The following is a 55,506-nucleotide window of genomic DNA, read 5'->3' on the forward strand; positions in this document are numbered from 1 at the left end:
CATTGCCCGCACGCTTCGGCGTTTTCGCTTATGCGACGGGGCGTAGGTTTGCCTGTCTCCTTGTGCCCCGCCACCCGGTGAACGGTGAGACGCTCCACTACGCAAGGCACACACCTTCCCCGCGAGCGAACTTCTCACGCTCCTCATCCTCGCTCGACTCGCGTCGCCGCGTCAGTCGCAATCGCCAGACAAATACTGCCGGCCGTTGCAGGTGATCTCGACATCGCCTCCCGCTGCCTCCGCGGCGAGCCCCTGTTCGAGCAGCTCCGCAGTGATGGTGGCAGAAAGCGGCGGCGCAAGCTGGCCGACGCCGACGTCGTTCAGACGTCGCAACGCCTCGATGGCTTCCGGACTCAATGACTTCGACATGGCCGTCTCCGTCGGGTTACTCAATTCATGCTAGCACTTTCGCTTGCCGTCGCACGGCTCGCGAAACCGCGAGTCTGCGATTCCTTACGTAGCCTTCTCAAATGTAACGGTTCGTGAAATTTTGAAATCAAGTTGCGGCGCGTTCCTGTTAAGTTCGGCATGAACGATTACCGCGTCCGGCTCATACGTGCCGTACGCAGCCTCTTTCAGCTTTTTTAGTCACGATTTCTGGCCGTCCATGACGCACGATACACAGCCGGCAACAGCGGACGACTGGTTCGCCCGCGGCAACGCCTGCGCCGAACGCGGCGAGTTCGAGACCGCGCTCGCCTGTTTTGAAAAGGTTCGCCTCGCGCGTCCCGCCGACCCCGGCGTCTACAACAACCTCGGCTCGACGCTCGTCAGAATGGAGCGTTTTCCGGAGGCACTGGAGCGCTACCGGCAAGCGGAGGCGCTCGATCCCAACAACGCGGATATCCATCACAACCTCGGCTGGATCCTCGAGCAGATGCACCGGCTGGACGAGGCGGTGGCGAGCTACCGGCGAGCGGTGCAACTGGGCAAGCTCGTCGACGGCTCGTACAACAACATGGCGAACTGCCTGCAATCGCTTGGACGTTTCGACGAGGCGCACGAGGCCTACCGTCGCGCCATCGAGATTGCGCCGCAGAGCATGGTGTACTACCGCAATTTCGTTCAGTCGAAGCGCATGACGCTCGACGATCCCTGCTTCGTCTCGCTGCAAAAACTGGCGCAGCATGCCGATGCGATGACGCCGGACAATCAGGCCCAGTTGCATTTCGCCATGGGGCACGCGCTGGCCGATCTCGGCCAGAACGATCGCTCGTTCGAGCATCTGCTCAAGGGCAATGCGCTGCATCGGCGCAGCGTCGGCTACAACGAAGCGATGACGCTGGACCTGTTCGGCCATATGCCCGGGTTACTGAACGCGGACGTGTTGAAGGACAAGCGCGGGCTGGGCGATCCTTCCGCGTCGCCGGTGTTCATTGTCGGGATGCCGCGTTCCGGGTCGACGCTGATCGAGCAGATTCTGGCGAGCCATCCGCAGGTTTTCGGCGCGGGCGAGCGGCCGGATTTCGGCAAGGCGTTGGTGGCGGCCCTCGCGCGCAGCGAGGCCGACCAGAGCAAGCTCAACTTCGATGCGATGCGTCACGCCACCGCGGCGCAACTGGCCCCGCTCGGCGCCGACTACGTGCGCCGGATCGGCATCGAGGTGCCGGATGCGGCGCGCTACCTGCGCATTACCGACAAGTATCCGTTCAACTTCATCAACGTCGGCCTGATCCATCTTGCGTTGCCGAATGCACGCTTTATTCATAGCCGACGCTCGCCGGTGGAAATCTGCCTGTCGATTTTTTCGCGGATTTTCCAGGACGTCCCGTTCGGCTACGACCTCGGCGAACTGGGCCGCTATTACCGTGCGTACGATGCGTTGATGACGCACTGGCGCGAGGCGCTGCCCGAAGGCGTGATGATCGAGGTGCAGTACGAAGACCTCGTCGACGATCTCGAGGGCAACGTTCGCCGCATGCTGGCGCACTGCGGGCTCGACTGGGACGAGCGCTGTCTCGCCTTCCATCAGACCGAACGCCAGGTCAATACCGCCAGCGCATCGCAGGTGCGCAAGCCGCTGTTTCGCACGTCGCTGGAACGCTGGCGCCCGGCTGCGGAGCTGATTCAGCCGCTGTACGACGGGCTGGGTCCGGCGTTGCTGGAGGCTGAACGCAAGCGGGCTGCTGGATAAGCCCATGCAACGGGCGTTGCGCGCGCGTCCTCGCCACTAGGTTGCGCGAGGACGTCAGGCGCTGCTGCCGGCCTTCTACGCCCGCACAAAAAGTTTCCCCCTTCGTCCCGTTTCCGCTATACCTTTCGACAACTCAAACGAGGGGAGAGGTAACGGGCCGATGCCAACACTGTCCATCAGCAAAACCAGGCCAAACGTCGAGGCCGTCATCTGGGCGGCCGATATGGCCGGCACGTTCGTCTTCGCGGTCGAAGGGGCGGTCAGCGCGATGCGCGGCGGGCTCGATCTGCTAGGGGTGATGGTCGTATCGTTCGTCGCCGCGCTCGGCGGCGGCGTGATTCGCGACCTGCTGCTGGGCGCCACGCCGCCGAGCGCGATTCGCGACTGGCGTTATCCGGCCCTGACGTTCGCAGCGGGCCTGCTGACCTTCCTGTTTCACTCGCTGGCCCAGCCGGTACCGGACCTGCTGGTCACGGTGGTCGATGCCGCGGGGCTTGCGCTCTTCGCCGTGGCCGGCGTGGAGAAAGCGCTTCTCTTCGAGATCCGTCCGTTTGTCGCGATGCTGATGGGGACGGTGACCGGGGTCGGCGGCGGGGTGATCCGCGACATTCTGCTGGCGCGCGTGCCGCTGGTGCTACGCGCCGATATCTACGCGACGGCGGCCTTTTTTGGCGCGTTGGTGGTGATAGTCGCGCGCCGCGCCGGCGTGCCGCCCGGCTGGGCCGCGGTGGTGGGCGGGGTGGCGTGCTTCGCGTTGCGGATGATGGCCGTCGTGTTCGGCTGGCATTTGCCGAAGGCGGCGGGCTGGTAGGAGGACTGGGTCGCGGTGAGGGCGCACGGGCGCACATGCGCGCGTTGCTCGCCGCGCGGGTCCTGCCGTGCGACCGTCCGCGTCGTGGAGTGTGCTGGCGCGCCCATGGGTGGCAGCGCTCGCTTCAATGCACGCCCGCGCGCCGCTCCACGAAACGCCGCACATAATCGTCGGCGGGACGCGTGAGAATCTCGTCCGGCGTGCCTTCCTGCACCAGCGTCCCGTCTCTCAGGATCGCGATGCGGTTGCCGATGCGCAGCGCCTCATCCAGATCGTGCGTGATGAACACGATGGTCTTGTTCAGCGTCGCCTGCAACTGCAGCAACTGGTCCTGCATTTCCGTGCGGATCAGCGGATCGAGCGCGGAAAACGCTTCGTCCATCAGCAGTACGTCGGTATCGGCGGCGAGCGCGCGGGCAAGGCCCACGCGCTGGCGCATGCCGCCGGACAGCTCGTCCGGATAGTGCTCGCCGTAGCCGTTCAGGCCCACCTTGCCGAGCCACGTGCGCGCCTTCTCGTTCGCTTCGGCCTTGCCTTCGCCGCGCGTGCGCAGCGCATACGCGGTGTTGTCGAGCACGGTCTGGTGCGGCAGCAGTCCGAAGTTCTGGAACACCATGCTGACCTTGTAGCGGCGCAGTTCGCGCAGGCCCTGCGGGTTCAGCTTGATGACGTCCGAACCGTCGATCACGATCTCGCCCGCGGTCGGCTCGATCAGCCGGTTGAAGTGGCGCACGAGCGTGGACTTGCCGGAGCCTGAGAGGCCCATGATCACGTAAATCTCGCCTGAGCCGATGTTCAGGCTCACGTCGTTCAGTCCGACGTTGCAGCCGGTTTGCGCGAGCACGTCGGCCTTGCCCTTGCCGCTTTTGAGCAGGTCGAGCACGCGTGCATGCCCGGTCTCGGGGCCGAACAGCTTGTAGACGTGTCTGACTTCTATCGCTGCCATGTCATTCTCCTGAGCGCTTCTCTGCTTTCCTGACGATTACTTCGCCGCGCGGGTTTCAAGCCCGCCCTGAGCGGCATGAGCCTCGCTGTTGGCCTCATCCGCCCCGGCTTCGGTAGCCGCGACCTTGTACGGCACGCGCGACACCGCCTTCGCCTTCCTGCGCAACGCCAGCAGACGCCGCGTACGACGATCCTGTCCATACCCCTGGCTGATCCGGTCGATCACAATCGCCAGGATCACGATCGCAATGCCCGCCTGCGTGCCCTTGCCGACGTCGAGCGTCTGAATCCCCGCCAGCACATCCTCACCGAGCCCACGTGCGCCGATCATCGAGGCGATCACCACCATCGACAGCGCCATCATCGTGGTCTGGTTGATGCCGGCCATGATGCTGGGGCGTGCGAGCGGCAACTGCACGTTGACCAGCAATTGCCAGCGCGTCGTGCCGAATGCGCGCGCGGCTTCGACCACGTCTGCATCCACATGACGGATGCCGAGATCGGTCAGACGGATCAGCGGCGGCAGCGCATAGATGATGGTGGCGAGAATCGCGGGCACCTTGCCGAGGCCGAACAGCATCAGCACGGGGATCAGGTACACGAAGCTCGGCAGCGTCTGCATGATGTCGAGCACCGGCAGCAGGATGCGCCGCAGCCATGCGCTGCGCGAGGTGAAGATACCCAACGGCACGCCGAGCGCGACGGAGAGCACGGTGGCCACCAGCATCAGCGCGAGCGTCTCCATCAGCTTGTCCCACAGGCCGAAGCAGCCGATCGCGTAAAGCAGCAGGACGAAGAAGCCGGCGATACCGAGCCGCCGCGTCGCATTCCACGTAATCGCGCCTACCACAAGCAGGATCAGCCACGGGGGCGTCGCGCGCAACGCGCCTTCGAGCGGCACCAGCAGATAGCGCAGCAGCGCGATGCTGAAGTTATGAAAGCTGTCGCCGTACTGGGTGACGAACGACTGAACCGCGTCGTTGACCCAGTCGGCAATCGACAGGTGCAGGAAAAACGAATGCATGATCAAACCTCCGATGCGCCTGAACGGACGGCGTCAAACGCCATCCGTTCAGCCCAAGCCCAAAGCGTCGCGACGTCGTCGCAGATCAGGCGCCTGCGAGCGAGGCCTGGATCTTCGACGCGACGTCGGCGGGCACCCACTGCTTCCACATCTCCGGATGCGTGCGCAGGAATTGCGTAGCCATGGTGCTGCCGTCGACCTTCTTCACGCTCATGTCGAGGATGGTTTCGTTCAGGAAGTCCATCGGGAACTTGACCTTGGTGAACAGTTCCATCAACTGCGGATCGTCGTTGTAGAAGGGCGTCGAGACGCCCACCGTCACGTGCGAGACCATGTATGACGACGCGCACTGCGACGTGCTGCTCTCGTCACGCAGCGTCTTCCAGCAATCGGCGTTGTACGGCGGCATCTTCAGTTCGGTGAGCTTGTACTTGGCCATCAGCGCAGCCGGTCCCCAGTAGTAGAACAGGATCGGTTTGCCGCGCGTATAAGCCGACGCAATCGCCGCATCGAGCGCGGCGCCCGTGCCGGGGCGGAAGTTCGTGTACGAATCGTCGAGCTTGAGCACCTTCAGGAGACGCGTGTTGACGCGTTCGCAATCCCAGCCGCTCGGGCAGTTGAGAAAGCGGCCCTTGCCGGGTTCCTCGTCGTCCGTGAAGACATCCTTGTACTTCGGCAGATCGCTCACGGCCACAAGGCCCGGCGCCGACGGCTTGATACCGCGCGAGGGGTCGCCCTTGACGACGTAGTCCGGCACGAACCAGCCTTCCTTGGTGCCGCCCGGCAGCGTATCGCCGACCAGCTTGACGTTACCCGCAGCCACGGCCTTAGCGGTGATCTCGCTGCGGCCGGTCCATTGTTCGGCCCAGACCTGCACGTCGTTGTGCGCGAGCGCGGTTTCGGTGGCGGCGGTGCTGCCCGGCACCTCGTCGGTCTTGCAACCGTAGCCTTTCTCCAGAATCTGCCGCAGCACTTCGGTGGCGAACGCACCGCTCTCCCACGTGATGCCGGCGAAGTGCACGGTCTTGCCCGCGCCGCACCAGGTGTCGGCCGCGTGAGCCGTGCCGGTTACGAGTAAGGCGACGCTCAGGCATGCCGCGCGAAGGTGTCTGAATTGCATGGCTGTCTCCAAATATTGTCTGAATGTTTTTCTAGTTGATCGTGGCCGCGCGATCGAAATACGCTGCGCAATCGACGGTGTAGCGTGATTGTGCTGTTCGTTGCCGTTGCCGAAGAATTGATGTTTTTTGATCTCAGGTATGAGCCTGACTCAACATCGGGTTTGTACGGAGCGGCGCGCCAGGCGGGGACGGCGAGGGGAGGTGACCAGAGAGGTCGGAGGCAATGCCATGGCCGCGTCGGCGGCCATGTACAGACAAAGATAGAGACGCAGGCCGTCGCGGGTTAGAACGGCTTGTAAGGCAGGAACTTGCCGTCGAGCGTGATAACCGCCCGCGAGCCGCCCTCGGGATCGTCCACCTTCTTGATGTCCAGCTTGAAGTTGACCGCGCTGATGATGCCGTCGCCGAACTGCTCGTGCACGAGCGCTTTCAGCGTCGTGCCGTAGACCTGCACGATCTCGTAGAAACGGTAGACGGTCGGATCGGTCGGCACCGGCTCGGCGAGGCTGCCGCGCATCGGCACGGCCTGCAACAGACGGATCGCGTCGGCGTCGAGCTCGAGCCGCTTGCCGACCCGTTCGGCTGCCTCGGCAGGCAGCGCATGTTGCCCGAGCAGGGCCGCGGTCACGTAGGCGAGGCTCAGGCCGGTGCCCTCGGCGAGCGCCTCCCAGGACAGGTTGTTGCGCAGCTTCGCGTCGATGATGGCGTCGGTCAGTTGCAGGCGGGCAGCCTGGCTTACTTGGCTTTGCATGGTGAGTCCTTTCGTGGGTTGCGTGGAAGGGTGTCCAAACGGGTGTCCAACGTTGCGGTCGTGCTAGCCGGTTTGCGTGCTCTACGTGTCCTGAGTCACCTGAGCGTCGCCGGCCGGCTTGTCGACATGGGTCCGCAGCGCGCACGCATCCGGATGTGCCGCCAGCGAAACGAAACGCGGCGGGGTCGCGCTGCCGTCGATGGCGTCGACGGCGCCGTTTTCGATGTCGTAGATCCAGCCGTGCAGGTTCAGCTTGCCCTGCGAGAGGGCCACCGCCACCGACGGATGCGTCTTGATGTTGGCGAGCTGCGCTTCGACGTTGTCGCGCACCAGCGCATTGAGCCGTGCCTGCGGCGAGGCATGCTGGCGGGCGGCGTTCACGGCCTTGGCCGAATCGGCGTGCCGCAGCCACGCCGCCACCGCGGGCAGATGATCGAGGCACATGCAGGTCGAGATGGCCGTCATCGCGCCGCAGTCCGAATGCCCGCAGATGACGATATCCGTGACGCCCAGCACCGCGACCGCATATTCGACGGTCGCCGAGACGCCGCCCGGTTCCGGTCCATAGGACGGCACGATATTGCCGGCGTTGCGGATCACGAACATGTCGCCGGGTTCGTGTTGCGTCAGCAGTTCCGGCACCACGCGGCTGTCCGAGCAGGTGACGAACAGCACGCCGGGGTTCTGGCTGTTGGCGAGGCGCTTGAACAGCGCAGAGTGGGCGGGGAAGACTTCCCGCTGAAACTTCAGAAAGCCATTGATGATGTTCTGCATGAGCGTCTCTCCGGGCACACAGCGATAACAAAAGGATGAACCTGTTTAGCTATAGGGTCCAAGACCGGATTATGATGGATCCAATAAGCCATACCTATAGTTGGGTCTTTATGCTGCTACGCCATATCCGCTATCTGCAGGCGGTCGCGGAACACCAGAACTTCACGCGCGCGGCCGAGGCGCTGCACGTTTCGCAGCCCACGCTGTCGCAGCAGATCCGGCAGCTCGAGGACCTGCTGCACGTGCAACTGCTCGACCGTTCGGGCCGCACGGTGCGCGTCACCGATGCGGGCGAGGCGTATCTGCGCCACGCCCGGCGCGCGTTGCAGGATCTCGATGCCGGCCGGCGCGCGATCGACGACGTGCAGGACCTGAGCCGCGGCACGCTGCGGCTGGCCGTCACGCCCACGTTTACGGCATATCTGATTGGCCCGTTGCTGGCGCGTTTCAACGAACGCTATCCGGGCATCACGGTGAATCTCGAGGAGACCACCCAGGACCGCATCGAAGCGGCGCTGGCCGCCGACCTGCTCGACATCGGCATTGCGTTCGACGAGATCCGTTCGCCGGATATCGAAAGCGAGGTGCTGTTCGTCGAGACGCTCAGCCTCGTAGTCGGCGCGGCCCATCGCTGCGCGGCGCAGACGGCGCCATTGGCGGTGCGGGACATGGAGCGGGAGTCATTGGTGCTGTTGAGCGGAGAGTTTGCGACGCGTCGCTACATCGATCTGTACTGCCGGCAACAGCGCATCGCGCCGCGCGTGGCGATCGAGGTGAATTCGCTCAGTGCGGTGGTGGAGATCGTGCGGCGCGGACAACTCGCCACCGTGTTGCCCGATGCGATCGCGCGCGAGCACGAGGGCTTGCATCCGGTCGCGTTGAAACCCGCGTTGCCGCGCCGCACGGCGGTACTTCTGCGGCGCAGCGGGGCTTACCGGAGTGCGGCGAGCGAGGCGTTTGCCGCGCTCGCGGCGGCGTTCAGTGAGTCATGCTGATGGGCGGCAGCAGATGCAGCGAGTGTTGCAACAGCGGATACACGCACACGAGGAACGCGGCATACACGGCGGCCATCGTCACGCCGGCGGCCGTGCCCCAGACGTCGCGCGAGGCGGGGCCCTGGCGGAAGTGCAGCGGCAGGCCCACGATGACATAGCCGAACACGAAGAACGCGATGACAGCCCAGACGGGCGACATGTCGTGACCGATGTATTCGAGCAGATGAATGAGACTGGGATTGTTCATAGAGGCATACGAGATCAGCGGAGCGAAACAGAGAGAAGCAGATCAAGTGCTGCCGATTACAACCGATGGACTCACACCGGTCAAGCGACAAAAAGTTAGATTTTTTTACACGAGAAATAACCCGTTCGACAGCTTTCACTTTGTATTGATTTAGTGATGCGATTGTCGACCGATTTTGGAAAACTGAAAGCCTGAACCCGCCTGCCACGGGCTTATCTGTTCTTCACCCTCCTGTTTAACGTTTTCGTAGCGGTTCGATTAACGATTTCAGTCCGTTGTGATCGATCTCGTGCATGAGCGCCAGCAATTGGCCGATTTCGCCGGGTGGAAAACCTTGGCTCGCAAACCAGTTGAGGTAGTGTCCCGGTAAATCCGCGATCAGGCGGCCTTTATATTTTCCATAGGGCATCACGCGGGTGACCAGCAATTCAAGTTTTTCCGGATTCATCGCTTGAGGGTTGAATGGAGCGGTGCCGAACTCGGCGGGGTAGCCGCATTTTAGCTGCGCTGCAGGCATTGCGCCGCCGTGGTAACTTCGACGTCTTTCGTTCACACAAACAACAGGGAACAGTGCGATGGAATACCGCAGACTAGGCAACAGCGACATCGAGGTCAGCCTGATCGGTCTCGGGACGATGACCTGGGGCGAGCAGAACACCGAACGCGAAGCGCATGAGCAGATCGACTATGCGCTCGATCATGGCGTCACGCTGATCGACGCCGCCGAGATGTATCCGGTGCCGCCGCGTCCCGAGACGCAGGGCGCCACCGAACGCTGCATCGGCACGTGGCTCGCACAGCATCGCAGCGCGCGCGAGAAGATCGTGCTCGCCACCAAGATTGCGGGGCCGGCGCGCCAACCGCATAACCCGCGCCATATTCGCGGCGAGGGCAATCAGTTCGACCGCAAGAACCTCACCGAGGCGCTCAACGACAGTCTCAAGCGCCTGCAGACCGAGTACGTCGATCTGTACCAGTTGCACTGGCCCGATCGCAGCACCATGACGTTCGGCCGCAGCAACTATCCGTGGGTCGAGGATACATATACGGTGCCGATCGAAGAAACGCTGTCGGTGCTTGCCGGGTTCGTGAAGGAAGGCAAGATTCGCCATATCGGCGTGTCGAACGAAACGCCCTGGGGTGTCGCGCAGTTCCTGCGCGCGGCGGAGAAGCTTGGCTTGCCGCGCATCGTCAGCATCCAGAATCCGTACAGCTTGCTGAACCGGACCTTCGAAGTGGGACTGTCGGAATACAGCCATCGCGACGGCATCGGTCTGCTCGCGTACTCGCCGCTCGCTTTCGGCTGGCTCTCGGGCAAGTACGAGGGCGGCGCGCGTCCCGAGGGCGCCCGCATCACGCTGTTCGAACGCTTCCAGCGCTACAGCAAGCCGCATGCGGTGCAGGCGACCAGCCGCTATGTTCAACTCGCGAAGCGGCATGGGTTGTCGCCCGCGCAATTCGCGCTGGCGTTCGTCAATAGCCGGCCGTTCGTGACGAGCAACCTGATCGGCGCAACCTCGCTGGCGCAGTTGAAGGAGAACATCGCCAGCGTGGACGTGAAGTTGTCGCCCGAAGTGCTGGCGGAAATCGACGCCTTGCACGAACAGCAGCCGAATCCCGCGCCGTAAGTCTCGGCGGAGACAGACGAGCCCGGTTGCGTATGCACCGGGCTCGCGCTCAGCGAATCGCGAGTTTCACTCGCACCGCGTACAGTGCGATAAGACTCAGCACCGCGCAAAACATCAGATAGAAACCCGGCGCGAGCTTATTGCCGCTCGCGGCGATCAACCACGTGATGATGAGCGGCGCGAAGCCGCCGAACACCGTGACGCCGATGTTGTAGCTGACGGCGAGTCCCGTCGCACGGGTGCGGGTCGGAAAGATCTCCGACATCAACGCCGGCAGGGCACCGAAATACGCGGCCTTTAACGCGCCGATCCAGATCATCGCCACCAGCATCGTCGCAAACGACGGGTGCACGTTCATGTACACGAAAGTCGGATATACCGTCGCCAGCATCAGCAGCGCCGCAACCGCCATGATCCGCACGCGCCCCGCGGTATCGGACCAGTGTCCGACGAAGGGCGTGAGCACGGTCAGCACGAGACCGGTCGCGAGCGTCGCGGCAAAGCCCGTCGCGGCGGGCAGATGCAGCTGCTTGATCGCATAGGTCGGCATGTACAGGATCATGTAGTTGGCCGCCGTCGAAATGACGAGCGCGCCCACCGCCAGCAGCATGCGCATCTTTTGCGTCACGAACAGATCGCGCACTGGCGTGTGGGTCTTTTCTTCCTTGTCGAACTCCGCGCCTTCGTCGACGTATTTGCGGATATAGAAACCGACCGGCCCGATCGCGAGGCCGAACAGGAACGGGATGCGCCAGCCCCATGCTTCGAGCTGCGCCATCGAAAGCTGGCTCGTCAGCAAGGCGCCGAAGGCGGAGGCGAGCAGCGTCGCGAGTCCCTGGCTCGCGAATTGCCAACTGCCCATGAAGCCGCGCCGCTCGGGCGCGTGTTCGACCAGAAAGGCGGTCGAGCAGCCGAACTCGCCGCCGGCGGAAAAGCCCTGCAGCAGACGCGACAGCAAAATGCCGATCGGCGCCCACACGCCGATCGAGGCATAGGCCGGCATGATCGCGATCGTCAGGGTGCCGATCATCATCAGACCGATGGACAGCAGCAGCGACGCCTTGCGTCCGGCGCGATCGGCCAGCGAGCCGAGTACGAAGCCGCCCAGCGGCCGCACGAGGTACGAGATGCCGAAGGTGCCGAGCGTGAGCATCAGCGAGATCGATTCGGTGCGCGCCGGAAAGAACAGCTTGGCGATCGTCACCGCAAAGAAACCGTAGACCACCAGATCGAACCATTCGAGCGCGTTGCCGATCGACGCCGCGAGGATGATGCGGTGGACCTTGGCGGCAGAGGGGCGCAGGGCGTTAGCTTGCAGGGCGGGCGTGCTCATCGTGATCGGCTCTCGTGACGGCATGGGGTGGACCGCCGGCGACGCGGCGGTTTTCAGGCGACCAGCAACCGCGCGTCAGGCGCCGGCGGCAAGCGCTTTGGGTGCGTTCTCGCCGAGGTCCCAGAAGAGCCCCGCCATGATCTGCAATCCTTCACGAACGACGGGTCCGAGCAGATGTTCGTTCGGCGCATGCTGCGAGCAGGCCGGATACGAATGCGGCACCCAGATGGTCGGCAGGCCGAGCGTGTCGGCGAACACTTCGTTCGGCAGCGTGCCGCCGAGGTTCGGCAGGACTGCTGTCTTTCTACCGGTGGTCTGCTCGAGCGACGCGATCGCCCACGTGACCCACGGGTCCTCGGGATCGAGACGCGTCGCCGGCGCGCCGCGCTCGACCGTCAACTCGACCATCGTGAAGCCGTGCGCGTCCAGATGGGTGCGCAGGTGCTGGGCGAGATGCTGCCAGTCGGTGCCCACCACGAAGCGCAACTGGCAGTGTGCGAAGGCGGACGCAGGAATCGCATTGACCGGGTTCTCGGGGTTGCCCGCCTTGAAGGCCAGCACTTCGAAGCTGTTCCAGCCGAACACGCGCTCTGCCGGCGTGAGCCCGGGCTCGCCCCAGTTGTCGTCGACGGCGGGGTCGCCCGGACCGCCGCCGACTGTGATATCGGCGAGCGCCCGGCGCACCGCCTCGGGAATCGGCGGCGGGCGCAGACCGGCGACGGCGATCACGCCGCGCGCGTCGACGAGGCTCGCCAGCGCATTGGCGAGCACGGTGGCCGGATTGCGCAGCAGGCCGCCCCAGTTGCCCGAGTGATGCGCGCCGTCGCGCAGGTTCAGGGCGAGCTGGAAATTCACCGAGCCGCGCGAGCCGAGAAACACGGTGGGACGCCGTGCGGCGAGACGCGGTCCGTCGGAGGCGATCAATACGTCGGCGGCGAGCGCGTCCCGATACGTATGACAGATTGCGTCGAGTCCCGGCGAGCCGGTCTCCTCGCCCATTTCGATCAGTAGCTTGGCATTGAAACCGAGTGTGCCGCCGCGTGTGGCGAGCACGCTGGCGAGCGCCGCGAGATTGATGCTGTGCTGCCCCTTGTTGTCGGCGGTGCCGCGGCCGTACCAGCGCTCGCCTTCTATTTTCACTTCCCACGGCGACAGTGCTTCGCGCCACTGGTTGTCGTAGCCGCGCACCACGTCGCCGTGGCCGTAGATCAGCACGGTCGGCAGGTCGTCGCTTTCATGCCGCGTGGCGATCAGGAGAGGACCGGCGCCCGCTACCGGGTTGTCGACGATGCGCGTCTCGAAGCCGAGCCGCCCGGCCTCGGGGACGATCTCATCGGTCAGGTAGGCGAGCAGGGTGGCGGCGCGGCCCGCGTCCTGGCTCTCGGTGCGAAAGCCGACGCGGCGGTTGAGGTCGGTGAGAAAGGCACCCGACTCGAAGTGATGTGTCGCGTGCTCGATGGCCTGATTGCGGGTCAAGGTGGTCTCCGGGATGGGGCGGTAGAGGAAGGGTGACTTGCGATCGATTCTAGGAGGCCGTTTTTTTTGTCACAATGATCGTATTTCGAAGCTTGCGTTGCCGAAAAGGCAAAGCTCGAACGACCTCTGCGAGACTCCGTTCCATGGCCCTTTCCCTGCATGGCATTGCCTTGCGCTATTTCGTCGAGGTGGCGCGCACCGGTTCGATCAGCGAGGCGTCGGTGCGCCTGCACGTGGCGGTCTCGGCGATCAGCCGGCAGGTCGCGCGGCTCGAGTCGGAGATCGGCGCACCGCTGTTCGAACGGCGGCCGCGCGGCATGGCGCTGTCCGAAGCGGGCGAGCGCCTGCTCGCCTACGCGCAGCGCAGCCTGCTGGAAGCCGAACATGTGATGAAGGAGATCGGTGGGCTCGATGCCTTGCACGGCAGCATGCTCAAGATCGTCAGCTCCGAAGGGTTCGCCTCGGACTTCCTGCCGACCGCGATGGCCGGCTTCCGCCTCAAACACCCAGGGATCGACTTCAACCTCGCGGTCCTGACGCCCGGCGAAGCGACGCGGCGGGTGCGCGACGGCGACGCCGACCTTGCCCTGACCTTCAGCCTCGCACCTGAAAAGGGCGTCAAGGTCGAGCACACGGAGCGGGCCCCGGTGTTCGCGCTGATGCGGGCCGATCATCCGCTCGCGGCGCGCGCCAAGGTTTCGCTGGCCGATCTGCAGCGCTATCCGCTGGTGCTGCCGGAAGCAGGCACGACCATCCGGCAATTGATCGACATCACCTGCGCGCTCGAAGGGCTGCTGCTCGAACCGGACCTGACCAGCAACAACAGTGGCGCGATGTACCGCTACGCACAGCAATCCGGCGCGATCATGTTCACGGGGTTGCTGTCGGTGCGCGATCGTTACGCCGCCGACGGCTTCGTGGTGATCGCGCTCAGTCATCCGCAGATGCGCCAGCGCAGCATTCAGGTGCAGACCATGGCCGGGCGCGAACTGCCGGCTTCGGTGCGGGCGTTCCGCGATTTCCTGATTGCTGCGATCCGGGCGCCGCAGCCGAAGTGACGCTACCCCATGCCATAATTCGGCTTAACCGCTGTCACCGTTCCGTTCATTCCGGCTATTTCATTCGAAAGCAGCCTTTCTTCGTGCGTCGTCCCCTTGAAAAACCTGCTGGTGTCCCTCGATCAACTGACGCGCTTCGACGAGATCGTCGACGTGCGCACGCCGCTCGAGTTTGCCGAAGATCACATTCCCGGTGCGATCAACGCGCCGGTGCTGAGCAACGAGGAGCGCGTGATCGTCGGCACCATGTACAAACAGGTGTCGCCCTTCGAGGCGACGCGGGTCGGCGCGGCGATGGTGGCGCGCAATATCGCGCAGCACCTCGAGACCACCTTCGCCGGGCGTCCGCGCAACTGGCGTCCGCTGATCTATTGCTGGCGCGGCGGCAAGCGCTCCGGTTCGATGACGACGTGGCTCAACCTGATCGGCTGGCAGGCGCGTCAGCTCGACGGCGGCTACAAGGCTTACCGCGGCTCCGTGGTCACCGCGCTCGCGAGTTTGCCGGGCCAGTTCGACTATGTCGCGCTGATCGGCCATACCGGGAGCGGCAAGACCCGGCTCTTGCAGGCGTTGCGCGAGGCGGGCGCCCAGGTGCTCGATCTGGAGGCGCTGGCCTGCCATCGCGGCTCGCTGCTCGGCGCGTTGCCGGATCAGCCGCAACCGGCGCAAAAGGCCTTCGATACGGCGCTGATCGGCGCGTTGTCGCACTTCGACGTGCGGCGTCCGGTGTTCGTCGAAGCGGAGAGCCGGCGCATCGGCGCGATCACGTTGCCGCAGACGCTGCTCGAGCGTTTTCACGGCGGCGCCTGTGTGGAAGTCGAAGCCACGCACGCCGAGCGCATCACGTTTTTGCTGCAGGACTATGCGCATCTGTTCGACCAGCCGGATTCGTTCAAGCATCAGCTCGAGCGTTTGATCGGACTGCATAGCCGCGAACAGGTAAAGCATTGGCAGCAGTTGATCGACGCAGGCAGCAGTGGGCCTGGCCCAGACGGCGCGCGTGACGCAGACGCCGCGGCGGCGCGTGCCGAACTGTTCGGCGAACTGATCGAGCGGCACTACGATCCCGCGTATCAGCGCAGCAGCCGGCAGCATTTCAGCCGCCTGGGCGAGGCGCTGCATTTCAGTTTCAGGCCGAACGCGGCCGACAGCGTCGAGCAGGCCGCGGCGCTGCTGGCGAGTCTTGCGCAGGCAGAGGGGCCGGTAGACGCCTCCTGCTCCGACGTCCGAGTTTCAAACTCCAAAAGATCATAACGATGAACACCACACGCCAGACTCAACCCGCAGCCGGATGGCTGATCTTTCTGCTGGTCGCCGTCGCCGGCCTTTTTTATGTGAAGTGGTTTCCGTACTACCACCGCGCCTTCACGGCCGCTGAGACGCATTCGATCGGCAAGTCGATTCTGATGGGGACCGACGCGAGCCCGCCCGCCCCGTCGCTGGCGGCCGCGCTCGGTTATGCGCTGGCCTACGGCAAGGCGATCTGGCAGGCAATGGTGCTGGGTCTCGTGCTCGGTTCGGCCGTACAGGTCCTGTTGCCCGTGCAATGGATCGCCCGGGTGCTCGGCAAGACCAGCTTCGGCAGCGTCGCGGCCGGCGGCCTGCTGGCGATTCCCGGCATGATGTGCACCTGCTGCGCGGCGCCGGTGGTGGTCGGCTTGCGGCAGCGGCAGGCCTCGCCGGGCGGGGCGATTGCCTTCTGGCTCGGCAACTCGGTGCTCAATCCGGCCACGCTCGTATTTATGGGTTTCGTACTCGGCTGGAACTGGGCAGCACTGCGCCTCGTGCTGGGCGTGCTGATGGTGTTCGGTCTGGGCTACCTGGTGAACCGGCTCGTCACCCCTAAGGAGGCCGAGGCCGCCGACGCGCAACTGGCGCAGCTTGCTGCACTGCAGGAGCAGGCGCGCGGCAACGCGTTCGTCCGCTGGCTCAGCCTGTTTGCCCGCATGGCGGCGCGCCTGATTCCCGAATACATCGTGCTGATCCTGCTGCTCGGCGCGGCGCGCGCGTGGCTGTTTCCGCACGTCGGCCCGGAGATCGGCAACCAGTTTGGCTGGATCGTGGCGCTGGCGGTCGCCGGCATGCTGTTTGTGATCCCCACCGCGGGCGAGGTGCCGATCATTCAGGCCATGCTCTCGCTCGGCATGGGCGTCGGTCCCGCCGGCGCGCTGCTGATGACCCTGCCGCCGATCAGCGTGCCATCGCTGGCAATGCTGGCCCGCTCGTTCCGGCCGCGTCTCCTGACGCTGGTGGCGGTGTCGGTGGTGCTGTTCGGGGTGGTGAGCGGCGGACTGGCCGTCGCGCTCGGCTTCTGAAGCGGTGCACGGCATCTGTGAGCTGGACCGCCTCGCCTGAGAAATCTCGCTGCCAGTTGTCGAATCACGACCTAAACTGGGGAACTGGGGGCGTCGGGATCGAACGGCTGTCACGTTCGATGCGGCTGGGATGCCCACCAGTGGTACGATTCAGCCCGAAAAAAATCACAGGCGGCGTGCCCCTTTGCAGGTTGGGTACAGGCGACACCGGCTTAGGCGAGCCGCCGCATACACTCGAGCGATTGCAATCAGGAAATCGAATGGCGCAACAAAAGACAAATCCGAAACTTGAACAGGCGCTGACGCGCGGGGACCTCGCGATCCGCCAGGCGAACTCGGCGCGGGCCACTGCGCTGCTGCGCGCCCTGGGCAAAATGATCATTGAAGCCTCGGCGACGATCGGCGTGGAAGCCTTCACGCTGATCCCCGACGGCGATCGCATCTACGATCCCGCCGACGGTCTGTGGCCACAGGAACTGCTGGTGTCGCTCGATGGCCCAGTGGAAGAGTCCGATCCCGACGAGGTGCGTACGGTACGCCTGATTGCCGACGATCCGGGCACGCTGTTTCGCGTCGAGTGGCAGCGCGCGGACGGCAAGGTCGGGCGTCAGGAAGGCGGCCCGTTCGCGACGGTCGCGTTCATCTCCGACGTCGATATTCCCTGGACGGATGACGAGGACTGAGCACGCTCCCGGTGCGCCTTACCGCATCATCCGGCGGCGGAACAGCACGGCCGCGATGCAGAACGGCACGACCACATAGGCGACCAGCACGGCGACGTGCAGCGCTACGTGGTCGAGCGGCCGGCCGAGCATCGCCGGCCGGATCAGATCGACCGCATTCGCGAGCGGCAGCACCTGCGTCACGTGCCGGGCGATGGGCGGCAACTGCGCGATCGGAAAGAACACGCCGGAGAGCAGCAGCATCGGCGTGAGTACAAGCGTCTGATAGAACATGAAGAAATCGTACGACGGCGCGAGTGCCGTCACGATCATCGCCACACTGGCAAACGCGAGTCCGGTCAGCGCGATGACGGGCAGCGCCAGCAGCATCGACGGGAAGTTCGCATAGCCGAGCGCACCGGCCACCAGCATGATGGCCACGCCGGACAGCATCGACTTGCTGCCTGCCCACATCACTTCGCCGAGCACGATATCGCCCAACGTCAGCGGCGTGTGCATGATGCCTTCCCACGTGCGCTGCACGTGCATGCGCGAAAACCCCGAGTACATCGCTTCGAAACTGGCCGACATCATCACGCTCGAGGCCACCGTGCCGGTGGCGAGAAAGGCGATATACGACACGCCGTCGACATGCCCGACCATCAAGCCCATGCCGAAGCCCAGCCCGAACAGATAAATCATCGGATCGGCGAGGTTGCCGAACATCGACGCCAGCGCCAGCTTGCGCCACACCAGATAATTGCGGCGCCACACGGCGATCCAGTTGACGGCATTGGCCGGCAGGGCGGCGAACGGCTCGCTGGCCGGGGCGGCCTGGCTGGGGGTGTCGTAGGTGCGTGCGTCCATGGCGGGTGGGTGTCGAGGCAGGCTGGGTTTGGGGTGCGGTTTCAGGCGTGGATGCGCGTGGTTGTGCTTGCGGTTGTGTGTGCCGTGGCGCCGCTAGTCCTGCATTTCGCGGCCCGTGAGTCGCAGGAACACGTCTTCAAGATTGGCTGGCCGGTGCAGATAGCGCAGATCCGAGCGTTCCTTGAGGCGCGCATGCACCGGTTCCGCCTCGGTGACGTAGCAGAACAGCGTCTCGCCGCTGATCTCGGTGCGTTCCGCGAGCGGCGCCAGTTCGTCGCGCAAGGCGAGCGGATCCGGTCCGTAGATTTCGATCACGTCGCAGCCGATCTCCGAGGCGATCAGTTCATTCGGCGCGCCCTCCGCGATCTTTCGTCCTTCCTCGATCACGCATAGGCGGTGACAGAGCCGCTCCGCTTCTTCCATGAAGTGCGTGGTCAAAAGAATGGTTTTGCCGCGCACGAGCAGCGAGCGCAGCCGCTCCCAGATCAGATGGCGCGCTTGCGGGTCGAGCCCGGTGGTGGGCTCGTCGAGGATCAGCACGTCCGGGTCGTTGACGAGCGCGCGGGCCAGCGTCAAACGCCGCTTCATGCCGCCGGACAGTTCGCCGACCCGCGCATCCGCCTTGCTTTCGAGGCGGGCGAATTCGAGCAGCGACGGCACCATGGCGCGGGCCTGCGCCGCGCTCAGGCCGAAGTAGCGGCCGAACACCAGCAGGTTCTCGCGCACCGTGAAGTCCGGATCGAGATTGTCGAACTGCGGCACCACGCCGACACGCGCCCGCGCGAAGCGGGCGCGCGCCGGAATCGGCTCGCCGCACAGGCGGATCGTGCCGGCGTCCGGCGCCGCAATGCCGAGCAGCATACGCAGCGTAGTGGTCTTGCCGGCGCCGTTCGGGCCGAGCAGGCCAAAACACTCGCCTCGCCGGACGTGGAACGACAGACCGTCGACGACGGTTTTACCGGCATAGCGCTTGTGGACTTGCAGGAATTCGATGGCGGCTTCAGACATGGGTCGATAGGGATTCCGAAAGACGTGAACGGCCGGTAAGGCTGCCCATTCTAGGGCATTGGCGCCTTGCTGTTGGCATCCGTGCACTGCCGGGGTGCGGTTCTTGCGCTGCGGCATGACGTGCGAAGCGGCTGTCATGCAACGGGTGTCGCGTTGATGCTTAGTTAGCGTTTTCCATCCCTTGCAAGCTGAATTGCGGCGCACCATGATTCAGGACAGAACCGCGATCAACGCGGTAGGGAGAACCACATGGCGAGCTACCAGAAAATCCTGCTGTGCTACGACGGCTCGCGCGAAGGCCGCAAGGCACTACGTTGCGGCGCCGATCTGGCGCTGGACCTCAAGGCGGAAACGCATCTGTTGTCGGTCGTGGACATGCGCTCGAGCATCGCGCAGAGCGCAGGACTATTGACCGATGTGGCCTGCGGCAGCTTCGAGAAGACCGCCCGCGATATCCTCCAGGAAGGCGTGGACTGGCTTACCGAGCGCGGTGTGACGGCGCAAGGTCACTTTGCGTTCGGCCATCCGATCGACGAAATCGCCAACCTCGCCAACGATCTGCAAGTGGATCTCGTGGTGGTCGGCCATCGCTGCCGCACTGGCCTGTCGCGCTGGTGGATGGGGGCGGGCAATACGCCTTTACTCGACCGGATCTCGTGCAGCATCCTGGTGGCGTGCTCGTCGGTGCAGGAGCAGCAGCAAGCGGCCGCTGCGGCCTGATTCGTTCAGTTGGCGTTCAGATCGACCGCCGCGAGCTTCCACGAAAATAGCCCTTCGCGTCGCAGAATCGCGGCATAGCGCGCGTCGCCGACGCCATGCTGATACGTCACGGCGAATTCGTTGATGCCGCGATAGCCGGCCGTGGTTTGCGGCGGCTGCGGCGGCGCGGCGGTGGTTGCTGTGGCCGGCGCTGTGGCGGCCGGCGCAGGCACCGCAGGCGCCGGCGTTGAATCCGCCGCGCCGGTGCCGGGCGCATTGCTCGCCAGATCCGGTGGCGCAGGCGGACGCTGGGTGAGATCGCCGCGTGGCGGCATGCCGTTCAGCAGCGCAGCCACGCCATCCGGCGTGGCATAGGCATCCACTAACGGACCAATCAACGCCACGCCGATCATTGCCCCAATGGCCGCAAGCGGATTGCCGTTCGCCCGCGCTTCGAGCCGACGCGTCAGCAAGCCCGAAACCTGTTCCTTCAGGCTTTCGCGTAACGCCGGATAGTCCACGTACTCGCTGACGGTCTGCGCATCACGCGCGTCGGCCGCGCGCTTCAGACGATCGAGCGCGAGGTAGGGCGACGCATAGCCATACCCCAGCACGGCGACGATCACGATCACAACCAGAACAACGATCAGCGGCCGGACAAAGCCGCGTTTTGCAGGTGTTGGAACAGCCATCGGACGAGATTCTCCGTTAGAGGGGATCTAACGTGGACCGCAACCGCGGCAAAACGATCCCGCAAGTTCCACCTGATCCCCCACACGCACGCCCTTACTCGAACAGCGCGTTCTGCAAGCCGGCGCGTTCTTCGGCGATGCAACGGTCGATCATCCGGCACACCGCGTCGACGGTGCCGACCATAATGAGCCGCGACGGCCCGTGGTAGACCCGCACCGGCGCGCGCCGGGCCGGTTCCGCCGTATTCAGCCCCGAATTCAGCGACACCCGTGCGAAGGCCGGCAGCGCCGACGGCAAGGTTGAGGTGCGCGGCTCCTCGACGTCGAATAACGAAGCCGTGGCACTGGATGCCTCGATCGGTGCGCAGGGCACCAGGCTGCGCAAGTGGCGCAGGCGACCGAACTGGCGGAAGGGCAGCAGGCGGGCAAGGCGTTCCATGAGTCTCTCCAGGCTTGATTCAGGGCAGCAGGGTTCAGAATTCGGTGGGGCGGATCAGCCCCACCGCAATGCCTTCCAATGCGAATTCCGCACTGCCGGCCTGAACGAAGATGTTGTCGTAATCGGGGTTCTCGGCGATCAGCTCGATACCGTTCGGCCGCCGCTTGAGACGCTTGACCGTCACGTCGTCGCCGAGTCGCGCAACGATGATCTGGCCGTCTTTTGCTTCGCTTTTCTTCTGCACGGCGAGCAGGTCGCCGTCGAAGATGCCGGCGTCCCGCATGGACAGCCCGCGTACCTTCAGCAGATAGTCCGGCTTGCTCGAAAACAGCGCCGGGTCGCAGGCGTAATGCTGCGAGATGTGTTCCTGCGCGAGGATCGGGCTACCTGCTGCCACCCGGCCGATCAGGGGCAGCGACAACTGCATGATGCTGGCGTGCGGCAGCGTGAACTGATGCGGCGCGTCGTCATTACCGGCCAGCAGCAGCCGGATGCCGCGCGAAGCGCCCGCCGCGAGTTCGATCACGCCCTTGCGGGCCAGCGCCCGCAGGTGCTCCTCCGCCGAGTTGGCCGAGCTGAAACCCAGTTCGGCGGCGATCTCCGCGCGGGTGGGCGGAAAGCCGGTGCGTTCGATAGCCCGGCGGATCAGATCGAAAACTTCTTGCTGTCGTGCGGTGAGTTTGGTCATGGCGCCACTGTATGGATAGACAGGTGACTGTATTTTTATACAGTATTCGGCGCAATTCAAGCTTTACTTTAAGTTCGTGTCCCTGGGTGTCGTTGTGGCGTCGCTTTGGGGCGTCTTAACGGCCGTTTTCGTGCCACAACGCCGCGTCTGGCTGTCATTACCACTTTTGAGTATTAAAAAATGAAGAAACATTATTTTTAATGATGAAAGCCCTTCGATAGACTGGCCTCCACTCGCTGCATAGAACACGGGACGCGCAGTCCCAACCAACCACGACGCGGAGAAGCTGGATGATCGATCAGGGCACGGGGCTCGCAGGCAAGACCAGGAAACTCATCACGGTGCTGGCGCTGGGCGCCGCAGCGGCACTCGGCCTGGTGGCCCAGACGGCTGCAGCGGACACGACGCTGCTCAACGTGTCCTATGACCCGACACGCGAGCTGTACCAGCAGGTCAACCAGGCATTCGGCAAGGAATGGAAGGCGCAGACCGGCGAGACCGTCACCTTCAAGCAGTCGCACGGCGGCTCGGGCGCGCAGGCGCGCTCGGTGCTCGACGGCCTGCAGGCGGACGTCGTCACGCTCGCACTCGCTTACGACATCGACGCGCTCGCCAGCAAGGGCATCGTCGACAAGAACTGGCAAAAGCGCCTGCCGGACAACGCGGCGCCGTACACCTCGACCATCGTGTTTCTGGTGCGCAAGGGCAACCCGAAGCACATCAAGGACTGGGACGACCTGGTGAAGCCGGGCGTGTCGATCGTCACGCCGAACCCGAAGACCTCGGGCGGCGCGCGCTGGAACTATCTGGCGGCCTGGGCCTACGCCGAGCATCAGCCGGGCGGCAACGACCAGAAAGCCAAGGACTTCGTCTCGAAGCTCTATAAGAACGCCGGCGTGCTCGACTCGGGCGCGCGGGGGGCGACCACGAGCTTCGTGCAGCGCGGTATCGGCGATGTGCTGATTGCGTGGGAGAACGAAGCATTCCTGTCGTTGAAGGAATTCGGTCCGGACAAGTTCGAGATCGTGGTGCCGTCGGTGAGCATTCTGGCCGAGCCGCCGGTGGCGGTGGTCGACAAGGTGGTGGACAGGCACGGCACCCGCAAGCTGGCCGAGGCGTATCTGAACTTCCTGTATAGCGAGCAGGGCCAGGAGATCGCCGCGGAGAACTTCTACCGTCCGCGTTCGGACAAGGTGCCGGCGGCTTTGACCGCGAAGTTTCCGAAGCTGAAGCTGTACACGGTGGACGACTCGTTCGGCGGCTGGGCGAATGCGCAGAAGACGCACTTTGCGGATGGCGGCGTGTTCGATTCGATCTACTCGCCGCAGTAAAGCGCAATCCGCAGGACGCAATCCGGCACGCCACATGTGGCGTGCCTTTTGTTCACGTGTTTAGGCCACGTATCGGCGACGTGTTGGGCCGACAGTGGCCGCCGTGGTTTTCACCCTGAAAGAGCATTCCGCATGACGACGTTGACCTTCCGCAAGCCCAGCGCGTTACCCGGCTTCGGCCTGACGCTCGGCATCACGGTGGCGTATCTGAGCCTCGTGGTGCTGATTCCGCTCGCGGCGACCTTTCTCAAGACGGCTTCGCTCGACTGGGCCCAGTTCGTGCGCGCGGTCGCCTCGCCGCGCGTGCTGGCCTCGTACCGGCTGACGTTTTTCTCGGCGCTCGGCGGCGCGCTGATCAACGCGGTGTTCGGCTTTCTGGTCGCCTGGGTGCTGGTGCGCTATAAGTTTCCGTTCAAGCGTCTGGTGGACGCCGTCGTCGATCTGCCGTTTGCGTTGCCCACCTCGGTGGCGGGCATTTCGCTCGCGGCGGTGTATGCGGGCAACGGCTGGATCGGCCAGTTTCTCGAGCCGCTCGGCATCAAGATCGCGTTTACGCCGGCCGGCGTGCTGGTGGCGTTGACCTTTATCGGCTTGCCGTTCGTGGTGCGCACTGTGCAGCCGGTGCTGGAAGAATTCGAACGCGAGCAGGAAGAGGCTGCGGCGTGCCTCGGCGCATCGCGCTGGCTGACGTTTCGCCGCGTCGTGTTGCCCGCGGTATTGCCGGCGCTGCTGACCGGTTTCGCGTTGGCCTTCGCGCGGGCGCTGGGCGAATACGGCTCGGTGATTTTCATTGCCGGCAACGTGCCGATGAAATCGGAGATCACTTCGCTGCTCATCATCACCAAGCTCGAACAGTACGACTATGCCGGGGCCACCGCGCTCGCCGTCGTGATGCTGGTGGTGTCGTTCCTGATGCTGCTTTTGATCAACACGCTGCAGTGGTATCTGCAGCGTCGCACGCGCCGCGGCGCGGCCGCGCCGGCGCTGCCCATTGCGACCGCCGCAACGGTTACGACAGGCACCGCAGGAGGTCTGCAATGAGCCACGATTCCGCTGCGCTGCCGCCGCCGCTGCCGCCTGTACAGCGCGCCGCTTCGAACGCGGCCCGCCGCGCCGATCCCGTCACCGAACCACGCCTCGTGCGCTGGGTGTTGACGGGGATCGCGCTATTGTTTCTCGCGCTGTTTCTGGTGGTGCCGCTCATCGCGGTGTTCTATCAGGCGTTGAGCAAAGGCGTGGGCTTCTATTTCGAAGCGCTCGCCGATCCCGACGCCGTTTCCGCCATCAAGCTGACGCTGCTGACCGCCGCGATCGCCGTGCCCTTGAACCTGGTGTTCGGGCTCGCCGCGTCCTGGTGCATCGCGAAGTTCGAATTCAAGGGCAAGGCGCTGCTGACCACGCTGATCGACCTGCCGTTCTCCGTCTCGCCGGTGGTCTCCGGTCTCGTCTATGTGCTGCTGTTCGGCGCGCAAGGCTGGTTCGGCCCGTGGCTGCAGGATCACAACGTGCAGATCATCTTCGCGGTGCCGGGCATCGTGCTCGCGACGATCTTCGTGACGTTCCCGTTTGTCGCGCGTGAGCTGATTCCGCTGATGCAGGCCCAGGGCAACGATGAAGAGGAAGCCGCTCACGTGCTCGGCGCATCCGGCTGGCAGACGTTCCGCCGCGTCACCTTGCCGAACGTCAAGTGGGGCTTGCTGTACGGCGTGATCCTGTGCAACGCGCGGGCAATGGGCGAGTTCGGCGCGGTCTCGGTGGTCTCGGGCCATATTCGCGGCCAGACGGACACGATCCCGCTGCATGTCGAAATCCTCTACAACGAATACAACTTCTCGGCGGCGTTTGCCGTGGCCTCGTTGCTTGCGCTGCTCGCGCTCGTGACGCTCGGCCTCAAGCTGCTTGCCGAGCGTCATCTGTCCGCGGAACTGGCGGCTGCGCGCGACGTGCCCGCGCATGCCGGTCCCGCCACCTCGCAGCCGACTGGAGCGTAATCAATGGGCATCACCGTTCGTAACCTGCAGAAGCGCTTCGGCGATTTCACCGCGCTCGATAACGTCTCGCTCGACTTTCCGCCGGGCGAACTGGTGGCGCTGCTCGGACCGTCGGGTTGTGGCAAGACCACGCTGTTGCGCGTGATTGCCGGCCTCGAATATGCGGACTCGGGTCAGGTCGTGTTACAAGGACAGGATGTCGCGACGGTGGGCGCACGCGAACGCCAGGTCGGTTTCGTGTTCCAGCATTACGCGCTGTTCCGTCATATGACCGTGTTCGAGAACGTCGCCTTCGGCCTGCGTGTGAAACCGCGCAAGGAGCGGCCGTCGGAGGCGGTGATCCGCGAGAAGGTGCATGAGTTGCTGAAGCTCGTGCAACTGGACTGGCTGGCGCAACGCTATCCGTCGGAACTGTCGGGCGGGCAGCGGCAGCGGATTGCATTGGCGCGTGCGCTCGCCGTCGAGCCCAAGGTGTTGCTGCTGGACGAACCGTTCGGCGCGCTGGACGCGAAGGTCCGCAAGGAACTGCGCAGCTGGTTGCGCCGCCTGCACGACGATCTGCATATTTCGACGATCTTCGTGACGCACGACCAGGAAGAAGCGCTCGAGGTGGCCGACCGCATCGTCGTATTGAATCGCGGCCATGTGGAGCAGGTGGGCAGTCCGCAGGACGTGTACGATCATCCGCAGACCTCGTTTGTCTACGAGTTTCTCGGCGCGGCCAACCGGCTGCACGGCAAGGTGGATCAACACGGTTTCGTGGTGGACGGCGCCGCGTTGCCGGTGGTGGCGACGGCCGGTTTCGAAGGCCCGGCGTTCGCGTATGTGCGTCCGCATGACCTGCAACTGTATCCGCAGGCCTCGGGGCATCGCGACGGCATCGTGGTCGATGTGCGGCGTGTCGTGACGCTGGGCGGTTCGGTGCGCGTCGAACTCGCCGGGCGCGAGGGCAACGTACTCGAAGCGGAACTGGATCGCGAAGCGTGGCGGGCGCTGCAACTGGCGGTCGGCGACGGCGTGACGGCGGTGCCGCGCGCGTTGCGCGTCTTTCCGGCGCATTGAAACAGCCCGGTTAACCTATATTGCATAACTTGAGTCTGGCTGAACCGGAGACATACAGATGAACTTTCAGCAACTACGCTTTGTGCGCGAGGCCGTGCGCCAGAACATGAACCTGACCGAAGTCGCGAACGTGCTGTACACATCGCAGTCGGGCGTGTCCAAACAGATCAAGGACCTCGAGGACGAACTCGGCGTCGATATCTTCATCCGTCGCGGCAAGCGTCTCACCGGCTTGACCGAGCCGGGCAAGGCGGTGCATCAGTTGATCGAACGGATGCTGCTCGACGCGGAAAACCTGCGCCGCGTCGCACGCCAGTATGCGGACCAGGACAGTGGTCACCTGGTGGTGGCCACCACCCACACGCAGGCGCGCTACGCCTTGCCCAAGGTGATCCGCCAGTTCACTGAGGTATTTCCGAAGGTCCATCTGGCGCTGCGCCAGGGCAGTCCGCAGCAGATCGCGCAGATGATCATCAACGGCGAAGCGGATATCGGCATCTCGACCGAAGCGCTCGACCGCTTCCCGGACATCGTCACGTTCCCGTGCTATTCGTGGCACCACGTGGTGGTGGTGCCGAAGGGCCATCCGCTGGTGGGCCGCGAGAACCTGACGCTCGATGAGATCGCCGAGTTTCCGATCGTGACCTACGATCAGGATTTCACCGGCCGCTCGCATATCGACCAGGCGTTCGCCAAGGCGGGGGCGCTGCCCGACGTCGTGCTGACCGCCATCGACGCGGACGTGATCAAGACCTACGTCGAACTCGGCATGGGCATTGGCGTGGTGGCGGCGATGGCCTACGATCCGAAGCGCGATACGGAACTGGTCGCGCTCGATACGCAGCATCTGTTCGAGGCGAGTACGACTCGCGTCGGCTTGCGCAAGGGCGCGTTCCTGCGGGCCTATGCGTATCGTCTGCTGGAAATGTTCGCACCGCAGCTGAAGGAAGCGGATATCGCCGCCCAGTTGCGCGCAGTGGATTGATGGCGGCGGGCGGCGCATCGCTTACAATCGCCGCCATGAATACTTTGACTTCCTCCTCTTCGGGAACGCCGGCGGCGCATGCGCTGCCGCGTATCGCCGTGCTGGCGACGGGCGGCACGATTGCCGGCTCCGCCGCCGACGTCACCAATACTTCCGGTTATCAGGCCGGCGTGGTCGGCGTCGACCGTCTGCTCGAGGCGGTGCCGGCGCTGTCGGGCGTTGCGCAGATCCAGCCTGAGCAGATTGCCAGCATCGATAGCAAGGACATGGCGCTCGCGCTCTGGACCACGCTCGCGCAACGCGTCAACGCGCTGCTGGCAAGCGACGAGATCGACGGCGTGGTAATTACCCACGGCACCGATACGCTCGAAGAAACCGCCTACCTGCTGCATCTGACCGTCAAAGGGACCAAGCCGGTCGTGCTGACCGCGTCGATGCGGCCCTCGTCGGCGCTTTCCGCGGATGGCCCGCTGAATCTGCTCAACGCCGTGACGGTCGCCGCCAGCGCGGCGGCGCACGGGCAGGGCGTGCTGGTCGCGTTCAACAACCGCATTCATAGCGCGCGCGACGTCGTCAAGACCAGCACCTACGCGGTCGATGCGTTCCAGTCTCTGGAAATCGGCGCGCTGGGCTGGGTGCAGGACGGTCGCGTCGAATTCCAGCGTAAGGTCGTGCGTCCGCATACCGTCGATACGGAATTTGTGATCGGCGCCAAGTGGCCCAATGTCGAGATCGTCACGAGTTATGCGGGGGCTTCGCGGATCGCCGTCGATGCGCTGGTGGCGGCGGGCGTGCGCGGCATCGTCGTGGCCGGCACGGGCAACGGCTCGATCCATGCGTCGGTGCAACAGGCGCTTGCCGATGCTGTGACGCAGGGCGTGGTGGTGGTGCGTTCGTCGCGGGTCGGCTCGGGCCATGTGATGCGCAACGGCGCGGCGCCGGACGATGCGCTCGGCTTTGTCACGGCCGGTTCGCTCAATCCGTACAAGGCGCGCGTGCTGCTGATGCTGGCCCTCGCGGCCGGCGGCACGGGAGCGGTGGCGCTGCAGGCGATCTTCGATAAATACTGAGCGGGCAAGGCGCGTGCGCCGTCTGGCGCGCGCCGGCGGGGCTGCTTGATGTAATTGTGATAAAAAAACGCGGCGATAGGGGCACACTGCCCTTATCGCCGCGTTGTGATTTGATGCCGTGCAATCCGACAGCCGGACACCCGACGACGACGTCTGACCGACCAAGGCTTCCCCGGCGTCGCCGGGTGCCGCTGCGGACCCCACTTGCCGCTCTCAGCCCAGAGCGGCACGATTTGTCCGATACGTTGCGCGTGCCGCGCACCGCATCGGACGCCCCACCTGCCGGTTGCCATGAAGCTCACGGCAACCGATGTTGTTGCTACTGGGCACGCCCCCAACCGGTCGCGACGTTTACGCCGTATGGCTACGGCTCCAGGGGCGGCCCAGTGATCTCACGCGATCGCCTTAAGCGGCCTTCGCTTCCTTACCCGGCGCCTGAGCCACTTCGAAGTTCGCCATGATTTCCAGCGCACGCACCATCGCGGAGTGGTCCCATGCCTTGCCGCCGTTCGCCGCACACACGCTGAACAGTTGCTGCGCGCTCGCCGTATGCGGCAGGGCGATGCCGAGCTTGCGCGCGCCGTCGAGCGCGAGGTTCAGGTCCTTCTGGTGCAGTTCGATGCGGAAGCCCGGATCGAAGGTGCGCTTGGTCATGCGCTCGCCGTGCACTTCGAGAATCCGCGACGAAGCGAAACCACCCATCAGCGCCTTGCGGACGCGCTCCGGATCGGCGCCCGAACGCGCGGCGAACAGCAGCGCTTCGGCCACCGCCTCGATGTTCAGCGCGACGATGATCTGGTTCGCCACCTTGCAGGTCTGGCCCGCGCCGTTCTCGCCGATCAGCGAGATGTTCTTGCCCATCAGTTCGAACAGCGGTTTGGCGAGTGCGAAGGCTTTTTCAGGACCGCCGACCATGATAGTCAGCGACGCTTCGCGCGCGCCGACTTCGCCGCCCGAGACCGGCGCGTCGAGGTAGTCGGCGCCGAGCGCGTTGATCTTCTTCGCGAAGGCTTGCGTGTCGAGCGGGGAGATCGAGCTCATGTCGATCACCAGCTTGCCTTGCGTCAGACCCTTGGCGACGCCGTCGTCGGCGAACAGCACGTTGGCGACGTCAGGGGTGTCCGGCACCATGATGATGACGATGTCGGTGGCTTGCGCAACAGCCGTCGAGTTCGCCACCACCGTGGTGGTCTTGCTGAGATCTTCCGGCACCGGATACGCGCCGTTCACGATCAGCGAGTGACCGCCCTTGATGAGGTTGCGCGCCATGTGCGCGCCCATGATGCCGAGGCCGATAAAACCGATCTTTGCCATGTGTCTATGTCTCCAGTGGGTTGGGGTAGAGAGTCGTTAGGAGAGCGAGTCGATCGCTCAGGCGGCCACGTGCGCCGCGCCGCGTGCCTGGCCGGCCACGCGCTGCACCCAGTCGAGACCTTCGGTAGTCGTCGTGCGCGGCTTGTATTCGCAGCCGATGTAGCCGTCGTAGCCGAGCGAGTCGAGCAGGTTGAACAGGAACGGGTAGTTGATTTCGCCCGTGCCCGGTTCGTTGCGGCCCGGGTTGTCGGCCAGCTGGATGTGCGCGATCGACGCCAGGTTCTTCCTGATGGTGGCGGCAAGCTCGCCTTCCATCCGTTGCATGTGATAGATGTCGTACTGCAGGAACAGATTGTCCGAGCCGACGGCGCGGATCACATCGAGCCCTTCGGACGAACGGTTCAGCGCAAAGCCGGGGATGTCGTACGAATTGCACGGCTCGACCAGCAGCTTGATGCCTTCTTTCTTCAGCGCGGCGCAAGCGAAGCGCAGGTTGTCGACGATCGTCGCGTGAGCGCGGCCGGCATCGACGCCCGGGCCGGGAATGCCGACGAGGCAGTTCAGTTGCGGCACTTTGAGCGCCTTGGCGTATTCGATCGCGCGGCCGACGCCTTCCTGGAACTCGCCGACGCGATCCGGCAGGCAGGCGATGCCGCGCTCGCCGGCTTCCCAGTTGCCCGCGGGCAGGTTGTGCAGCACGAGCTTCAGGCGATTCTGCTGCAGACGCTCGGCCAGCTCGGCGATCTGATACGGATAGGGGAAGAGGAATTCGACGGCGTTAAAGCCCGCGTCCGCTGCGGCCACGAAGCGGTCGAGGAACGGGACTTCGTTGAACAGCATGGTGAGATTGGCTGCAAATTTCGGCATGGTGCTGGGGTCTCGCTGGTCGGTCAATGAAACAACTTCGCTCGGGCGGTGCGGTGCGAACTACGCACTGAACCGCCCGGTCGATCGGGTCAAACTAGGCAGGTCAACTAAACAGGCCGACTGGGTGGACTCAGTCGAGCATGCTGATGGCGCTCGGCGCATCTTCGCGCTTCGCCGCCAGTTCTTCGAACTCGTTGATGGCGTCGATTTCCGTGCCCATCGAAATGTTGGTCACGCGTTCGAGAATCACTTCGACGATCACCGGCACGTTGAACTCGGAGAGCATCGACTGCGCTTTTTGCAGCGCCGGCTTCAGCTCTTCCGGCTTGAACACGCGGATCGCCTTGCAGCCGAGGCCTTCGGCCACGGCCACGTGATCGACGCCATACCCGTTCACTTCCGGCGCGTTGATGTTGTCGAACGCGAGCTGCACGCAGAAGTCCATGTCGAACGCGCGCTGCGCCTGGCGGATCAGCCCGAGGTACGAGTTGTTCACCACCACATGCACGTACGGCAGCTTGAATTGCGCCCCGACCGCGAGTTCTTCGATCATGAACTGGAAGTCGTAGTCGCCGGACAACGCCACGATAGGACGTTGCGGGTCCGCGGCACGCACACCGAGCGCAGCCGGAATCGTCCAGCCGAGCGGGCCGGCCTGGCCGCAGTTGATCCAGTTGCGGGCCTTGTAGACGTGCAGGAACTGTGCACCGGCGATCTGCGACAAACCGATCGTGCTCACGTAGCACGTATCGCGGCCGAACACCTGGTTCATCTCTTCGTAGACGCGTTGCGGCTTGATCGGCACGTTGTCGAAGTGCGTCTTGCGTTGCAGCGTGCGCTTGCGTTGCTGGCAGTCCGCAACCCACGCGCTGCGGTCCTTCAGCTTGCCGGCGGCCTTCCATTCCTTGGCCACTTCGACGAACAGTTCGAGCGCGGCCTTCGCGTCCGAGACGATGCCGAGGTCCGGTCCGAACACACGGCCGATCTGCGTCGGCTCGATGTCCACATGCACGAACTTACGGCCCTTGGTATAAACCTCGACGCTGCCCGTATGACGGTTGGCCCAGCGGTTGCCGATGCCGAGCACGAAGTCGGAGGCGAGCATCGTCGCGTTGCCGTAGCGGTGCGACGTCTGCAGGCCGACCATGCCGGCCATCAGCGGGTGATCGTCGGGAATCGCGCCCCACGACATCAGCGTCGGAATCACCGGCACGCCGATCGTTTCCGCGAATTCCACCAGCAGGTCTTCCGCGGCGGCGTTCAGCACGCCGCCACCGGAGACGATCAGCGGCTTGTCCGAATCGTTGAGCAGCGTGAGCGCGGCTTCGATCTGCTTGCGGCTTGCCTTCGGCTTGTAGACCGGCAGCGGTTCATAGGTGTCGATATCGAATTCGATTTCGGCGAGCTGCACGTCGATCGGCAGGTCGATCAGCACCGGACCCGGGCGGCCCGAACGCATCAGATGAAAGGCCTGCTGGAAGACGCGCGGCACCAGCGCCGGTTCGCGCACGGTGACGGCCCACTTGGTGACGGGCTTGGCGATCGATTCGATATCGACGGCCTGGAAGTCTTCCTTGTACAGACGCGCGCGCGGCGCCTGGCCCGTGATAGCCAGAATAGGAATCGAGTCGGCCTGAGCGGAGTACAAACCGGTGATCATGTCGGTACCGGCGGGGCCGGACGTGCCGATACACACGCCGATGTTGCCCGGCTGAGCCCGCGTATAGCCTTCGGCCATATGCGAAGCGCCTTCGACGTGGCGCGCCAGCACGTGGCTGATGTTGCCTGCCTTGCGCATGGCCGAGTAGAACGGGTTGATGGCGGCGCCCGGCACACCGAAGGCGGTATCGATGCCTTCTTTTTCGAGCACCAGCACCGCTGCGTCGACGGCTCTCATCTTGGCCATGAATGTCTCCTGAATGTCTGTGAATGCGGATCGAGGGGGTTGAGATGGACTTTAGGCCTCACCGAAAGGTTTGATAAGATCAGTGCGGGTCGCTTATTTCGAAACAAAAAGTATGGAATGACGACGAACGCAAGACGGTTGCAACCCGCTTGCGTGGGGCCGGAGTAAGCGCTGAAGCGCTAACTGCGCTCGACAATGGAGACAAGACGTGGACCGCTTCAAGCAGATCGAAACCTTCGTGCGCGTCGCCGACGCCGGCAGTCTGGCCGCCGCGGCGCTGGAGGAGGGCGTGTCGCCGGTGATCCTCGGACGGCGTATCGACGCGCTGGAAAAGCGCCTCGGCGTCAAGCTGATGTACCGCTCGACGCGCCGTCTGGTGGTGAGCGAAGAGGGCGCCGCGTTTCTGGAGCGTTGCCGCGGCCTGCTCTCGGAGTGGGATCAGGCGGAAAACGAACTGGCGGCGGGCCGCCGGGCGGTGAGCGGGCATCTGATCGTGTCGGCGCCGGCCGCCTTCGGCCGCAAGCACGTCGCGCCCCTCGCGCCGTCATTTCTTGCCGACAAGCCTGAATTGCAACTGTCGTTCAATCTGACCGACCGGGTCGTGGACCTGGTGCGCGAAGGCTACGACCTGTCGATTCGCATCGGCGGCGCGGTCGATCCGAATTTTGTGGCCGTGAAGCTGGCCTCGAACCGGCGCGTGGTGTGCGGCACACCGGCGTATTTCCGCCAATACGGCAAGCCGAAGACGCTCGAAGACCTGCCGCAGCACAACTGCCTCGCCTTCAACCTGCAAGGGGGCCAGAACCGCGGCTGGTACTTCCGGCGCAACGGCAAGCTGGCGACGGTGCGGGTCGGCGGCACGCTTGACTGCAACGACGGCGAATTGCTGCACCGCTGGGTGTCGGAGGGGCTGGGGCTCGGCTGGCGTTCGACCTGGGAAATCCAGCAGCAGCTCGCGCGCGGCGAGCTGGAAACGGTGCTCGACGAATTCGCGCTGCCGGACTACGACATCCTCGCGGTCTACCCGCAGCAGCGTTACGTGCCGGCCAAGGTGCGCTACTTCATCGACTATCTGAAAGAGGTCTACGCCAGCAAGGATTACTGGAACCGCAGCACGTATTAGGGGCGCCCGCCGCCGCCAAGGGGCTAAACCCTTGAAAACACACCCGAATCAGGCGCCCGATTAACGGGATGGCTTGCAACCCGTCCCCATTCGGGCTACAATCTTCGGCTTCTCACTTGCCACACCGGTCCAGACGCCCGGGTGGCTTTAATCCACAAGGAGTGTGTATGCGTCATTATGAAATCGTCTTTATTGTGCATCCCGATCAGAGCGAGCAAGTGCCCGCCATGATCGAGCGCTACAAGACCACGATCACGTCGCACGGTGGTCAGATCCACCGTATCGAAGACTGGGGCCGTCGCCAACTGGCCTATCCGATCGAGAAACTCGCGAAGGCTCACTACGTCTGCCTGAACATCGAATGCGACCAAACCACGCTCGACGAGCTGGAACACGCATTCAAGTTCAATGACGCGGTTCTGCGTCACCTGATCGTCAAGATGAAGAAGGCCGAAACCGGCCCGTCGCCGATGATGAAGGAAGTGCAGCGCGAAGAAGCCAAGAAGGCAGCTGCTACGCAGCCGTCCGAAGCGCAGGCTTAAGACACAGTATTTAAGCTACCAGGTAAAGCGTCGCTCTCGTGAATCGGCTGCAACTCACAGCCAGCGTCGTCGAACGCGAACCGGTGCGGTACACCCCCGCCGGCGTTCCGATCGCAAGCTGTACGTTGCAACACCGCACCGAAGTCGTCGAAGCCGGCATTGCCCGGCAAGTTGAACTGACGATGCCGGCGGTGGCGGCCGGCGAGGCGAGCGGCAAGCTGGAAAACTGTGCGATGGGCGTCGAAACGCTCTTCACCGGTTTCCTGGCAAAGAAAAGCCGCAACGCAAGAACCCTGGTATTTCACATCACAGCATTGCAGGACATTGGAAAGGACTGAACATGCCCCGCCCGACTGGTAAGAAATTCGACAAGCGTCGTCAGCAACAAAATCCGCTCTTCAAGCGCAAGAAGTTCTGCCGTTTCACGGCAGCCGGTGTCGACCAGATCGACTACAAAGACATCGAAACGCTGAAGGACTTCATCGGCGAGAACGGCAAGATCACGCCGGCGCGTCTCACGGGTACGAAGTCGCACTATCAACGCCAGCTGGATACGGCAATCAAGCGCGCTCGTTTCCTCGCGCTGGTGCCGTACACCGACCAGCACAAGGCCTAACCCGACGACGCGACAAGGAGCAATCAGAATGCAAGTTATTCTTCTGGAAAAAGTCGTCAACCTGGGCAACCTGGGCGACATCGTCAAGGTGAAGGACGGTTACGCACGTAACTTCCTGATCCCGAACAAGCACGCACGCCGCGCAACGAAAGACGCTATCGCTGAATTCGAAGTCCGCCGCGCAGAACTGGAAAAGGTTGCCGCTGAAAAGCTGGCAGCAGCTCAGGCTCAAGGCGAAAAGCTGGCAGGCTCGACGGTTCAGATCAGCCAGAAGGCTGGCGTCGACGGCCGTCTGTTCGGCTCGGTGACGAACGCCGACATCGCTGACGCACTGGTCAAGCAAGGCTTCGCAGTGGAAAAGGCGCAAGTGCGTCTGCCGGAAGGCCCGCTGAAGCTGGTCGGCGACCACGCTGTGCAAATCTCGCTGCACACCGACGTCCTCGTCGACGTGACGGTGTCGGTGCTGGGCGAACACGTCTAAGCATCATCGCAGTAGCATTTGCCAGGTAGTCTGACTGGCGAAGGGCAGGGGCCGGGTGACCGGCCCCTGCCTTTTTTGTTGGCCGGTTTGTACCCGATGGGTACCATTTGCCCGATAATTCCATCCCATGAACGCACCGTCCAAAGACCCCCAAATCGAGTCGCTGAAAGTCCCGCCGCATTCAATTGAGGCCGAGCAATCGGTGCTGGGCGGGCTGCTGCTCGACAACGCCGCGTGGGACCGCATTGCCGACTTCCTGTCGCAAAGCGACTTTTATCGCTATGACCACCGCATCATCTTCGAACACATCGGCAAGCTGATCGCGGCAACACGTCCTGCCGACGTGATCACGGTCTACGAGGCGCTCGGCACCTCGGGCAAGGCGGAAGAGGTCGGCGGGCTGGCGTACCTGAACGCGCTGGCGCAAAACACGCCGAGCGCGGCGAATATCCGCCGTTACGCGGAAATCGTGCGCGATCGCGCCGTGTTGCGGCGTCTGGTGTCCGTGGCCGACGAAATTTCGGCCGACGCCTTCAATCCGCAGGGCAAGGAAGTCCGCCAGTTGCTGGACGAGGCCGAATCGAAAGTGTTTTCGATCGCCGAAGACGGCGCTCGCGGCACACAAGGCTTTCTGGAAATCGGGCCTTTGCTGACCCAGGTGGTCGAGCGGATCGACACGCTGTACCACACCGCCAATCCGAGCGACGTGACCGGCACGCCGACGGGCTTCGTCGACCTGGACCGGATGACCTCCGGCATGCACGGCGGCGAACTGATCATCGTGGCGGGCCGTCCGTCGATGGGTAAAACGGCGTTCTCGATGAATATCGGCGAGTACGTTGCCGTCGAATACGGTTTGCCGGTCGCGGTGTTCTCCATGGAAATGCCGGGCACCCAGCTCACCATGCGTATGCTCGGCTCCGTGGGCCGGCTCGACCAGCACCGCATGCGCACGGGCCGCCTGACCGACGAGGATTGGCCGAAGCTGACGCACGCCGTGCAGAAGATGAGCGAAGCGCAAATCTTCATCGACGAAACCGGCGGTCTGAATCCAATGGAACTGCGCTCGCGGGCGCGCCGGCTGTCGCGCCAGTGCGGCAAGCTGGGCCTGATCATCATCGACTATTTGCAGCTGATGAGCGGGTCGTCATCCGGCGAAAACCGCGCCACCGAAATCTCGGAAATCTCGCGTTCGCTCAAGAGTCTCGCCAAGGAACTCGACGTGCCGGTGATCGCGTTGTCGCAGTTGAACCGGGGCCTGGAACAGCGTCCGAACAAGCGTCCGATCATGTCGGACCTGCGCGAATCCGGCGCTATCGAGCAGGATGCCGACGTGATCCTGTTCATCTACCGCGACGAGGTCTACAACCCGGACAGTCCTGATAAGGGCACCGCGGAAATCATCATCGGTAAGCAGCGTAACGGTCCGATCGGTCCCGTTCGACTCACGTTCCACGGTCAATTCACGAAGTTCGATAATTTTGCCGGCGCGCAGAATTTCTACGCCGAGTAAAGCCCTATGTGAAAGCGCTGTTGTAACGGTGCTTTCAAAAGTGCGACGGTATCCCGGTAACGGTACAATATTGCGGTTTTATGTCAGTCATGACGTGACCAAAATTCCGGGATCCCAATGTTCGGTCGATTCATGCCCACCGAGGGCAAGTTCTTTGAAATTTTTAATGAGCACGCAAAGTGCATCGTCTCGGCGAGCCACGAACTCGAGCTGCTGATCGACAATCTGCAGGACGCCGAGACCCATAAGCAGAACGTGCAGAAAGCCGAAAAGGCCGCTGACAAGCTCACGCACGAAACCATCGACCTGCTGCACAAGACGTTCATCACGCCGCTCGACCGCGACGAAATCCACAAGCTGATCACCACCATGGACGACATCCTCGACCTGATGGAGGACGTCGCCACCGCCATTTCGCTGTACGACGTGCAGACGGTGACCTCCGAGGCGAGTCAACTGGCGCATATCTGCACAGCCACGTCCGAGCGCGTGCAGTTCGCCGTCGGCCTGCTGTCGGACATGAAGCAGGCGAGCCAGATCCTGAAGGCGTGCGAGGACATCGACCGGCTCGAGTCCGAAGCCGACCGCGTGCTGCGCTCGGCCATGTCGAAGCTCTTCCGCGAGGAAGACAACGTCAAGACGCTGATCAAGCTGAAGGCGATCTACGAACTGCTCGAGACCATCACCGACAAATGTGAGGACGTCGCGAACATCATCGAAGGCATCGTGCTGGAAAACGCCTAATGCAATCGATTCAACTTGCCATCTGGGCCGTTGCCCTCCTGGTCGCCGTGTCGCTGGTGTTCGACTTCATGAACGGTTTTCACGACGCGGCGAATTCGATCGCCACGGTTGTGTCGACCGGCGTCCTCAAGCCGCAGCAAGCGGTCGCCTTCGCGGCGGCGTTCAACGTCGTGGCCTATTTCGTGTTCCACCTGAAAGTCGCGCAGACGGTCGGCAAAGGCACGATCGACCCGGCCATCGTCGATCACTACGTGATCTTCGGCGCGCTGGTGGGCGCGATCGGCTGGAATATCGTGACGTGGCACTACGGCATTCCGTCCAGCTCGTCGCATGCGCTGATTGGCGGCCTGGTGGGCGCGGCGCTCGCCAAGTCGGGCTGGCACTCGCTGAACTTCGACGGCCTGATGAAGACGGTTGCGTTCATCTTCATCTCGCCGCTGCTCGGCTTCGTGCTCGGCTCGTTCTTCATGCTGGCGGTCTCGTGGATCTACTTCCGCACGCCACCCAGCAAGGTAGACCGGCGTTTCAGGCGTCTGCAGTTGATCTCCGCCGGCCTGTACAGCCTTGGGCACGGCGGCAACGACGCGCAGAAGACCATCGGCATTATCTGGATGCTGCTGATTGCGACGGGCTATGCATCGTCGATCGCGGATGCGCCGCCGCTGTGGGTGATCGGCGGCTGCTATCTGTCCATGGGCCTGGGCACGCTGTTCGGCGGCTGGCGCATCGTGCGTACGATGGGCCAGAAGATCACCAAGCTCAAGCCGGTCGGCGGCTTTTGTGCGGAATCGGGCGGGGCGATCACGCTGTTTATCGCCTCCTTCCTCGGCATTCCGGTCTCCACCACCCACACGATTACCGGCGCCATCGTCGGCGTGGGCGCGACGCAGAAGCTGAGCGCCGTGCGCTGGGGCGTGGCCGGCAATATCGTCTGGGCGTGGATTCTGACGATTCCGGCTTCGGCCGTGCTGGCCGCGGCGGGCTGGTGGCTCGGCCACCATTTCCTGTAACTTCCGCGGCCTTTTAACGTGCCGGCGCGCTGCCTTTAAATGAGCGGCGCGCTGCCACCGTCCATCGGGACGATCGCGCCCGTCACATAGCTCGCGCGCCGGCTCGCCAGAAACAGGGCGACGTCGGCAATTTCCTCAGGCTTGGCGTAGCGCCCGAGCGGCACCTTGGCCTGACCGCGCGCCAGCGCTTCCTTGGTGTCGATGCCTTGCTGGCCGGCTTCCAGCTTCAACGCTTCCTCGACGCGCTCCGTCAAGGTCGCGCCCGGATTGATCGCGTTGATGCGGATGCCATAGCGCGCGTAGTAATGCGCGAGCCCGACGGTCGCCAGCATCAGCGCGGCATTGGCGGCGCCGCCGGCAATGTGGATGTCGCTCGCCACCTTGCCGCCCATGCCGATGATGTTGACGATCGTGCCCGGTTCGGCGGCTTCGCCGGACTTCACCCGCTCCGCCATGCGGCGCAGCACTTCCTGCTGCGGGTAAATGTACGGGAAGTATTTGGCCTCCATGGTGGCCCTGAAGGCGGCGGCGTCGAGCGTTTCCGGGTCGTAGCGGCGGGCGGCGCCCGCGCTGTTGATCAGCACGTCGATCGGGCCGACGGCGGTGCTCACTTCCTCGACGATATCGGCGGCGCCATGCGGCTCGTGCAGGTCGGCGCGCGTCAGGTGGACGTGCAGGCCTTCGCTTGCCAGTTGCTCGCGGGCGCGGGCAAGATTCGCCGGATCGCGCGAGACGATCGCCACCTTCGCGCCTTCGGCCGCGAATGCGCGGGCGCAGGCCAGGCCGATTCCTTTGCTGCCGCCCGTGACGAGCACGACTTTGTCTTTCAGTCCAAGATCCATGTTGAGCACCTGCCGTCGAAGGAATATCGGGGACGATAGCAGATAGCATAGTCGCGCGTATTCGCCGGTGCATTCGAACACGGCCGGGACCTGGGTAAGGGCGGAGCAACTGCGGGGTGACGGTGGGGCGAGGGCCGACCGCAACCTTCGCTCAGAAGTTGCCGTTCGCGAAGTGTGCGATCGGGTCGTCGCTGGACTGCGTGGGGGCGGGCGTGGCACGCGAGTTGGTCGACGCGCGCATGATCTGCACGCCGCCGCTCGATGAGACGGCCTGCTGTTCCTGCCGAACCGCGACGGAGGCGGGCGGAGGTGGTTCGAAAGCGTCGGCGGCGGCATCGATCGGGTCCGGCGCGCGGGCGACGCTCGCCGGCGCCACGGCGCCCGCTTCACGCGCCTGCATCTGCGCGGCGCTCATCGCGGGAGGCGGCGGCTCGAAGGCATCTGCGGACGCACCCACCGGCTGAGGCGCGGGCTGTACGGCAGTCGTCGTCAGCGGCGCACGCATCGTGGCAGCAACACGCTGCGGCTGGGATTGCTGCTGCGAAGAAGGCGCAATCACAGGCTCAGCCGCTGCATACGCCGGCTGTGACTCGGCTACCGGTTGCTGCGCCGGAATCACAACAGCGGTACCCGCATAGGACGCTTGCGGCTCCGCCGGCACCACCTTCTCAGGCGGGTTCGATGCCTGATAGGTCGGCGTCTCGAACGGCGTCGTCGGCGCATGAGTCGGCGCAGCCACGCGCCGGATACCATCGAAATGCTTGGCCCAATACGGATTGGTCAGATAGTCGATGCGAACCGTGCCGCCCGTCGACGGGGCATTGACGAAACGCAGCTTGCCCACATAAATGCCGACGTGCGAGTGAGGGCGTCCCGTCGTGTTGAAGAAGATCAGATCGCCGGGCGCCACTTCGTCCGGTTCGACCGACTCGCCGCTGCCGCTCATATCGGCGGTTGTGCGCGGCAGATTCACCGAGGCCGCGCGCGCCACGACATAGCGAACCAGGCCGCTGCAATCGAAGCCGCTATCGGGCGTATTCCCCCCCCAACGGTATGGGATGCCCACGAGGCTCATCGCCTGAATGGAGATTTCCTCGCGTCCGATGCTGTGATCGACGAAGTTCGGGAAGCCGGGCGGGGTGGTGCGATACGCGCCGTTGGACGCCGACGAATAGCCGCTCGAGCTGCGCGAAACCCGCTGCGGCTCGCTGGAGCAGGCGGCGAGCAGCAGAAGGATCAGCAGCGAAAAGCCAAGTCGGCGCATGAAGACAAGGCGAGCGTAAACACTCGCTTAAGGCGGGCGATGTCGCGATGGTAGCCCGTCCACCGTGGCGTGGGCAAGAAAAGTTGATAAATTACTTGAAGTTTACGCGCTAAGTGTTGCACGACCGGAACGCGCAAGCGGACCTTTCTCCCCTCCCCGAAGCGTACGCGCAGACGAAAAAAAGCCGCGTCCGGTGTGACCCGGGCGCGGCTTTTGTATCGCTCAGCCGGAAATGCGACGCTGCTAACGCGGCCTACAGAATATCCGACGCGTAATCCGCCAGACGCGAGCGCTCGCCGCGCGCCAGCGTCACATGCCCGCTGTGCGCCCAGCCCTTGAAGCGGTCCACCACGTAGGTCAGACCCGAACTGCCTTCCGTCAGATACGGCGTATCGATCTGTGCGATGTTGCCGAGACAAATGATCTTCGTGCCCGGACCGGCGCGCGTGACCAGCGTCTTCATCTGCTTCGGCGTCAGGTTTTGCGCCTCGTCGATGATCAGATACTTGTCGACGAAGGTCCGGCCGCGCATGAAGTTCATGCTCTTGATCTTCAGGCGCGAGCGGATCAGTTCCTGGGTCGCAGCACGGCCCCATTCGCCGGCGGCGTCGTCGGTCTTCTGCAGCACTTCGAGGTTGTCGTCGAATGCACCCATCCACGGCTGCATCTTTTCCTCTTCCGTACCCGGCAGAAAGCCGATGTCTTCGCCGACCGGCACGGTGGCCCGCGTCACGATGATCTCGTTGTAACGCTTGTCGTCGAGCACCTGCGCGAGACCCGCCGCCAGCGCGACGAGGGTCTTGCCGGTGCCGGCCTGACCGAGCAGCGTGACGAAGTCGATCTCCGGATTCATCAGCAGGTTGAGCGCAAAGTTCTGCTCGCGATTGCGCGCCGTGATGCCCCACACGTTGTTCTTGTGGTGGCCGTAGTCGCGCAAGGTCTGCAGGAGCGCGGTCTTGCCGTTCAGCTCACGCACCAGCGCGTGGAATGCCGGCTCGCCGTTCTGCGGTTCCAGATAGACGAACTCGTTGACCAGCATCGAGGCGCACAGCGGACCGGTCACGCGGTAATACGTGGTGCCCGTCTTGGTGTCCTGCCAGCTCTCCATGCCCTTGGCGTGCTTGGTCCAGAAATCCTGCGGCAGCGCGCGGATACCGGAATAGAGCAGATCCTTGTCTTCGAGAACCTGGTCGTTGAAGTAGTCTTCAGCGGGCAGACCCAGCGCGTGCGCCTTGATCCGCATGTTGATGTCTTTCGACACCAGCACGACCTGGCGATCGTTGCGGTCGCGTTGCAGCGCGCGCACCACACCGAGGATCTGGTTGTCCGCCTTGCCTTGCGGCAGGCCTTCGACCGGTTCGATGGAGGTCAGCTCGGTCTGGAAGTACAGGCGTCCGGCGGCCTCGCGGCTACCGAGGCGCGACAGCGAAATGCCTTCCGACATATCGCCGCCGTTGGCGACCAGCGCGTCCAGCGTGCGGCTGACCTGACGCGCGTTGCGCGCGACTTCCGACATGCCTTTCTTGTGGTTGTCGAGTTCTTCCAACGTCATCATCGGCAGATAGACGTCGTGTTCCTCGAAACGGAACAGGCAGGTCGGATCGTGCATCAGCACGTTCGTGTCGAGCACGAACAGCTTGCGGGTTTCGACCTGTTCGGCCGTATTGCCGCGCTTTCTCGTGGTGCCGCGCGTGGTGGCGACCGGAGCAGCGGTCGCGCTGGGTGCCGGCTGCTTGCCGGCCCGCGCGACGACGGGTTCCGCCGTGGCGGGCTGTGCAGGCTCGACGCGTGCGCTTTCCTGGCGCGCCGCAGGAGCCGGCACCGGTTGCAGCAATGCAGCGGTCTGTTTGGACTTGCGGCTGCGAGCCGGAGCGGCCGGCTCGGTGCTGGCGGAAGGAGCGGACGAAGCAGACGAAGAAGCAGGAACCGGCCGCAACGTGGAGGCTGCATTGGCAGCGCGCGCCATGGGCGTGGCGACGCTGACGGGGCCGAAATCGGCCGACTCTGCTTGCTCCCCTTCGGTCGCCTGTTTTTTGGCGGACCGGGCCGGCGTGGCTTTAGCCTTGTATTCGTCAGCCGGTAAGAGATTGCCGAGCTTGCTGGGTGCGGTAGGCAAAGGCATGGTTTCCCTCGAAAAAATCGGGTCACATATCGTGCGCCGCCTGTCGCATTCTGCCGGTGTGCCGGATGGCCCACGCAGTTTGCGCCCGGAGGCGCGCTTTCGGTCTAGAGATGCCGGTTCGCCTGGTTTTCGATCGGCTCCTTGACGAGAGCGCGTGGCCGAAGAAATGAACGGCTTCGCGCAATTAAAAAAGCCGCCGCCCCGGCAAACGGGGCAAGCGGCTCGACTTCGGTCATCGCGTTGCGCCTCTCTGCCTCAACCACAGAGGCATGATGTACGGCGCAGCCGCGGAAAGAATGGGGTGGACAGGCACTCATTGCAGCCCAATATAACGCGCCTCACAGCGCTTGTACAGCCTCCAGAATTTCATCGACATGACCTGGTACTTTCACGCCACGCCACTCCTGGCGCAGGACGCCCTCGCTGTCGATGACAAACGTGGAGCGTTCGATTCCCCGTACTTCTTTGCCATACATTTTCTTCATTTTGATGACGCTGAAGAGCGCGCAAAGCGTTTCTTCCGGATCCGAGATCAAGGGGAAGGGCAGTTCGAGCTTGGCCTTGAAGTTCTCATGCGAGCGCAGGCTATCGCGCGACACGCCGAGAATTTCGGCGCCGGCCTTTTTGAACTTCGGATACAGGTCGCGGAACTGCAGACCTTCGGTCGTGCAGCCCGGCGTGTTGTCCTTCGGATAGAAATACAGCACCACCTTCTTGCCCCGAAGACTGGACAGCGTGATCTCGCCACCGGTTGCGGGGGCGGTAAAGTCGGGGACGGGTTGGTCGACTGCGATGGGCACGAGGTTCTCCGGTTGTTATGGTCAGGCTGATTTACCGCGACCGGCTCACGAGGGCTGGACGATCAGCTCGCCGGAGCGGCCTGTAATCTCACCCCAGGTGACAGGGTACGATGGCAGCGTGCTGCGGTCCAGCGCGGCGTGATAGTCGCCCATGGTCGCAAACGTGTGGCCTTGAGCCCGCCAGCCTTCCAGCAGTTGTTCGAAGATGGGCGCGAGCTTTTGCCCTTCGAGTTCGGCGTGCAGCGTGTACACCTGGTCGTGCGGATTGTTCTCGGTGCGCTTCAACATCCACGCCGCGACGTTGTCCAGTTCGACGCCGTCGACACCCAGCACTTCGTCGAGCGTGGGCAGCGTGGTGGGCATCTGCACATGCGCGAGCGTCTTGCCGTCCACCACCGGGAAATACGGCGAATGGCCGCGCCCATCGGACGCATACTGCATGCCCCAGGCGTCGATCTGCTCGAACGCATGACCGTTCATCTGCCAGCCGGCTGCGCCGTGCGTGGCGGGCGGCGTGCCGAAGATCTCGACGAAACGCTCATGGCTCTTCTGCATCTGCGCGACGGTCCAGTCGCGCTCCCGCGTGCGCACGTTGTCCTGCCAGTAGACGTGGTCCCACGTGTGGATGCCGCATTCGAAGCCGGCTTCGTGGATCGCGCGCATCTCCGACGAGGCCCGCGCGCCGATATCCGGCCCCGGCAGCAGTACGCCGTACATCAGTTGCTTGATGCCGTAATGCTCGACCACCGAGGTACGCGACACCTTCTGCAGAAAGCCCGGCCGCAACACGCGGCGCATCGCCCAACCGGTGTGATCGGGCCCGAGGCTGAACAGGAAGGTGGCGCGCGCCTTGAAACGGTCGAAGATGCGGGCGAGATTCGGCACGCCTTCGCGGGTGCCGCGCAGCGTGTCGACGTCGATCTTCAGGACGATACGAGGCAAGGATCAGTCCTTGATTATTGCTGTTCGACAAGCGCGCGCGCTTCGCCGACATGGCCGCGATACGCTTCGAAAATCTTGCGCAGCGCTTCGTCGAAGGTCGACTTCGGCGCCCAGCCGAGTTCCTGCATCGTGTTGTCGATCTTCGGCACGCGGTTCTGCACGTCCTGATAGCCCGCGCCGTAGTACGCGCCCGACGAGGTTTCAACCAGTTGCACCTGCTTGGCGGTTTCCGCGTATTCCGGGAATTCCGCGGCGAGCGCCAGCATCTTGTGCGCGAGTTCGCGCACCGAGAAGTTGTTGGTCGGGTTGCCGATGTTATAGATCTTGCCGGTGGCGACACCGTCCTTGTTCTCGATGATCTTCATGAGGGCGCCGATGCCGTCGTCGATATCCGTGAAGGCGCGCTTCTGCGCGCCGCCGTCGACGAGGCTGATGTTCTCGCCGCGCACGATATGGCCGAGGAACTGCGTGACCACGCGCGAGCTGCCTTCCTTCGGCGTGTAGATCGAGTCGAGGCCCGGGCCGATCCAGTTGAACGGTCGGAACAGCGTGAAGTTGAGGCCTTCCATGCCGTAACCCCAGATCACGCGGTCCATCAACTGCTTCGAGCATGCGTAGATCCAGCGCGGCTTGTTGATCGGGCCGTACGACAGTTGCGACTCTTCCGGGTCGAACTGCTCGTCCGTGCACATGCCGTAGACCTCGGAGGTGGACGGAAACACGAGGTGCTTGCCGTACTTCACCGCCGAACGCACGATGGGCAGGTTCGCCTCGAAGTCCAGTTCGAACACGCGCAGCGGCTGCTTGACGTAGGTGGCCGGCGTGGCGATCGCGACGAGCGGCAGGATCACGTCGCACTTCTTGACGTGATACTCGACCCACTCCTTGTTGATCGTGATGTCGCCTTCGAAGAAATGCATCCGTTCGTGATTGATGAGGTCGCCAAGGCGCTCGGTCTGCATGTCCATGCCGAACACTTCCCAATCGGTCGTTTCGAGAATGCGTTTGGACAGGTGATGGCCGATGAAGCCGTTGACACCCAGAATCAGGACTTTTTTCATGAATGACGGGAAGATTGAATGAGCTGGGTGAATTCGGCTGGGGAGACGACGGACTCGCTGCCCTCGTGCTGGCGCCGCAATTCGTGGATGGCGATGGCGCGGCCATCGCCGCACACCGCAAAAACGGCATTATCGCTTACGTGGAGGCCCAGGGGCAAATCCGAGCGGAGCGCGCCGGGACGCGCGAGGCGCGCCCGCGCGACGATAAGGCGCTGGCCGTCGAGCTCCGTGAAGGCACCCGGATAGGGCGGCGCCACCGCGCGAATCAGGTTGTACACGTCCTGGGCCGGCTGGCTCCAGTCGATCCGGCCGTCTTCGGGCTTGCGCCCGCCGAAGTAGCTGCCGTGCGCCAGATCGTTCGGCAGATGCGGCGCTTCGCCGGCCAGCAGCGCCGGCAGTACGCGCCACAGGGTTTGCTCGGCGGCCACGGTGACCTTGTCGAACACCTGCGCGGCGGTGTCGTCCGGGAGGATTGGCACGGGCGTCTGGGCGATGATCGCGCCCGCGTCGGGCTTGGCGGCCATTTCGTGCAGGGTCGCGCCGGTTTCGGTTTCGCCCTTCAACACCGCCCAGTTGGTCGGCACCCGGCCGCGATACTTCGGCAGGAGCGAGCCGTGCATGTTGTAGGCGCCGCGCGCGGCGAGCGCGAGCAGGTCGACCGGCAACATGTGACGGTAGTAGAACGAGAAAATGAAGTCCGGGCGCGCGGCGCTGACCGCGGCGCGCAGCTCGGCGCTCTTCGGATCGGCCGGCGTCACCGTGGGAATGCCGTAGCTCGCGGCGACCGAGGCCACGCTGCCGAACCAGATGTTTTCGGTCGGGCTGTCCTCGTGGGTGACGACCAGCGCCACGTCCACGCCGCGCGCGAGCAGCACCTGCAGGCAGCGCACGCCGACGTTGTGATACGCGAATACGACCGCGCGTGGTTTCATGGATTCGGTCCCTGATCGATGAGCGGCGCGGGCTGGACCGCCTGCACCACGGCCTGGCGCGGCGTCTCGGTGACGGTGGCGCCGTTGCGCTGCTCGAGGATCGTCTGCACCAGATAACGGGGACGGGCACGCACCTGCTGGTAGATCCGCCCAATGTACTCGCCGAGCAGCCCGAGCGCGAAAATGATCACGCCGAGCAGGAAGAACGTGATGGCGAACAGCGTGAACACACCTTGCACTTCCGCGCCGATGATGAAGCGGCGAATCAGCAGCAGCACGAACAGCGCCGCGGAGCCGAGCGACAGGATCACGCCGATGAACGACAGCCATTGCAGCGGCACGACCGAGAAGCCGGTCACGAGGTCGAAGTTCAGACGAATCAGCGAGTACAGCGAATACTTCGATTCGCCGGCAAAGCGTTCTTCGTGCGCCACCTCGATTTCCACCGGATTCTGCGCGAAGGTATAGGCCAGCGCCGGAATGAAGGTATTGATTTCGCCGCAGCGGTTGATCGTGTCGATGATGTGACGGCTGTACGCGCGCAGCATGCAGCCCTGGTCGGTCATCTTGATGCGCGTGATGCGCTCGCGCAGGCGGTTCATGGCGCGCGAGGCCTTGCGGCGCCACAGGCTGTCCTGACGCTGCAGGCGGATCGTGCCCACGTAGTCGTAGCCTTCGCGCATCTTGTTGACCAGCTTGCCGATTTCTTCCGGCGGATTCTGCAGGTCGGCGTCGAGCGTGATGACGATCTCGCCGCGCGACTGCTCGAAGCCGGCAAGAATCGCCATATGCTGGCCGTAGTTGCCGTTGAGCAGGATCACGCGCGACGTATCCGGCCGTTTGCGGAACTGCTCGGCCAGCAGCGCGGCGGACTTGTCGCGGCTGCCGTCGTTGATGAAGATCACTTCGTAGGCGGTGCCGAGCGCATCGAGCGCCGGATACAGGCGCGCGAACAGCGCGGCCAGTCCGGCCTCCTCGTTGTACACCGGGATGATGACCGAAACTTCCGGCGTATCAGACATCGGGGAGCGATGTTCCGTTTGACTCATTTCCGCTTATTTTCCGTATTGTTCGCAAATTTCATTGACCGCCTGGCACACGCGCGCCACGTCGCCTTCGTTCATCAGCGTGAAGAGCGGCAGCGTGACCGTGGTGCGCCCATAGTGCTCCGCATGCGGGAACATGCCTTCCTTGAAGCCGCGCGCACGGTACAGCGAGAACAGGTGGATCGCCGGGTAGTGCACGCCCGAGCCGATGCCGCGTTCCTTCAGTTCGCCCATGAAAGCCGCGCGCTCGATCGACAGTCTGTCGAGCGGCAGCGTGATCTGGAACATGTGCCAGTTGCTGTTTTCGAAGTCAGCAAGCGGCAGGCCCATGCCCAGTCTGACTGCGGCGCCGCCTTCGAAACCCGCGAAGTAGGCCCGTACGAGTTTCTTGCGCTGGGCGAGGAAACGCTCCAGATGCGGCATCTGGCCGAGGCCCACGCGTGCGGCCACGTCCGTGAGATTGTATTTGCCGCCGAGCACGTCGCAGTCCATGCCGTCGAAGCCCGTGCGGGTAATGCCCTGCAGCCGGTACTTCTGGGCAAGGATGGCTTCTTCCTCGTTGTTCAGCACCAGCGCGCCGCCTTCGATCGACGTCAGGTTCTTGTTGGCGTGGAAGCTGAACGAGACGATGTCGCCGAGCTTGCCGATGCGTTCGCCTTTCCAGGTGGAGCCGAATGCCTGCGCGGCGTCCTCGATCACGCGCAGCTTGTGGGCGCGGGAGATTTCGTAGAGGCGATCCATGTCCACCGGCAGGCCCGACAGGAACACCGGAATGATCGCCTTGGTGCGCGGCGTGATGGCCTTCTCGAGCAGATCCAGATCGATGTTGCGGGTCTTCGGATCGATGTCGACGAACACCGGCGTCGCGCCAACCTCGTAAATCACGTTGCTGGTGGAGACCCACGAGGCGGGCGTGGTGATGACTTCGTCGCCCACGCCGACCCCGGCGATGCGCAGGCCGACTTCGAGTGTCGCCGTGCCGGAGTTGAAGGTCCGCACAGGACGGCCGCCGCAGAATTCCGACAGCGCGGCTTCGAACTTCTGGTTCTGCGGGCCGGTGGTGATCCAGCCGGAGCGGAGTACTTCGGCCACGCCCTGGATGGTCTCTTCATCGATTTCCGGACGGACAAACGGCAAAAACGGGACTGATGACTGGCTCATGAATGCTTCGCTCGAAAGAAATAAGGGCGGCAACCAACAAGGACGGTGACCTGCAAGGATACTTCGGCAACCCGGGGCGCACTCAACGAGTATGACGGCGCCTCTGCCAGGGTGTTACCACCCCTTACCGGCCGGCTTGCTGCGCCGGCACGCAACCGTAACAGACAGCTTGCGGCAACCGGTGCGGCGCCTAGCTGCGCGCCAGCACGACGACGCCAATCAGGATGATGCCGATTCCGATCAGCCGCTGGACGGACAGCACCTCGCCGAACAGATACCAGGCCGCGATCGCGTTGACGACATACCCGAGCGACAGCATCGGATAGGCGATCGACACATCGACCCGCGACAGCCCGACCACCCACACCGCGACGCTGATGACATAGCAACCCAGCCCGCCGATGATCGGCAATTGCGTCGCCAGCTTGAAGCCGATGGGCAGGATGTTCGCACGGGTGAATTCGAAGTGTCCAACGGCATTCGTGCCGGCCTTCAGCAACAACTGCGCGCAGGCGTTCAGCGCGACGCCGGCAAGAATACAAAAGAGCGAAATCGGATTCATCAAGGGTTCAGGTCCTGATATGGGGTCAGTGCTGCGGTTTTTCTACAATCACGCGCCGCGAGTCGCGGGCGACGACTTCCATTGGCACATGTTGCGCCAGCAGCTTCTGGTACCGGTCCGGCGGCAGCAGGGCGAGGGCGTAGCGGTCCGCGTCCCAGCGCTGGACCCACTCGTCGACCGTCGGCACCCACTTCTGCGGTTCGACGGACACGCCGAAGGCCAGTTCGTCCGGATGTTCGACCATGATCATGGTGTGATCGACGTAGAACGGCAACGTGTGATCGAGCACGCCGACCGAGTAGAACGGCGTGTCCGGTGGCAGTTTGGCGATGGCGGCCTTGATGGCGGGGGCAAGCGGCGCGCCGGAGCTCAGGCGGCCGAACACGTCGTGCCCGGTGCCGGCGATGGTGCCGAGCAGCAGCCAGGCGGCGCCGAAGGTCGCCACAGCGCCGACGATGCCGCCGCGGCCGCGGCGGTTCAGCCACAGTGCGGCGAGCGTCAGGACAAAGGCCACGCCGAGGGCGGCCAGCACCCAGACGCGATAGGCGACGTACAACTCGGTGGGATTGCGGTCGTCGCCGAGACGGCTCATGAACAGCGCGCCGACCGCCGCCACCACCAGAAACGCGGCGTAGCCGGCCAGATGGCGGCGCAGCGTGGCGGGCGTGACGAGCGGCAGGTACAGGCCGATCAGCAGCGCCAGCGCCGGAGCGATGGGCAGCGTGTACGACAGCAGTTTCGAATGCGACGCGCTGAAGAACAGGAAGATGAACCCGGACCACACCAGCATCATCGTGACCGGCGAGAAGCCGTTCGGCTGGCGCGGCAGGCGCAGCGCGTGGCGGATGCTCTGCACGCTCACCGACAGCCACGGCAGGAAGCCCACCAGGATCACCGGCACGAAGTAGTAGAACGCGCCGGGGCGGTTCTGTTCGGGCGTCAGATAGCGCTTGAACTGCTGGACGATGAAGAAGAAGTTCAGGAATTCCGGATTGCGCTGCTGCACCAGCACGAACCACGGTGTGGCGATCGCGAAGAACAGGATCACGCCGCCGATCAGGTGCAGCCGCTTCCAGACCGCCCAGTCGCGGGCGATCAGCGTGTACAGCACCAGCACCGCGCCCGGCAGGATCACGCCGATCAGGCCTTTCGACAGCACCGCCAGCGCCATCGACGCCCAGCATAGCCACATCCACAGCCGCACCTGCCCGCCCGGCAGGTTGGGGCGCTGCGCCAGCAGCAGGGCGCACAGGGTCAGCTCCATCCAGAACGACAGGCCCATGTCCAGCGTGTTGAAGTGGCCCATCAGGTTCCAGTACGGCGAGGTCGCCAGCACGATCGCGGCGAACACGCCGGTGGCCGCGTTGAACACCCGCGCGCCGGTGTAGCCGATCAGCAGGACGCCCGCGAAGCCGGTCAGGGCGGTGTAAAGCCGGGCCTGCCATTCGCCGATGCCGAACCACGCGAAGGTCAGCGCGTTCATCCAGGTTTGCAGCGGCGGCTTCTCGAAGTACTTGTAGCCGTTGTAGCGCGGCGTGATCCAGTCGCCGGTCAGGAACATCTCGCGGGCCATTTCGGCGTAGCGGCCCTCGTCGCTCGGCAGCAGATGACGCCAGCCGAGCGGCACGAACCAGATGACGGCGAGAGCGAGCACCAGAAGCAGGAGGGTGCTGCGGTTGAGCGGTAGCCGGGAAGGCATATCGTTCATGGGTGGTTAGCCTGTTCTTTTGCGACGCCGCACAGGCGGCGTTTCGGTGTTGTTAGGAGCGGACGGCCGGTTGCGTGCGGCCGGTCGCGCAACGTCGCTTGCGGAGGGCCGCTTGCGGACGGCGAGTCCCGCGCGCCGCCGGGATGCGCAGGGTCGGTCGGCGGTTGACGCGCAGCTTACGATACCGGCAAGGCACGGGATCACGGCCGGCGTCACCGTGCCGGTTATGCTTCGATCAGCAAGGCGGCCGCGACCTTGCGGCCCTCGGCCATCAGAATGTTGTAGGTGCGGCAGGCGGCCTTGAAGTCCATGGTCTCGACGCCGATCCGGTGCGCGGCGAGCGCGGCGGTCAGGCGCGGATGCGGGAAGCGCAACCGGTCGCCGCTGCCGAACACCACCACTTCGGGCGCCGGTTCGATCAGCATCGCGAAATGCTCGGGGGTCAGCGCTTCGAAAGAAGCCACCGGCCAGGCGATGACGGGCGTCTCGGGCATCACGAGGATGCTGCCGGCATGGCGCTGGAGGTTGATTTCGACATAGCCGGCGCCGTAGCCGGTCACGGTGTTCAGGGCGCCGCTGGAATCCTGGTGTAATTTCAAATTCGTTTTCCGAAGTCGTTCTTTCCGGACTGCATGCACTTGGTGCATTGCGGAAGTCGGCCAAAATCCGCTAAATTATAACTTTTTAGCCGCCCGACGGCGCCCCTTGCTTCGCGTGCCGTCATAAGCCGCACCCGAAGCCGCTGCCGGACACCGGTCAAGGTGCCGGATCCGGCATGGCCGAACAGCTTGCCGGGCAGCTTGTCAGGCACCATACCAGGCGCTCGCTTAAGATTTCCTGAGGGTCCCCTGACCGGTTCCCTGAAGCACCCCGAGCACCCCGGCGCAATCCGCCGCCAGCCCGAATCAGACCCGTCCGCGGGAGTGCGCCTGAAATGGCCGCTTCGTGTCCAGACGCCTCCATGCCCCGTGTGTTGCGGGTCGGCCCCATTATTTACCCAGGATGAAGTGCCCGCCGTGAAACCGATTCTCAAATCCAACAAGCTGTTGAACGTCTGCTACGACATCCGCGGGCCCGTCCTCGAACATGCGAAGCGGCTCGAAGAAGAGGGCCACCGCATCATCAAGCTGAACATCGGCAATCTCGCGCCGTTCGGCTTCGACGCCCCGGACGAGATCATCCAGGACATGATCCTGAATCTGCCGGGCTCGTCGGGCTATTCCGACTCCAAGGGGGTGTTCGCCGCACGTAAGGCGATCATGCATTACACCCAGCAAAAGGGTGTGCACGGTGTCGAGCTGGACGATATCTACATCGGCAACGGCGCGTCGGAGCTGATCGTGATGGCTATGCAGGGCCTGCTCAACGACGGCGACGAAGTGCTGCTGCCGGCGCCGGACTACCCGCTGTGGACGGCGGGCGTGAGCCTGTCGGGCGGCACGCCCTTGCACTACCTTTGCGACGAAGCGAACGGCTGGATGCCCGATCTGGACGATATCCGCGCCAGGATCACGCCGAACACGCGGGCGCTGGTGGTGATCAACCCGAACAACCCCACCGGTGCGCTGTACTCGGACGAGCTGCTGCTCGGCCTGATCGAGATTGCGCGCCAGCACGGCCTCGTGATCTTCGCCGACGAGGTCTACGACAAGATCGTCTACGACGGCAAGCAGCATACGTCGATGGCGGCGCTCTCCGAAGACGTGCTGACGGTGACCTTCAACAGCCTGTCGAAGAGCTACCGTTCGTGCGGCTACCGCGCCGGCTGGATGTTCATCTCGGGCCTGACCGGCGAGAACCGCCGCCGCGCCAAGGATTATTTCGAGGGGCTCGGCATTCTCGCGTCAATGCGCCTGTGCCCGAACGTGCCCGGTCAGTATGCGATCCAGACCGCGCTGGGCGGCTACCAGAGCATCAACGACCTGATCGTGCCGAGCGGCCGCCTGTACAAACAGCGCCAACTCGCGTATGACATGCTGACGGCGATTCCCGGCGTGACCTGCGTCAAGCCGGAAGCGGCGCTGTACATGTTCCCGCGCCTCGATCCGAAGATGTACCCGATCGAAGACGACCAGCAGTTCATCCTGGAGCTGCTGCTGGCCGAACGGGTGCTGCTCGTGCAAGGCACTGGCTTTAACTGGAAGACGCCGGATCACTTCCGTGTCGTGTTCCTGCCGAATGTCGACGACCTGGCCGATTCGATCAACCGGATCGCCCGTTTCCTCGACGGCTACCGAAAACGTCATTCGGTCTGACGCGCCGGGCACCTCGCCCGCGCACAGACCCCGACACCCGTTTCCCTTAATCCTTACTCGAAAACACACGCTGCATGGAACCGATCAAAGTTGGACTGCTGGGCTTCGGCACGGTGGGCAGCGGCACCTTCACGGTACTGCGCCGCAACCAGGAAGAAATCAAACGGCGCGCGGGGCGCGGCATCGAGATTGCGCGCATTGCCGTGCGCAATCCGGCCAAGGCCACGGCCGCGCTCGGCAGCGCAGCCGGCACGGTGGAGGTCACCGATAGCTTCGACGCCGTGGTCGACGATCCATCCATCGACATCGTCGCGGAAATGATCGGCGGCACGGGCATTGCGCGCGAGCTGGTGCTGCGCGCCATCGCCAACCGCAAGCACGTCGTGACGGCCAACAAGGCCTTGCTGGCGGTGCACGGCACCGAGATCTTCGAAGCGGCGCGCGCCAACGGCGTGATGGTGTCGTTCGAAGCGGCAGTGGCGGGCGGCATTCCGATCATCAAGGCGCTGCGCGAAGGCCTGACGGCGAACCGGATCCAGTACATCGCCGGCATCATCAACGGCACGACGAACTACATCCTGTCGGAGATGCGCGACCGCGGTCTCGATTTCGCAACCGCGCTGAAGGCCGCGCAGGAACTCGGTTACGCCGAAGCCGACCCGACCTTCGACATCGAAGGCGTGGACGCCGCGCACAAGGCGACCATCATGAGCGCGATCGCGTTCGGCGTGCCGGTGCAGTTCGACAAGGCGTACGTCGAAGGCATCAGCAAGCTGGCGGCGATCGACATCAAATATGCCGAAGAACTCGGCTACCGGATCAAGCTGCTGGGCATTGCGCGACGCACCGACAAGGGCATCGAACTGCGCGTGCATCCGACGCTGATTCCCGAGAAGCGCCTGCTGGCGAATGTGGAAGGCGCGATGAACGCGGTGGTGGTGCATGGCGATGCCGTCGGCACCACGCTGTACTACGGCAAGGGCGCGGGCGCCGAGCCGACGGCTTCGGCCGTGGTGGCCGATCTGGTGGACGTGACGCGCCTGCACACCGCCGACCCGGAGCATCGCGTGCCGCATCTGGCGTTCCAGCCGGACAGCCTGTCGAACACGCCGATCCTGCCGATCGAGGAAGTGACGAGCGGCTACTACCTGCGCCTGCGGGTGGCGGACGTGACCGGCGTGCTCGCCGATATCACGCGCATTCTCGCGGATACGGGCATCTCGATCGACGCGCTGCTGCAGAAGGAATCGGAGCAGGTCGACGCGAACGGCAAGGGCGAAACCGACATCATCCTGATCACGCACGAAACCGTGGAAAAGCACGTCAACGCGGCGATCAGGAACATCGAGGCACTGGCGACCGTGGTGTCGCAGGTGACCAAGCTGCGCATGGAAGCGCTGAACTAGGCCAGAGACCGATATGAACTACCTTTCCACGCGCGGCGCCGGAGCCGGCGAGCGCCATACGTTTTCCAACATCCTGCTGGGCGGTCTCGCCAGCGACGGCGGCCTGTACCTGCCCGCGGAATACCCGCACGTCTCGGCGGACGAACTGGCGCGCTGGCGCACGCTGCCGTACGCGGATCTCGCCTTCGAGATCCTGTCGAAATTCAGCGACGATATTCCCGCCGACGACCTGCGCATGCTCACGCGCCGCACCTACACGGCGGCGACGTATTGCCATGTGCGCGACGACGAAAGCGCCGAGCAGATCACGCCGCTGAAGACGCTCGGTGTCGAGAACGGTGCGCCGTTGTCGCTGCTGGAGTTGTCGAACGGGCCCACGCTCGCGTTCAAGGACATGGCGATGCAGTTGATCGGCAATCTGTTCGAGTACGCGCTGGCCAAGCATGGCGAGACGCTGAACATCCTCGGCGCCACCTCGGGCGACACCGGCAGCGCCGCCGAGTACGCCATGCGCGGCAAGAAGGGCATTCGCGTATTCATGCTGTCGCCGCACAAGAAGATGAGCGCGTTCCAGACGGCGCAGATGTACAGCCTGCAGGACCCGAACATTTTCAACCTCGCGGTTGAAGGCAATTTCGACGACTGCCAGGACATCGTCAAGGCTGTTTCGAACGATCACGCCTTCAAGGCCAGGTACAAGATCGGCACGGTCAATTCGATCAACTGGGCGCGCGTCGTCGCCCAGGTCGTGTATTACTTCAAGGGCTACTTCGCGGCCACGAAGTCGAACGACGAGCGGGTGTCGTTCACGGTGCCGTCGGGCAACTTCGGCAACGTCTGCGCGGGCCATATTGCGCGGATGATGGGTCTGCCGATCGAGAAGCTCGTGGTGGCCACCAACGAGAACGACGTGCTCGACGAGTTCTTCCGCACCGGCATCTACCGCGTGCGCAAGGCCGCTGAGACGTATCACACCAGCAGCCCGAGCATGGATATTTCGAAGGCGTCGAATTTCGAGCGCTTCGTGTTCGATCTGCTGGGGCGCGATCCGGCGCGCGTGCTGCAGTTGTTCCGCGACGTCGAGGAAAAGGGCGGCTTCGATCTGGCGGCGAGCGGCGATTTCGCGCGGGTCAGGCAGTTCGGCTTCGTGTCGGGCCGCAGCAGCCACGCGGACCGCGTCGAG

Annotated in this window: 58 protein-coding genes (1 of these 58 cut by a window edge); 26 read left to right on the top strand and 32 right to left on the bottom strand. The window is 64.0% G+C overall.

Features of this window, described 5'->3' with window-relative positions; translation table 11 throughout:
* Positions 1 to 171: 171 nt before the first annotated feature.
* Positions 172 to 369, bottom strand: a complete 198-nt coding sequence (locus BUS12_RS19400; RefSeq protein WP_074298374.1) for a hypothetical protein — start codon at positions 367 to 369, stop codon at positions 172 to 174.
* Positions 370 to 607: 238 nt separating this feature from the next.
* Here BUS12_RS19400 and BUS12_RS19405 point away from each other — a divergent pair, with 238 nt between their 5' ends.
* Positions 608 to 2,134 carry a tetratricopeptide repeat-containing sulfotransferase family protein gene (locus tag BUS12_RS19405; RefSeq protein ID WP_074298376.1) on the top strand — a complete coding sequence of 509 codons (1,527 nt, stop codon included), beginning with the start codon at positions 608 to 610 and terminating at the stop codon, positions 2,132 to 2,134.
* A gap of 160 nt (positions 2,135 to 2,294) precedes the next feature.
* Positions 2,295 to 2,945, top strand: a complete 651-nt coding sequence (locus tag BUS12_RS19410; RefSeq protein ID WP_074298378.1) for a trimeric intracellular cation channel family protein — start codon at positions 2,295 to 2,297, stop codon at positions 2,943 to 2,945.
* A 124-nt stretch (positions 2,946 to 3,069) separates the two neighbouring features.
* Here BUS12_RS19410 and BUS12_RS19415 read toward each other — a convergent pair whose 3' ends face one another.
* The 5 genes from BUS12_RS19415 to BUS12_RS19435 form a co-directional block, all read right to left on the bottom strand.
* Complete coding sequence (locus BUS12_RS19415) at positions 3,070 to 3,891, bottom strand: quaternary amine ABC transporter ATP-binding protein (protein ID WP_074298380.1); 822 nt, start codon at positions 3,889 to 3,891, stop codon at positions 3,070 to 3,072.
* Between the two features lie 36 nt (positions 3,892 to 3,927).
* Positions 3,928 to 4,914, bottom strand: coding sequence for an ABC transporter permease (locus BUS12_RS19420; RefSeq protein WP_074298381.1), 987 nt, complete (start codon positions 4,912 to 4,914; stop codon positions 3,928 to 3,930).
* A gap of 85 nt (positions 4,915 to 4,999) precedes the next feature.
* Positions 5,000 to 6,034, bottom strand: a complete 1,035-nt coding sequence (locus BUS12_RS19425; protein ID WP_074298383.1) for an ABC transporter substrate-binding protein — start codon at positions 6,032 to 6,034, stop codon at positions 5,000 to 5,002.
* Positions 6,035 to 6,318: 284 nt separating this feature from the next.
* Positions 6,319 to 6,786 carry a cyanase gene (gene cynS, locus BUS12_RS19430; protein ID WP_074298385.1) on the bottom strand — a complete coding sequence of 156 codons (468 nt, stop codon included), beginning with the start codon at positions 6,784 to 6,786 and terminating at the stop codon, positions 6,319 to 6,321.
* An 81-nt stretch (positions 6,787 to 6,867) separates the two neighbouring features.
* Entirely contained in the window at positions 6,868 to 7,560 is a 693-nt protein-coding gene (locus tag BUS12_RS19435; RefSeq protein ID WP_074298387.1) for a carbonic anhydrase, read from the bottom strand.
* A 110-nt stretch (positions 7,561 to 7,670) separates the two neighbouring features.
* On the opposite strand from BUS12_RS19435, the gene cynR reads away from it, so the two are divergent.
* Positions 7,671 to 8,555, top strand: a complete 885-nt coding sequence (gene cynR / locus BUS12_RS19440; RefSeq protein ID WP_074298389.1) for a transcriptional regulator CynR — start codon at positions 7,671 to 7,673, stop codon at positions 8,553 to 8,555.
* Here cynR and BUS12_RS19445 read toward each other — a convergent pair.
* On the bottom strand, positions 8,539 to 8,802 hold the full coding sequence (locus BUS12_RS19445; protein ID WP_074298390.1) for a hypothetical protein: 264 nt from the start codon (positions 8,800 to 8,802) through the stop codon (positions 8,539 to 8,541). The genes cynR and BUS12_RS19445 overlap by 17 nt on opposite strands.
* A gap of 235 nt (positions 8,803 to 9,037) precedes the next feature.
* Positions 9,038 to 9,250, bottom strand: a complete 213-nt coding sequence (locus BUS12_RS19450; protein ID WP_074301589.1) for a DUF3820 family protein — start codon at positions 9,248 to 9,250, stop codon at positions 9,038 to 9,040.
* A 127-nt stretch (positions 9,251 to 9,377) separates the two neighbouring features.
* Between BUS12_RS19450 and BUS12_RS19455 the strand changes: the two genes are divergently transcribed.
* Positions 9,378 to 10,430, top strand: a complete 1,053-nt coding sequence (locus tag BUS12_RS19455) for an NADP(H)-dependent aldo-keto reductase (RefSeq protein WP_074298392.1) — start codon at positions 9,378 to 9,380, stop codon at positions 10,428 to 10,430.
* A gap of 49 nt (positions 10,431 to 10,479) precedes the next feature.
* On the opposite strand, the gene BUS12_RS19460 is transcribed toward BUS12_RS19455, so the two are convergent.
* Entirely contained in the window at positions 10,480 to 11,763 is a 1,284-nt protein-coding gene (locus BUS12_RS19460) for an MFS transporter (RefSeq protein ID WP_074298394.1), read from the bottom strand.
* 75 nt (positions 11,764 to 11,838) lie between these two features.
* A complete protein-coding gene (locus tag BUS12_RS19465) occupies positions 11,839 to 13,239 on the bottom strand; it encodes a M20 family metallopeptidase (RefSeq protein ID WP_074298397.1) in 1,401 nt (466 codons plus the stop codon).
* 143 nt (positions 13,240 to 13,382) lie between these two features.
* Between BUS12_RS19465 and BUS12_RS19470 the strand changes: the two genes are divergently transcribed.
* From BUS12_RS19470 to BUS12_RS19485, 4 genes are all read left to right on the top strand, one after another.
* The gene (locus BUS12_RS19470) at positions 13,383 to 14,297 is read left to right on the top strand and encodes a LysR family transcriptional regulator (protein ID WP_074298399.1); all 915 of its coding nucleotides are present in this window, start codon (positions 13,383 to 13,385) and stop codon (positions 14,295 to 14,297) included.
* A gap of 96 nt (positions 14,298 to 14,393) precedes the next feature.
* Entirely contained in the window at positions 14,394 to 15,551 is a 1,158-nt protein-coding gene (gene mnmH, locus BUS12_RS19475) for a tRNA 2-selenouridine(34) synthase MnmH (RefSeq protein ID WP_074298401.1), read from the top strand.
* A gap of 2 nt (positions 15,552 to 15,553) precedes the next feature.
* Entirely contained in the window at positions 15,554 to 16,612 is a 1,059-nt protein-coding gene (locus BUS12_RS19480; RefSeq protein WP_074298403.1) for a permease, read from the top strand.
* Positions 16,613 to 16,872: 260 nt separating this feature from the next.
* A complete protein-coding gene (locus tag BUS12_RS19485) occupies positions 16,873 to 17,295 on the top strand; it encodes a hypothetical protein (RefSeq protein ID WP_074298404.1) in 423 nt (140 codons plus the stop codon).
* A gap of 18 nt (positions 17,296 to 17,313) precedes the next feature.
* Here the strand turns inward: BUS12_RS19485 and BUS12_RS19490 are convergent, their stop codons facing one another.
* Complete coding sequence (locus tag BUS12_RS19490) at positions 17,314 to 18,141, bottom strand: ABC transporter permease (protein ID WP_074298407.1); 828 nt, start codon at positions 18,139 to 18,141, stop codon at positions 17,314 to 17,316.
* A 93-nt stretch (positions 18,142 to 18,234) separates the two neighbouring features.
* Entirely contained in the window at positions 18,235 to 19,149 is a 915-nt protein-coding gene (gene nodI / locus BUS12_RS19495) for a nodulation factor ABC transporter ATP-binding protein NodI (protein WP_074298409.1), read from the bottom strand.
* A 249-nt stretch (positions 19,150 to 19,398) separates the two neighbouring features.
* On the opposite strand from nodI, the gene BUS12_RS19500 reads away from it, so the two are divergent.
* Positions 19,399 to 19,869, top strand: a complete 471-nt coding sequence (locus BUS12_RS19500; protein WP_074298411.1) for a universal stress protein — start codon at positions 19,399 to 19,401, stop codon at positions 19,867 to 19,869.
* Positions 19,870 to 19,874: 5 nt separating this feature from the next.
* Here BUS12_RS19500 and BUS12_RS19505 read toward each other — a convergent pair whose 3' ends face one another.
* The 3 genes from BUS12_RS19505 to lexA form a co-directional block, all read right to left on the bottom strand.
* Entirely contained in the window at positions 19,875 to 20,540 is a 666-nt protein-coding gene (locus BUS12_RS19505; protein WP_074298412.1) for a DUF2939 domain-containing protein, read from the bottom strand.
* Between the two features lie 94 nt (positions 20,541 to 20,634).
* The gene (locus tag BUS12_RS19510) at positions 20,635 to 20,979 is read right to left on the bottom strand and encodes a hypothetical protein (RefSeq protein ID WP_074298414.1); all 345 of its coding nucleotides are present in this window, start codon (positions 20,977 to 20,979) and stop codon (positions 20,635 to 20,637) included.
* Positions 20,980 to 21,013: 34 nt separating this feature from the next.
* On the bottom strand, positions 21,014 to 21,667 hold the full coding sequence (gene lexA / locus BUS12_RS19515; protein ID WP_074298416.1) for a transcriptional repressor LexA: 654 nt from the start codon (positions 21,665 to 21,667) through the stop codon (positions 21,014 to 21,016).
* Between the two features lie 290 nt (positions 21,668 to 21,957).
* Between lexA and BUS12_RS19520 the strand changes: the two genes are divergently transcribed.
* The 6 genes from BUS12_RS19520 to BUS12_RS19545 all read left to right on the top strand — a co-directional run bounded on the left by BUS12_RS19520 (position 21,958) and on the right by BUS12_RS19545 (position 28,106).
* A complete protein-coding gene (locus BUS12_RS19520) occupies positions 21,958 to 22,998 on the top strand; it encodes a sulfate ABC transporter substrate-binding protein (protein WP_074298418.1) in 1,041 nt (346 codons plus the stop codon).
* A 132-nt stretch (positions 22,999 to 23,130) separates the two neighbouring features.
* Complete coding sequence (gene cysT / locus BUS12_RS19525) at positions 23,131 to 24,039, top strand: sulfate ABC transporter permease subunit CysT (RefSeq protein WP_074298420.1); 909 nt, start codon at positions 23,131 to 23,133, stop codon at positions 24,037 to 24,039.
* Positions 24,036 to 24,989: a sulfate ABC transporter permease subunit CysW gene (cysW, locus tag BUS12_RS19530; protein ID WP_074298422.1), complete on the top strand. Its 954-nt coding sequence runs from the start codon at positions 24,036 to 24,038 to the stop codon at positions 24,987 to 24,989. Before cysT ends, cysW begins: the two co-directional genes overlap by 4 nt.
* A 3-nt stretch (positions 24,990 to 24,992) precedes the next feature.
* Positions 24,993 to 26,051, top strand: coding sequence for a sulfate/molybdate ABC transporter ATP-binding protein (locus BUS12_RS19535; protein WP_074298424.1), 1,059 nt, complete (start codon positions 24,993 to 24,995; stop codon positions 26,049 to 26,051).
* Between the two features lie 58 nt (positions 26,052 to 26,109).
* Entirely contained in the window at positions 26,110 to 27,036 is a 927-nt protein-coding gene (locus BUS12_RS19540; RefSeq protein ID WP_074298426.1) for a CysB family HTH-type transcriptional regulator, read from the top strand.
* A gap of 35 nt (positions 27,037 to 27,071) precedes the next feature.
* Positions 27,072 to 28,106: an asparaginase gene (locus BUS12_RS19545; protein ID WP_074301590.1), complete on the top strand. Its 1,035-nt coding sequence runs from the start codon at positions 27,072 to 27,074 to the stop codon at positions 28,104 to 28,106.
* Positions 28,107 to 28,511: 405 nt separating this feature from the next.
* On the opposite strand, the gene BUS12_RS19550 is transcribed toward BUS12_RS19545, so the two are convergent.
* The 3 genes from BUS12_RS19550 to gcl all read right to left on the bottom strand — a co-directional run bounded on the left by BUS12_RS19550 (position 28,512) and on the right by gcl (position 32,193).
* Positions 28,512 to 29,420: a 2-hydroxy-3-oxopropionate reductase gene (locus BUS12_RS19550; RefSeq protein WP_074298428.1), complete on the bottom strand. Its 909-nt coding sequence runs from the start codon at positions 29,418 to 29,420 to the stop codon at positions 28,512 to 28,514.
* Positions 29,421 to 29,477: 57 nt separating this feature from the next.
* Positions 29,478 to 30,287 (bottom strand): 2-oxo-tetronate isomerase, encoded by an 810-nt coding sequence (gene otnI / locus BUS12_RS19555; RefSeq protein WP_074298430.1) that lies wholly within the window; start codon positions 30,285 to 30,287, stop codon positions 29,478 to 29,480.
* 130 nt (positions 30,288 to 30,417) lie between these two features.
* Positions 30,418 to 32,193, bottom strand: a complete 1,776-nt coding sequence (gene gcl / locus BUS12_RS19560; protein WP_074298435.1) for a glyoxylate carboligase — start codon at positions 32,191 to 32,193, stop codon at positions 30,418 to 30,420.
* A 208-nt stretch (positions 32,194 to 32,401) separates the two neighbouring features.
* Here gcl and BUS12_RS19565 point away from each other — a divergent pair, with 208 nt between their 5' ends.
* The 8 genes from BUS12_RS19565 to BUS12_RS19600 all read left to right on the top strand — a co-directional run bounded on the left by BUS12_RS19565 (position 32,402) and on the right by BUS12_RS19600 (position 38,222).
* Entirely contained in the window at positions 32,402 to 33,316 is a 915-nt protein-coding gene (locus BUS12_RS19565; RefSeq protein WP_074298437.1) for a substrate binding domain-containing protein, read from the top strand.
* Between the two features lie 167 nt (positions 33,317 to 33,483).
* Positions 33,484 to 33,858, top strand: a complete 375-nt coding sequence (gene rpsF, locus BUS12_RS19570) for a 30S ribosomal protein S6 (protein ID WP_074298439.1) — start codon at positions 33,484 to 33,486, stop codon at positions 33,856 to 33,858.
* Between the two features lie 38 nt (positions 33,859 to 33,896).
* The gene (gene priB, locus BUS12_RS19575; protein ID WP_074298441.1) at positions 33,897 to 34,196 is read left to right on the top strand and encodes a primosomal replication protein N; all 300 of its coding nucleotides are present in this window, start codon (positions 33,897 to 33,899) and stop codon (positions 34,194 to 34,196) included.
* Between the two features lie 2 nt (positions 34,197 to 34,198).
* A complete protein-coding gene (gene rpsR / locus BUS12_RS19580) occupies positions 34,199 to 34,474 on the top strand; it encodes a 30S ribosomal protein S18 (protein WP_074264854.1) in 276 nt (91 codons plus the stop codon).
* Positions 34,475 to 34,502: 28 nt separating this feature from the next.
* The gene (gene rplI / locus BUS12_RS19585) at positions 34,503 to 34,955 is read left to right on the top strand and encodes a 50S ribosomal protein L9 (RefSeq protein WP_074298444.1); all 453 of its coding nucleotides are present in this window, start codon (positions 34,503 to 34,505) and stop codon (positions 34,953 to 34,955) included.
* A 127-nt stretch (positions 34,956 to 35,082) separates the two neighbouring features.
* Positions 35,083 to 36,468, top strand: coding sequence for a replicative DNA helicase (locus BUS12_RS19590; RefSeq protein WP_074298446.1), 1,386 nt, complete (start codon positions 35,083 to 35,085; stop codon positions 36,466 to 36,468).
* Positions 36,469 to 36,585: 117 nt separating this feature from the next.
* On the top strand, positions 36,586 to 37,212 hold the full coding sequence (locus BUS12_RS19595) for a DUF47 domain-containing protein (protein WP_074298448.1): 627 nt from the start codon (positions 36,586 to 36,588) through the stop codon (positions 37,210 to 37,212).
* On the top strand, positions 37,212 to 38,222 hold the full coding sequence (locus tag BUS12_RS19600; RefSeq protein ID WP_074298450.1) for an inorganic phosphate transporter: 1,011 nt from the start codon (positions 37,212 to 37,214) through the stop codon (positions 38,220 to 38,222). The genes BUS12_RS19595 and BUS12_RS19600 overlap by 1 nt, the downstream gene beginning before the upstream one ends.
* Before the next feature lie 35 nt (positions 38,223 to 38,257).
* Here the strand turns inward: BUS12_RS19600 and BUS12_RS19605 are convergent, their stop codons facing one another.
* The 14 genes from BUS12_RS19605 to BUS12_RS38265 form a co-directional block, all read right to left on the bottom strand.
* A complete protein-coding gene (locus tag BUS12_RS19605) occupies positions 38,258 to 39,064 on the bottom strand; it encodes an SDR family NAD(P)-dependent oxidoreductase (protein ID WP_074298453.1) in 807 nt (268 codons plus the stop codon).
* 151 nt (positions 39,065 to 39,215) lie between these two features.
* Positions 39,216 to 40,328 carry a C40 family peptidase gene (locus BUS12_RS19610; protein WP_074298455.1) on the bottom strand — a complete coding sequence of 371 codons (1,113 nt, stop codon included), beginning with the start codon at positions 40,326 to 40,328 and terminating at the stop codon, positions 39,216 to 39,218.
* A 253-nt stretch (positions 40,329 to 40,581) separates the two neighbouring features.
* The gene (locus BUS12_RS19615; RefSeq protein WP_074298457.1) at positions 40,582 to 42,450 is read right to left on the bottom strand and encodes a PhoH family protein; all 1,869 of its coding nucleotides are present in this window, start codon (positions 42,448 to 42,450) and stop codon (positions 40,582 to 40,584) included.
* A gap of 104 nt (positions 42,451 to 42,554) precedes the next feature.
* Positions 42,555 to 42,686: a hypothetical protein gene (locus tag BUS12_RS39665; protein ID WP_290439575.1), complete on the bottom strand. Its 132-nt coding sequence runs from the start codon at positions 42,684 to 42,686 to the stop codon at positions 42,555 to 42,557.
* A 102-nt stretch (positions 42,687 to 42,788) separates the two neighbouring features.
* On the bottom strand, positions 42,789 to 43,250 hold the full coding sequence (locus tag BUS12_RS19620) for a peroxiredoxin (RefSeq protein WP_074298458.1): 462 nt from the start codon (positions 43,248 to 43,250) through the stop codon (positions 42,789 to 42,791).
* A 45-nt stretch (positions 43,251 to 43,295) separates the two neighbouring features.
* Positions 43,296 to 44,192: a polysaccharide deacetylase family protein gene (locus BUS12_RS19625; RefSeq protein WP_074298460.1), complete on the bottom strand. Its 897-nt coding sequence runs from the start codon at positions 44,190 to 44,192 to the stop codon at positions 43,296 to 43,298.
* Between the two features lie 14 nt (positions 44,193 to 44,206).
* Positions 44,207 to 45,253 carry a bifunctional UDP-4-keto-pentose/UDP-xylose synthase gene (locus tag BUS12_RS19630; RefSeq protein WP_074298462.1) on the bottom strand — a complete coding sequence of 349 codons (1,047 nt, stop codon included), beginning with the start codon at positions 45,251 to 45,253 and terminating at the stop codon, positions 44,207 to 44,209.
* The gene (locus tag BUS12_RS19635; protein ID WP_074298464.1) at positions 45,250 to 46,185 is read right to left on the bottom strand and encodes a formyltransferase; all 936 of its coding nucleotides are present in this window, start codon (positions 46,183 to 46,185) and stop codon (positions 45,250 to 45,252) included. The genes BUS12_RS19630 and BUS12_RS19635 overlap by 4 nt, the downstream gene beginning before the upstream one ends.
* A complete protein-coding gene (locus BUS12_RS19640; protein ID WP_074298465.1) occupies positions 46,182 to 47,234 on the bottom strand; it encodes a glycosyltransferase in 1,053 nt (350 codons plus the stop codon). The genes BUS12_RS19635 and BUS12_RS19640 overlap by 4 nt, the downstream gene beginning before the upstream one ends.
* Positions 47,235 to 47,240: 6 nt before the next feature.
* On the bottom strand, positions 47,241 to 48,392 hold the full coding sequence (locus BUS12_RS19645) for a DegT/DnrJ/EryC1/StrS family aminotransferase (RefSeq protein ID WP_074298467.1): 1,152 nt from the start codon (positions 48,390 to 48,392) through the stop codon (positions 47,241 to 47,243).
* A 190-nt stretch (positions 48,393 to 48,582) separates the two neighbouring features.
* Entirely contained in the window at positions 48,583 to 48,954 is a 372-nt protein-coding gene (locus BUS12_RS19650) for an SMR family transporter (RefSeq protein WP_074298469.1), read from the bottom strand.
* 25 nt (positions 48,955 to 48,979) lie between these two features.
* Positions 48,980 to 50,662 (bottom strand): glycosyltransferase family 39 protein, encoded by a 1,683-nt coding sequence (locus BUS12_RS19655; RefSeq protein WP_074298471.1) that lies wholly within the window; start codon positions 50,660 to 50,662, stop codon positions 48,980 to 48,982.
* A gap of 224 nt (positions 50,663 to 50,886) precedes the next feature.
* Entirely contained in the window at positions 50,887 to 51,261 is a 375-nt protein-coding gene (locus BUS12_RS19660; RefSeq protein ID WP_074298474.1) for an Mth938-like domain-containing protein, read from the bottom strand.
* A complete protein-coding gene (locus tag BUS12_RS38265) occupies positions 51,258 to 51,476 on the bottom strand; it encodes a hypothetical protein (RefSeq protein ID WP_143788408.1) in 219 nt (72 codons plus the stop codon). Before BUS12_RS38265 ends, BUS12_RS19660 begins: the two co-directional genes overlap by 4 nt.
* A gap of 193 nt (positions 51,477 to 51,669) precedes the next feature.
* On the opposite strand from BUS12_RS38265, the gene BUS12_RS19665 reads away from it, so the two are divergent.
* The 3 genes from BUS12_RS19665 to thrC form a co-directional block, all read left to right on the top strand.
* A complete protein-coding gene (locus BUS12_RS19665; protein WP_074298476.1) occupies positions 51,670 to 52,917 on the top strand; it encodes a pyridoxal phosphate-dependent aminotransferase in 1,248 nt (415 codons plus the stop codon).
* A gap of 74 nt (positions 52,918 to 52,991) precedes the next feature.
* Entirely contained in the window at positions 52,992 to 54,323 is a 1,332-nt protein-coding gene (locus tag BUS12_RS19670) for a homoserine dehydrogenase (protein ID WP_074298478.1), read from the top strand.
* Between the two features lie 13 nt (positions 54,324 to 54,336).
* Positions 54,337 to 55,506, top strand: the 5' portion of a protein-coding gene (gene thrC / locus BUS12_RS19675; RefSeq protein WP_074298481.1) for a threonine synthase. The gene runs 282 nt beyond the window's last position; the window shows 1,170 of its 1,452 coding nt (coding positions 1-1,170); its start codon is at positions 54,337 to 54,339; its stop codon lies off the right edge, out of view.

It is taken from the genome of Paraburkholderia phenazinium (assembly GCF_900142845.1).
GTDB lineage: Bacteria > Pseudomonadota > Gammaproteobacteria > Burkholderiales > Burkholderiaceae > Paraburkholderia > Paraburkholderia phenazinium_A.

Bases quoted from the DNA above. Each gene is read 5' to 3' on its own strand.
- BUS12_RS19445 (WP_074298390.1), bottom strand. From the start codon at position 8,802: ATGAACAATCCCAGTCTCATTCATCTGCTCGAATACATCGGTCACGAC.
- gcl (WP_074298435.1), bottom strand. From the start codon at position 32,193: ATGGCCAAGATGAGAGCCGTCGACGCAGCGGTGCTGGTGCTCGAAAAA.
- nodI (WP_074298409.1), bottom strand. From the start codon at position 19,149: ATGTCTGAAGCCGCCATCGAATTCCTGCAAGTCCACAAGCGCTATGCC.
- BUS12_RS19655 (WP_074298471.1), bottom strand. From the start codon at position 50,662: ATGAACGATATGCCTTCCCGGCTACCGCTCAACCGCAGCACCCTCCTG.
- BUS12_RS19490 (WP_074298407.1), bottom strand. From the start codon at position 18,141: ATGGACGCACGCACCTACGACACCCCCAGCCAGGCCGCCCCGGCCAGC.
- cynS (WP_074298385.1), bottom strand. From the start codon at position 6,786: ATGCAAAGCCAAGTAAGCCAGGCTGCCCGCCTGCAACTGACCGACGCC.
- BUS12_RS19410 (WP_074298378.1), top strand. From the start codon at position 2,295: ATGCCAACACTGTCCATCAGCAAAACCAGGCCAAACGTCGAGGCCGTC.
- rpsF (WP_074298439.1), top strand. From the start codon at position 33,484: ATGCGTCATTATGAAATCGTCTTTATTGTGCATCCCGATCAGAGCGAG.
- rpsR (WP_074264854.1), top strand. From the start codon at position 34,199: ATGCCCCGCCCGACTGGTAAGAAATTCGACAAGCGTCGTCAGCAACAA.
- otnI (WP_074298430.1), bottom strand. From the start codon at position 30,287: ATGCCGAAATTTGCAGCCAATCTCACCATGCTGTTCAACGAAGTCCCG.
- BUS12_RS19405 (WP_074298376.1), top strand. From the start codon at position 608: ATGACGCACGATACACAGCCGGCAACAGCGGACGACTGGTTCGCCCGC.
- BUS12_RS19650 (WP_074298469.1), bottom strand. From the start codon at position 48,954: ATGAATCCGATTTCGCTCTTTTGTATTCTTGCCGGCGTCGCGCTGAAC.
- rplI (WP_074298444.1), top strand. From the start codon at position 34,503: ATGCAAGTTATTCTTCTGGAAAAAGTCGTCAACCTGGGCAACCTGGGC.
- BUS12_RS19550 (WP_074298428.1), bottom strand. From the start codon at position 29,420: ATGGCAAAGATCGGTTTTATCGGCCTCGGCATCATGGGCGCGCACATG.
- BUS12_RS19505 (WP_074298412.1), bottom strand. From the start codon at position 20,540: ATGGCTGTTCCAACACCTGCAAAACGCGGCTTTGTCCGGCCGCTGATC.
- BUS12_RS19670 (WP_074298478.1), top strand. From the start codon at position 52,992: ATGGAACCGATCAAAGTTGGACTGCTGGGCTTCGGCACGGTGGGCAGC.
- BUS12_RS19645 (WP_074298467.1), bottom strand. From the start codon at position 48,392: ATGAGCCAGTCATCAGTCCCGTTTTTGCCGTTTGTCCGTCCGGAAATC.
- BUS12_RS19540 (WP_074298426.1), top strand. From the start codon at position 26,110: ATGAACTTTCAGCAACTACGCTTTGTGCGCGAGGCCGTGCGCCAGAAC.
- cynR (WP_074298389.1), top strand. From the start codon at position 7,671: ATGCTGCTACGCCATATCCGCTATCTGCAGGCGGTCGCGGAACACCAG.
- BUS12_RS19480 (WP_074298403.1), top strand. From the start codon at position 15,554: ATGAACACCACACGCCAGACTCAACCCGCAGCCGGATGGCTGATCTTT.
- BUS12_RS19425 (WP_074298383.1), bottom strand. From the start codon at position 6,034: ATGCAATTCAGACACCTTCGCGCGGCATGCCTGAGCGTCGCCTTACTC.
- BUS12_RS19485 (WP_074298404.1), top strand. From the start codon at position 16,873: ATGGCGCAACAAAAGACAAATCCGAAACTTGAACAGGCGCTGACGCGC.
- BUS12_RS19595 (WP_074298448.1), top strand. From the start codon at position 36,586: ATGTTCGGTCGATTCATGCCCACCGAGGGCAAGTTCTTTGAAATTTTT.
- BUS12_RS19510 (WP_074298414.1), bottom strand. From the start codon at position 20,979: ATGGAACGCCTTGCCCGCCTGCTGCCCTTCCGCCAGTTCGGTCGCCTG.
- BUS12_RS19460 (WP_074298394.1), bottom strand. From the start codon at position 11,763: ATGAGCACGCCCGCCCTGCAAGCTAACGCCCTGCGCCCCTCTGCCGCC.
- BUS12_RS19630 (WP_074298462.1), bottom strand. From the start codon at position 45,253: ATGAAAAAAGTCCTGATTCTGGGTGTCAACGGCTTCATCGGCCATCAC.
- BUS12_RS19435 (WP_074298387.1), bottom strand. From the start codon at position 7,560: ATGCAGAACATCATCAATGGCTTTCTGAAGTTTCAGCGGGAAGTCTTC.
- BUS12_RS19615 (WP_074298457.1), bottom strand. From the start codon at position 42,450: ATGCCTTTGCCTACCGCACCCAGCAAGCTCGGCAATCTCTTACCGGCT.
- BUS12_RS38265 (WP_143788408.1), bottom strand. From the start codon at position 51,476: ATGGTGCCTGACAAGCTGCCCGGCAAGCTGTTCGGCCATGCCGGATCC.
- BUS12_RS19470 (WP_074298399.1), top strand. From the start codon at position 13,383: ATGGCCCTTTCCCTGCATGGCATTGCCTTGCGCTATTTCGTCGAGGTG.
- lexA (WP_074298416.1), bottom strand. From the start codon at position 21,667: ATGACCAAACTCACCGCACGACAGCAAGAAGTTTTCGATCTGATCCGC.
- BUS12_RS19640 (WP_074298465.1), bottom strand. From the start codon at position 47,234: ATGAGTCAAACGGAACATCGCTCCCCGATGTCTGATACGCCGGAAGTT.
- BUS12_RS19545 (WP_074301590.1), top strand. From the start codon at position 27,072: ATGAATACTTTGACTTCCTCCTCTTCGGGAACGCCGGCGGCGCATGCG.
- BUS12_RS39665 (WP_290439575.1), bottom strand. From the start codon at position 42,686: ATGACCGAAGTCGAGCCGCTTGCCCCGTTTGCCGGGGCGGCGGCTTTT.
- BUS12_RS19590 (WP_074298446.1), top strand. From the start codon at position 35,083: ATGAACGCACCGTCCAAAGACCCCCAAATCGAGTCGCTGAAAGTCCCG.
- BUS12_RS19600 (WP_074298450.1), top strand. From the start codon at position 37,212: ATGCAATCGATTCAACTTGCCATCTGGGCCGTTGCCCTCCTGGTCGCC.
- BUS12_RS19605 (WP_074298453.1), bottom strand. From the start codon at position 39,064: ATGGATCTTGGACTGAAAGACAAAGTCGTGCTCGTCACGGGCGGCAGC.
- BUS12_RS19610 (WP_074298455.1), bottom strand. From the start codon at position 40,328: ATGCGCCGACTTGGCTTTTCGCTGCTGATCCTTCTGCTGCTCGCCGCC.
- cysW (WP_074298422.1), top strand. From the start codon at position 24,036: ATGAGCCACGATTCCGCTGCGCTGCCGCCGCCGCTGCCGCCTGTACAG.
- cysT (WP_074298420.1), top strand. From the start codon at position 23,131: ATGACGACGTTGACCTTCCGCAAGCCCAGCGCGTTACCCGGCTTCGGC.
- BUS12_RS19420 (WP_074298381.1), bottom strand. From the start codon at position 4,914: ATGCATTCGTTTTTCCTGCACCTGTCGATTGCCGACTGGGTCAACGAC.
- BUS12_RS19500 (WP_074298411.1), top strand. From the start codon at position 19,399: ATGGCGAGCTACCAGAAAATCCTGCTGTGCTACGACGGCTCGCGCGAA.
- BUS12_RS19520 (WP_074298418.1), top strand. From the start codon at position 21,958: ATGATCGATCAGGGCACGGGGCTCGCAGGCAAGACCAGGAAACTCATC.
- BUS12_RS19450 (WP_074301589.1), bottom strand. From the start codon at position 9,250: ATGAATCCGGAAAAACTTGAATTGCTGGTCACCCGCGTGATGCCCTAT.
- BUS12_RS19400 (WP_074298374.1), bottom strand. From the start codon at position 369: ATGTCGAAGTCATTGAGTCCGGAAGCCATCGAGGCGTTGCGACGTCTG.
- BUS12_RS19455 (WP_074298392.1), top strand. From the start codon at position 9,378: ATGGAATACCGCAGACTAGGCAACAGCGACATCGAGGTCAGCCTGATC.
- BUS12_RS19415 (WP_074298380.1), bottom strand. From the start codon at position 3,891: ATGGCAGCGATAGAAGTCAGACACGTCTACAAGCTGTTCGGCCCCGAG.
- BUS12_RS19535 (WP_074298424.1), top strand. From the start codon at position 24,993: ATGGGCATCACCGTTCGTAACCTGCAGAAGCGCTTCGGCGATTTCACC.
- BUS12_RS19635 (WP_074298464.1), bottom strand. From the start codon at position 46,185: ATGAAACCACGCGCGGTCGTATTCGCGTATCACAACGTCGGCGTGCGC.